A 56052-nucleotide genomic window follows, 5' to 3' on the forward strand; every position below is an offset into this window, starting at 1 on the left:
GAGCTCGGCGGTGACCGCGAGCTGATCGGCCGGGTCGTCGAGCGGGTCAAGGAGCGCGAACTCGCCGGCTACACCTACGAGGCCGCCGACGCCTCATTCGAACTCCTGCTGCGCGCCGAGACCGAAGGTCACCCGCGCCGCTACTTCCGTACCGAGTCCTGGCGGGCCATCGTCGAGGACCGCCCCGACGGCACCCACGCCAACGAGACGACCGTGAAACTGTGGGCCAAGGGCGAACGGATCGTCGCCACCGCCGAGGGCAACGGCCCCGTCAACGCCCTCGACCGGGCCCTGCGCCGGGCGCTGGAAGCCCCCTACCCCGAACTCGCCAAGATGGAGCTCGTCGACTACACGGTCCGCATCCTGGCCGGCGAGCACACCACCCGATCCCGGACCCGGGTCCTGATCTCCACCGCCGACAGAACCGGCACCTGGACCACCGTCGGAGTCGCCGACAACATCATCACAGCCTCCCTTCAGGCACTTCAGGACGCCTACACCTACGGCCTGGTGCGCCGCGGCATCGAACCCGAACCCACGCACTAGCCTCCGCCCCGGTTCCGCTCCGGGCCGCCCCGGGGCAGGACACGCCAGGGCGGCCCGGCGCGCACTCCCCCGGGAGGGTGCGGACGCCGGAGGGCCGGGAGAGTCAGAGCATGCGGACGGCGGACTCCGCGTGTTGTTTGGCGAGTTGGAGGGTGGCCGTGGACCGGCGCCCGACCGCTTCGCGGACGCGGCGGCGGGCGAGGGCGATGCTCGCGGCCGGGCCGTCGCCCGGCATATCGCGTACGGCCTGTTCGCACAACAGCATCCGCTGTTCGGCGACGACCGTGACCCCCCGCTCGTCGGGCAGGACCGACCACTCCCCCGTGTGGGCGGCGACCAGGGCGGCGGGGGAGGTCTGTTTGTGCACGATCCGGCCGGCGTGCGGGAAGCACATCCGTACCGACTCGGTGGTGGACACCGTCCCGCCCGCGGCACGGGTGTCCATCGACATCACCTGTACGCCCGGCGCCTGTTCCACACACTCCAGCCGTTCCACATGGGGCACCAGACGGGGCCAGTCGCCGACCCGGTACAGGAAGTCGTACACCAGCTCCGGAGGCCCGTTGACGCGCAACGAGTCCGCGAAGGCCAGCTGCAGGGCGCTGCGGGTGCCGGCGTGTTCGGCGATGTGCTTCAGGTGGGCCAGGGCGGTGCGAGTGGCCTCGCCGGTGGCGCGGGCGATGCGGGCGGCGTCGTCGGGCCGGTCGCCGGGGAGGGTGAACTCGTGCAGCAGGGTCAGCAGGCTGCCGCCGCCGTCGCGTTCCTGGACGCCCCAGATCCCCGTCATGCTGCCGGCCGGAGCGGGTGGGTCCAGGCGGCGGAAGGTGATCCGGCGCCGGTGGGGGTCCAGTACCCGGTGGGACAGGCGGCAGGCGACGCGGCCGCCGGCCCGTTCCCACAGACGCAGCCGCTGGGAGCGTCCGTCGGCGTCCAGCGGCTCGACGTGGACGGTGGCGGGGAACAGCAGCGGCCACTGCACCGCGTCGGCGATCAGCTGGTAGACGGCTTCGGCCGGTGAGGCCACCTCGACCGAATGCCCTGCACGGTGCACGCGCTCACCTGACATCACGTTCTCCTCACGGCTGTTGGGCCGGCGACCGTGTTCCCGCCCGGCGCCTTTCACCGTCGACCGGTGCGCTCGAGGAGTCCTCGAAGGGTGCTCGACCCGCGCGCCGCACACTCGGCCTGTCCCCGTGAACACCCCGGCTGGGGAAGAGGAAAGGCAGGCGTCATGCCCACCGAGATCCGTACCCGACCCGCCGCGCGGACGGCGGAGTTCGCCCTGCTGTACGCACAGATCCAGCAGTTCTACGCGCACCAGTTGCAGCTCGCCGACGCCCAGGACGGCGAAAGCTGGGCGCAGACGTTCACCGAGGACGCCGTCCTGGTGACCCCGCTCCCCGGCCGGCCGGTATGCGGCCGATCCCGTCTCGCCGCCCGGGCGGCCGGCCCGGCGGGCCGGGACGTGACCGGTGACCGCACCAAGCGCTGGATCGGCATGCTCGAGGTCCATCCGCAGCCCGACGGAACCCTGTCGACCCGCTGCAGCGCTCTCGCCTACAGGGCGGGCAGGCTGCACGTGTGCGCGATGCAGGACGTCCTGGTCCGCTCCGGCGGCACCTGGCGCATCCGCCACCGGCTCCTGACCCGTGACGACGACCACGTCTGACCGCCCGCCCCGGTCCTGGCCCGCGACGACGACCACATCCGACCCGCCCGCCCCGATCCCGCCCCTGGCCTCCGGCGCCGGGCGGGCGCTCCGGGCAGGCAGGTTGCCGGTCCGTGTCCGGCAAGGGGGACTACGGGGATCAGGCGGCGTAGAGGCCGTAGGTGGAGGTGCGCCGGGGTGAGCTGACCTGGTCGAGTGCCGGGTCCACGGTGAGCATCGCCTGATGCAGCCGCTGCAACTGCGGTGAGGGCTCGACGCCCAGTTCCTCGATCAGGCGGCCGCGCAGGCTGCGGTACACGTCCAGGGCGTTGGCCTGCCTGCCCGACCGGTACAGCGCCACCATGGCCTGGGAGTGCAGTCCTTCGTGCCGGGGGTGACGAGTGATCAGATCCCGGAGCTCGGCGATGAGTTCACCGTGCCGGCCCAGGCGCAGGTCGGCGTCGATCCGCCGCTCGACGGTCACCAGCCGGCTCTCCTCCAACCGCATGACCTCGATCGAGAGGACCGAGCCTGCCCGGACGTCCACCAGGGCCGGGCCCTGCCACAGGTCGAGCGCGGCACGCAGGAGGCTCGCCGCGCGGTCGTCCTCGCCCTGTTCGAAGGCCTGTTGACCGCCGGTCACCAGATGCTCGTAGCGGTGTACGTCGACCGCCTGCGGCGGAATCTGCAGCAGATAGCCGCCGTGCCGGGTGGCCAGGACCTCCTTGGCCGCGCCGGGGGCATCGGGACCCATCGCGGTACCCAGTCGGCGGCGCAGTTGCAGGACGTAGGTCTGCAGCGTGGTCAGGGCGCTCTGGGGCAGGTCCGTTCTCCAGAGCTCCTCCATCAGCGTGTGCACGGGCACGATCCGTCCCGGATTGAAGGCGAACAGGGCGAGCAGCTGCCGCGGCTTGCCCGCGGTCGGAACGATCGAGAGCCCGTTGACGTCGACGCGCAACGGACCCAGAACCTGAATCTCCACGGTTTCTCCCCCTACCGGTGAGTTCCTCGGTGGCTCGAATCCTTCGGCCGATACGACGCTAGCGGGCGGCGGGCCCTCTCTCGCGGTCTCTGGACCCGCGTTCGAGCGGCCCTCCAGCGACCGCGGAGATCACGGCGGCCGGATTCCGCCCTGCCCGCAGAAGGCCACGACAGGGGCCTGACGGAGGCTTGGCGTGGCGGACTGGAGAACGGGTTCACGGCCCCTCGAAGACGGCTCGCGCGGGTCGGCACCGCGTACGGGCAGCGGCTATCGTCCAACTGCCCTGACCCACAGCGTCGACGGAGTGAGACATGCGCCTGTTCGTGTTCCACCACGCGGGTGGTTCGCATCTGATGTACCGCGACTGGCCGGCCCACTTCCCGGCCGACTGGCAGGTCCGCATCCCCGACGCACCCGGCCGCGGGCCGCTCGACGCGCGCCCGGCCGTCGCGGACACCGCGGCGCTGGTGGAACACTTCCTGCACGAGCTGGGGCCCGAACTCACCGGCCTCTTCGGCCTGTTCGGGCACAGCATGGGCGGTGTCGTCGCCTATGAGCTGACGCGTCGGCTGCTCGCCGAAGGCCGCACCCTGCCCCGCTGGGTGGGCCTCTCCGCGCGCGCCGCGCCCCACCCCGGCGGTGAGTCCCCCGGCCGCCACCTCCTCGACGATGAGGCACTGCGCCGCGAACTGCTCTCCATGGGCGGCACCCCGCCCGCCGTCCTCGACGACGCCGAACTGTGGGCTCTGTTCGCCCCCGCCATCCGCGCCGATCTGCGGGTGGCGGAAACCTGGCGCCCCGACCCGTCCGCCGCACCGCTGCCGGTCCCGCTCTCGGTATACGGCGGCACCCGCGACACGACTTCACCGCCCGAGCGTCTCACCGGCTGGGCCGCCCGGTCCCGGCAGTTCCTCGGCCTGCACCTGTTCGACGGCGGCCACTTCTACTTCCAGAACGACCCCGCCGCACTGACGCAACAGATCACCCGGGACCTGCGCCACGCCCTCAGCCTCCCCGCACCGCCCGCATCCGGGATCCTGCGATGACCCGCCCCGTCCCCGTCCCCGCCCTCGACAGGCAGACAGGTCCGGGACCGGCGCCGCAGGTCCTGCCGGGAGCGGTGACCCGCGGGGCAGAGCCTGCCGCGGGGGTGGTGTTCCGGCTGCTGGGACCGGTGGACATCCACGACGGGCCCACCGACACCAGCGTCGTACCCGCGGGCTCCAAACAGCGGGCCCTGCTGTGCGCGTTCGTCTCGCACGCCGGTGAACTGCTCTGCACGGACCGGCTCGTGGAAGAACTGTGGGGCACCGACCCTCCCGCCAATGCCTCGAACGCCCTACAGGCCCACGTCGCCCGCCTGCGCCGGCTACTGCCCGACCCGCCCGCCCCCGAGGCCGTCCCCGGCGAGCGGGAGCGGGGGCGGGAGCGGGAGCGGGGGCGGGAGCGGGAGCGGGCAATGATCACGACCCTGCCGGCCGGGTATCTGCTGAGCCTGGGCCGGGCCACCACCGACGTCCAGCACTTCGACCTGCTCTGCGCACAGAGCCGGTCGGCGGCGGCCGACGACCCGCACCGCGCCGGGGACCTCCTGCACCAGGCACTGTCCCTGTGGCGCGGCCCCGCCCTGCAGGACAGCCGGTACGGGCCGATCGGCAGCATGGAGGCCGACCGGCTGGAGGAGCAACGGCTCACCACCCTGGAAGCCCTGTACGAGCTGCGGCTGCGCTGCGCCCGGCACAGCGAGATCACCGGCGAGCTGGAACGGCTCACGGCCTGCCACCCCCTGCGGGAACGCCTCTACGACCTGCTGATGGTCGCCCTCTACCGCAGCGGCAGGCAGGCCGAAGCCCTCGGCGTCTACGAACGCGCACGCCGCCACCTGGTGAGCAGTCTGGGCATCGAACCCGGCCCCGCGCTCCACGCCCGGATGCAGGCCATCCTGCACCAGTCCCCCGGCCTGTCCGCCCCGCACGGCACCAGCCCGGGCGCGGGGCCGCAACAGCCGCAACAGCCGCAACAGCCGCACCTGGACGGCGAGATCGCCCGCCTCCAGCAGCGCGTCGACGAACTCGACCGCCGGCAACGCGCCCTGCTCCGCCGCTTCGAAACCCTCACCGCCCACCAGCCTCACCCTGCCTGACCCTCGGAGCGGGGACTGGCAGCGGCGCCCGAGCGCCCGCACAGCCGGGCGACTGGGACCCGGGCACCGCCACTTGGGCAGGGTCGGAAAACCGGGCGGGCGGCAGACGGGCGGGAGCCGGCGGGCCCCACCACCGCGCGAGGCTCTACACGGGCCGGGCGCGCTGGAGTGAAGACCCTCGCCACGCACTGACATCGACGTGGCCGGGGCCATCCGTGCGGGGGCGCCGGCGCGCGTGACCAGGCAGCCGCCGAGAAGGCGGCCCGCATCGCACCCCGGAGAGCGTGAACAGGTGTCGGTCGCGGATGTTCCGGGGCCGGGCCGCCCCACTTTCGAGGGCCTGCCCCATGCTGAGCCGGTTTATCGTGCGCATCGGGCCGCGTCGCTTGGACCGCACGGACAAGCGGGGCGCGATGCCTGGTGCAACGGCTCCCCCGAATACAGGGGTTGAAGCCAGAGCGGGGCACGCCGTGGGCCCGGACACCGGTAGCCACATCCCGGGCGCGAACCGCCACCGCAGACCTGCCGAGGGTGCCGGCGCCGCGCAGCCGGTGTGGCGCGGCGACAAGGACGGGGGCGGGGCGAACACCGGCGGCCCGACCAGGGGACAGAGATCGCCAGGGGGCCCAGGACGTGCGGCCTGCTCCCCGGGGGCCACCAGGGGCCCAGCCCCTGTAGCCAGGCACCTGCGGGCCGGACCGGGGCGGGATGCAGCGAGCCCGCCGCGAAGGGTCTCTTCGGGGCGGGCTCGGTGCATGCCGTGGCGGGTGGACTGGTCGGCCGGTGCGGCCCGTGGAATGGGGGCTGCTGGTGCGGGTCCCGATGGTGCGGGACCCTGAAGGGCGGGCCGGGTTGAGGCCCTGTGGGGGGTACGACGTACGGCCGGAAGGCAGGGGGTGTCGGGCCGGCCGGTGCCCGGGAACGAATGGGCTCGGCCGGCCCGGGGTGGGTCAGCCGGTGCGGGTGAGACGCTGCGCTTCGGCTGCGGGGGCCTCCGTGAGAAGAGTGTCGGGACCGGTCATGAGGATGGAGCGCTGGAGCCGGCGCAGGGCAACGGAGGGTTCGAGGCCGAGGTCGCGGACCAGGCTGTTGCGCAGCCGCTGGTAGACGTCGAGGGCCTCACCACGGCGACCTGAGCGGTGCAGGGCGAGCATGAACTGGCCGTGCAGGTTCTCGTGGGTGCGGTAGCGGCTGACGAGGACGGTGAGTTCACCGAGCAGTTCGCGGTGCCGGCCGAGCCGGAGGTCCGCCTCGATGCGCTGGTACAGCGCGCACAGCCTGCTCTCCTCCAGCCGGCGGATCTCCATCTCCAGCTGAGGGCCGGGCTGGATGTCGACCAGCGCGGCACCGCTCCAGAGCGTCAGCGCCTCCCGCAGCCGGCGCGCCGCGCCCGCGAAGTCGTCGGCGTCCATGGCCCGGTAGCCCATCCCCGCCAGCCGCTCGAACTCACGGACATCGCTGGCACCACCCGAGGTCTGCAGGAAATAGCCGCCGGGCAGGGTACGCAGCACATCCTTCGCCGTCCGCGGCACGCTCCCCTGCGGATCGTGTGCCAGCGCGCCGGCGATCAGCTCGCGCAACTGCAGGATGTAGGTCTGCAACGTGGTCCGGGCGCTGCGCGGCGGCCGCTCGCCCCACAGTTCCTCGATCAGCAGCGTGACCGGCACCACCTGGTCGGCGTGCAGGGCCAGCAGAGCCAGCACCTGACGCGGTTTCGGGGCCGTCGGCGTCACCGGGACCCCGTTCTCCGTGACGGCCAGCCCGCCCAATACCTCGATATCCACGCCGTATCCCCTGTCCGTGTATGTCGTGCATGAGTAGCCACGCCGGTCGTCCGAGGGCTGCGGCAGAGCCTGACTCTCGGCACTCACGAGTAAAAAACGGGACGGGCGGTTTGTCAATCCCCGACCGTCCATGCTGTTTCCATCCATCTTCCGAGCCGCCCTGGAGCAACCCTTCAGCCGCCGAGCGCCCGACCGAACAGTGACACCAGGCCCGAACAGCAGTGATGCAAAGAGAAATACGCCGAACGCTGAGCTCGTCCGGCACAGACGACGGCTCACGAGACGACCCAAGGCGACCCTGAAACGAAACCGCTATGCTGGTTTCATATGTCTCAACGAATCGTGAGGAGTCAGCGTGAAGCAACAGGAACGCGCCGTGCGCACCCGCAGAGCGCTGGTCCACTCCGCGGCTGAGGCGTTCGAGCGGCACGGGTACGTCCAGGCGCGGCTGGCACGGATCAGCGCGGACGCCGGGGTCAGCCCCGGCGCGTTGCACTTCCACTTCGAGAACAAGGCAGCGCTGGCCCGCGCGGTACAGGCATCGGCGGGCAGGCGCCTGCGGCGAGCGGTCGGAACGGCCGCCCGCCGGCCCGGCGCGAACGCACTGCAGCGGCTCACCGACACCTCACATGCCCTCGCCGAGCAGCTGCGCACCGATGTCGTCGCACGCGCCGGTTACCGGCTCAGCCGCGAACAGACGCACACCACTGCCCATCACGGCGGCCAGGACCTGTGCGGCCAGTGGCAGACATACGTCCGGCAACAGCTCACCGAAGCAGCCCGCCACAACCTGCTCACCGATGCGGCAACGTCCCACGAAACAGCCGCCGCCATCGTCGCGGCCACCACCGGCCTCGAAGCACTCGCCCGATCCGACGCCACGTGGCTGTCCCACGAAACCCTCACCCACTGGTGGGAACTCGCCCTGCGCTGCCTGGCCGCCCCCACGGCCCTTGCCACCCTCCGACCCGCCGGCACTCACACCCCACGCCCACCCCACCCGCAGTGAACGGAACCCGATCACAGACGCCTCGACCACCGCAGGCCATGCCACACCGGACGCGAGACCACGGGAGGTCACCGCCCCGGGCCACCCCCCGCCCCTCAAGCCCGGCACCGCGGAGATCTCGCGCATGCCACACCCCGGCCCCGAGGAATACCACCCGAGGGCGAGTCAGCTGGGATGGCGGGGCCGGGAATTCGGGGCATGAGGCAGTCAGCCGAGGCAGGGCTGCCCACCCGCCGGGGCGCGGAAGACACGCGGCAGGTGTCCACTGCCGGGGCCGGCGCGCGGAAGCAGGTGCGCGAAGCGGAGCCCCCGGGGCGGCGTCGGGTTCGTAGACACGGTCCACCGGACGACAGGCAACAAGCAACAAGCAACAAGCAACAAGCAAGGCTGCCTGGCAACGGGCGTTCGTGCCAGGTCCGGCACGCGGCGGCCGAGCTCGCTACGGAGCGGAGGCCGTCGCGGTGACCGTGGGGGTGCAGGTGCCGGAGGCCACCAGGGTCTCGAGGCAGGAAGCGGCGGCGAGACGGGGCAGCAGCAGCCCCCAGAACCGGGTGAGAGGGGCCTGCGAGAGCCAGCGCGCGTCCTGACGGCCCAGGGTCTCCAGCCCCGCCGTGACGGCCACCACCGCCGTGACCGCGTCACGCACGGACGGCCCACCGGCCAGTACACCCTCCCCCTCGGCCCGCACCAGAACGTGCTCCACCCACTCCTGCCACGCACCACGAAGGCCCGCACCCACCTGGTCGTGCTCCCCACGGTCACTCAGGCCGAACCCCGCCCGCAGCACCGCATCATGATCCAGGGCACGCACCAGCGCGTGGGTGGCATCGATCAACACCTGCAATCCACTACTCCCGCGCTGACGGGTGATCACCTCCAGGCGCTGCGCCGCCTCCCGACCCACCGCTTCCGCCAACGCCGCCTTGCTGGAGAAGTGGAAGTGCAACGCCCCACTGCTCACCCCCGCCCGAGCGCTGATCATGGACAACGACGCCACCTCGAAGCCGTCCCGGTCGAACAGCTCCGCAGCGGACACGATCAAAGCGTTGCGCGTACGCACCGCGCGCTCCTGCTTGGCCATCAACGCACCCCGACCGCACGGCAGGAACACGGGGACAGGCAAGGGTCCACGCGGGCGACCAGCACAGACACCCCGCCCTCGTCCCTCAACCGGCGACAACGCCCGAGCAGCGACGGGCACGGGCGCAAGCACGGACACGACCGCGCACCCCACAGACCATTCTCCATGCCCCATACAATAACAAACCGCTAGGGCGGTTTCTAGTGGAAGGTGCAAGACGCCCGCAACACCCCACAGCCCACACTCGGGGCGGCCCCGCACCGCAACCGGAACGACGAACTCCGCAAGCCTAGTGCAGACTTGCAGAGTTCAACGGCACCCGACCCGGCCGGGACGGCAGATCAGGCCACAACAGGCCGCAGCACAACAGGCAACGAACCGTAACCATTCATCAGGAACGTCTCCATCGGCCGCAGTTCTCCGGCCGGGACGGCGAGCGCCAGGTCAGGGAAACGGGTGAACAGTGCCGCGAAAGCAGTCGTCGCCTCAATGGTCGCCAACGGCACCCCCATGCAGCGGTGCACGCCATGCCCGAAGCCCAACAGGTCGCGGCCGGTGCGCAGCAGATCGAACTCCCCGGCGCGTTCGCCGTGCCGGCCCGGGTCCCGTCCACCGGCGGCGAAGTTGACCAGAATGGGATCCCCCTTGGGGATCAGAACACCATCAAGATCAATGTCCTCCACCGCGAACCGCATCGGCGAGTAGGCGCCGGGGGTGTGCATCCGCATCGTCTCGTCGACCACGTCCTCCCAGCCGGCCCGCCCCTCCCGCACATGAGTCAGCTGATCCGGGTTGGTCAGCAGCGCACCGACCGCGTTGGTGATCAGGGTGCAGGTGGTGTCCTGCCCGCCGGCCAGCATCAGATACAACGTGCCCAGCAGCTCCTGCTCGGACAACCCGCCGCCCTGGTCGTGCACCTCGATCAGCGACGACGTCAGATCGTCGCCCGGCTGCTTCCGCTTCGCCGCGACCAGATCGGACAGCAGCCCGAACGACTGCAAGCTGGCGGCCTCCATCTCCTGCGCACTGACCGTGGTGCTGAAGACGGTGTGCATCGCCGCACACAACGCGTTCGTCGCCTCGCCCTGCTCCACCCCGAACAGCTCACAGATCACCCGCATCGGAAGCAACTCCGCGAACGACGCCCGCAGATCCACCACCTCACCCGCCGGCACCGCCGCCAGATCGTCCACCAGCTCGGCGGTGATCTCCTCCACCCGCGGCCGCAAAGCCTCACTGCGCCGCACCGTGAACGCCCCCGCCACCAATCGCCGCAACCGCGTGTGCTGCTCCCCGTAAGCGAACAGCATGTTCTCGTTCGCCACCCAGGGATACAGAGGCCACTCCGCCGTGATGCGCCCCTCCCGGAACGCCGGCCAGTGTTGCCGCGCGTCCTTCGACACCCGCGGATCGATCAACAACCGCTCCACGCAGTCCTGGCGCACCACCGCCCACGCCACGACACCGCCCGGCAGCTCCACCTGGACCGCCGGGCCCTGCTCCCGCAGCCGCGCGGCTTCCCCGTTCAGATCCCGCCCGGAAACATCCAACGCATAGGGGCATGAAACCGCTTCCATCAAAGCTCTCCCTCGTTCGTCACATTTCGTCAGATACGGTCGGACCCACCGAACACACACCACTTCATGCGCGTCGTCGGCACCCAGCCCTGCCGGCCCGTACCGGCACGCAGACGCGGCGCCCCGCTCGGGCTGGCCCCCATGCAGCGCCCGACCACGGGTTCCTGCACCGAGTACCGCGCCACACGTCTCACCGGCGGGTGGCGCCCGGCCCTGCGCAGGGCTTCGTCACCGATCGCCCTCCGGCACTCCACGACACGACGGCTCGCCCGACCGGGGTACCCGGCACGACCGGGCCCACGAACCACACCTCCGGCTCGCGGTCGGCGCCGGAACCCCGCCGATCCAGGTCACCGCGCATCGCGGCCGCGCTCTCGCTCCAAGCCTCCGAAACCATCCCCGGCCCCGCGCGCGACCGGCGCACGGTCCTGCCGCGCTGCCGCGCCGAGATCACGGATTCACCAGGGCCGAGCCCCCGCCCGCTCCCATCCCCCTGTCGGCCCCGTCCTCGTTTCCGCGCATGGGTCAACACCCCTGTGCCTCAACCGAGTTCACCCGGCCCGCACACGCGTCCGATCCAGCTTCCCCGCACAAACCCCGCCCCACAAGCCCCTCACGCCCCGCTACGAACCCTCACGCGAAACAGAGATACAGGCTTCCGCATATGGCCCGAGGTGGCCGCACGCCGACCGCCTCCCACGGGCGGCGGCGAAAGGCGGAACCTGTCCCGGCATCCCGCTACGTTCCGCTCCTCGACCCGCGATCTCACAGCACCGCCCAGAACCCCGGCCTCGCCGCGCAGGAAGCCCACGCAGGCCGCGTACGCGGTGAAGCACCCGGCCAGGCACGAATGAACGTGCCGGTCCGCCGTCGGCCGGCAGGCCCCGGGCATACGGGTGCGACGAACCGGACGCGGAGGCTTCCCGCCCGTCCCTTCCGGCGTCGCCTCCTCACCGGAGGTCGCCTGCGAGGCCAGGAGGATCGGTCCCGTCGCGAAGCGCTCGGAAACCACGCGCACGACCAGGTTCGTCCCGCCCGGGGATCCTGTGCCCGACCGCACCGACCGCGATCGCAAGCCGGGCAAGGAGATCGGGGCCGCAGCGCGCCGCAGAAGAAATGAGGGCGGCCCCGGCGTCGCCCCGCCCGATGTGACTGGGCAGACATGGACGCCAGGGCCGACAAAAGGCCTGACCGGGTAAGGGGCCGGAAACCAACCAGCGAGGTCAGGCCGAGGCGGGCTCCGCCCACCGCTGTCGCATCGCCGCCTCGTACACCCGTGCTCCCCGGTCCGGCGCGAAGTCCAGCCGAACCAGCACGCCCGGCACCGCGATCGCCGCCATCAGATGCTGCTGCAGGTCGGTCACCCGCTCCGACATGTCCTCATGCCCCGTCATGATCTTCGAGAGGATCTGCACGCCGGTGAACGCTCCCACGAACATCCGGGCCGCCGCCGCGACATCCACATGCGGCAGCAACTCTCCCCCGTCCTTCGCCCGCTGGAGCAGTTCCGCGTTGTGATCGATCCACCCCTGCATCGGCACTCGCCGGTCCAGACCGTCCTGCGGGGCACCCTGATCCACCGTCAGCCGCACGCTGCCCCGCACCATCGGATCGCCCTTGCCCAGCATGTACGCCAGCAGCAAGGCCTCGTCCAGCCCTTCCTGCAGCGTCAACTCCTGCCGTGGCACCGGCGGAACCGACGCCAGCTGATTGGTCAGCACGGCCTGCGCCAGCTCGTCCTTCGACGTGAAGTGGAAGTACAGCGCCCCCTTCGTCACGCCCGACCGCTTCAGGATCTCCGAGATGGTCGCGCCGTCATACCCCACCTCGTCGAACACCTCAGCCGCGGCGACAAGAATCTTCTCTCGCGTCCGGATCGCCCGCTCCTGCTGCGCCACCACACACCTCCGTACCCCCTGCCAGAAAAGAAACCGTAGGGTTCGTATGCTACCACCCAGTGACGCTCCGTAGGCAAGGGGGCGAAAAATCGATGCTCTCCGTACCCGGATACAGGGCCGGTAGACCTAGAGGGCCCGGAAACCGACGGTTCCGCCTCCACATAAAACCGGGGACACGGTTTTTTTATTGATCCAGTCGGCTCCCCCACGCCATGCGGCAGACCTCGCCGCGGGCGCCAATACTGCAGGCCAGAGCCCTTCCGGTCGGTCCACTCCACCCTCCGCCGGACGATCGCGCTCCGCCTTCCCCGAGCCTGGCGAGGCGTCAAGAACGCGTCAACAGGCCTTGAAATAGAAACCGGTTGGTACGTATCTTGTGTGACCTGAGGCCCACCCTTATAGGGCCATTCACGGGGGAGAAGGTGCTGAGCATGACAGTGCTCACGTTCCACAAGGAAACGCCCGCCACCGACCAAGACGCCAAAACAGCCACCGCCGCCTCATCCACGACCGCGGCGACCACCACTCAGCCCGCACCCGTCAAGCCTGCCACCACGCCCACCCGCCCCGCCGCACAGGAGCGGGGGGAGCGGGCGGTGCCGGAACTGACCTTCACCGTGCAGGAACGCGCCGTTCATGACCGTGCGATCCAGGAGCCCACACGCAAGGTCCAGGAGCGCGCTCGCGCCTCGCAGGAACCCACCGCGGTGCAACAGCCGGCCGCCGCCGGAAAGAACCCGACATCCCGGAACCGCGCACAGGATCCGTGCAGGGCGAAGGAGTTGATCCGGGCCGCGAAGCGAGCCACCACGCAGGAGCCGGGCCAGGTACAGGAATTGCCCCGCAGCGCGCGAAGCCGCACCACGCACAGCCGCTCCACAGAGAGACGCGCGGCGCAGGATCAGGCGGTGCACGAGCCGCCGGTGCAGGAGGCAGCGCAAGCGGAGGTCCCGGCCGGTGTGCGGGAGCACGAGTTGGGGGGCGCGGAGGATCCGGCCGGGTCGGTGTCCGCCGCCCTTGCCGCCGGTGAACTGGCCCACCTACTCTTCGACGAGAAGGACGGTGACACCGTCCACGAACCCTGGCGCGCCCTGGTGGACAGTGAGGCATTCGCCCACCGCACCGGCCTCACGCCTCAGGAACGCACCGAACTGTCCTACCAGCGGCTGCGGTTGGTCAACGAGGTCGTCGGCGACCCCGAGGCCCTCGCCCACGACCCCCGCCGCCTGGCCGCCCTGCACGAGTGGACCGGCTTCACCGACAGCGGCCTGTGCACCATCAGCGGCATCCACTACAACTTGTTCCTGGGCAGCATCCTCGACCACGACGGCCACACCCGTGACCTCACCCCTTACACGTCACTCCAGCACACCGGCACCTTCCTGTGCACCGAGCTGGACCATGGCAACGACGTCACAGCACTTGAGACCACTGCCACCCTCGACCCGGCAACCGGCGGCTTCGACCTCCACACCCCGACGCCCGGCGCCCGCAAGTTCATGCCCAACACCAGCACCACCGGCGGCCCCAAGACCGCCCTGGTCGCCGCCCGCCTCATCACCGGCGACACCGACCAGGGCGTGTACCTCTTCCTCGTCCCCCTCAGCGATGCCGCCGGCCACCTCCCCGGCATTACCGTCACCCTCCTTCCCGAGCGCCTCGGCAGCCCGGTCGACCACTGCATCACTTCCTTCGACCATGTCCAGCTCCCCCGCACCGCCCTCCTCCAGGCGCCCCACGGCCGCCTCTCTTCCGACAACACCCTCAACAGCAACCTCACGAGCCGGCGCAAGCGACTCCTCCACTCCATCGCCCGCGTCACCACCGGCAAACTCTGCATGAGCGCCGCCGCCATCGGCGCCGCGCGCACCGCGCTCGACATTGCCGTCCGCCACGCCCACACCCGTCACATCAGCGGCCCGAAGGCCGGCGAGCGCGTCCCCCTGGCTGCCCACCGCACGCACAGCGGCCGCCTCACCGATGCCCTCGCCACCACCTACGCGATGACCTTCCTCCACCGCGAGGCACTGACCGCCCACACCCGCACCCCGGACGACCCCGAAAACGAACGGCTCGTCGCCCTCACCAAGGCCTGGGCCACCTGGCAGGCACGCGAGATCATCATCGAGGCCCGTGAGCGCTGCGGAGCCCAGGGCCTTTTCGCCCACAACCGGCTTGCCGAACTGCAGACCAACATCGAAGGCACCATCACCGCCGAAGGCGACAACCTCGTCATCTGGACCAAGGCCGCCGCCGAAACCCTCTTCCACCCCACACCGCAGCCCACTCCCCTCACCCCCGCCATCGATCCCACTCAGGCGACCGACCCCACCGAGGCCCACGAGCAGCTCACCCATCCCGCCTTCCTGCACAACCTCCTCGCCCACGCACAGACCCTCTGGACCGACCGCGCCCGTGCCGCCGCCCGCACAAGCCCTCGCGGCAACCCCCTTGCCCGTTGGAACGCCACCAGCACGCCCGCCCTCACGATGATCGAAACCCACACCCTGCGGCACGCTGCCGAGGCGCTCCATGCCGCCGCCACGCGCACCACCCACCCGACCACCCACCACCTCCTCACCACCCTCCACCAGCTGTTCATCCTCAATCAGCTCCGGCCCTACACCGGCGATCTCCTGGCGCACAACCACCTCACCCCCGAGCACCTCGACCAACTCCCCCACACCCTCAACACCCTCCACACCGCGCTCACCCCTCACCTCCCCACCCTCACCCAGGCGTTCAACACTCCCCAGCACACCCAGCCGGCCATTCCTCTCACCCACCCGGCCGGCTGACGAGGGCATTCCCGCAACAGCTGCTCACGACAGGCCTTGGACGGTCGTTCGACCGTCCAAGGCCCTTTTCGGCACCCGCTGCGGTTGAGCCTTCGTTTCTCAGGCGCCAAGCCCCCGCCCTCCGCAGGAGAGTGAAGACGTATCAGCTCTCACTCGGAAGGACGCGAGAAGCGGTCCAGCACCGCACTCTTCGTGCGACGGTCCATCCGTTCACGCTCGGGCGGCCGCGCCCGAGGCACCGGCGGGGCAGCCGGCGAACCGGTGGGCGTGTCATCCCAATGGGGCGATGTGCGGCACGGCGGATCAGGCAAGACTCTCGCGAAGCCAACTTCGCCCGGAGGTTCCATGTCGAAAAGCAGCCCGCCTCACCTCGACGTTCCGCGTGAGGCTCCGGCGCGGGCGTCCCTCGTTCTGGCGTCCCTGATCATCGTTGCCGCGGTGGCCAACCTGAACCTGTCGGTGGCCAACGTGGCGCTGCCCGCGATCGGGAAGGCCTACGACTCCTCCCAGACCGCGCTGAATCTGGTCGCCGTGGGCTACTCCCTCGGCCTGGCGGCATCGGTGCTCTATCTGGGTGCGATCGGCGACCGTCACGGGCGCAAGCTTCTGCTGCTCCTCGGCATCGCTCTGTCCATCCCCGCCTGCCTGCTCGCCGCGTACGCGCCGAACGACACCGTCCTCGTGCTGGCCCGGATCCTCGGCGGGCTCTCGGCCGGCATGGCCTACCCGACCACCCTGGCGCTGATCACCGCCCTGTGGGCGGGACCGGCGCGGACGAAGGCGATCGCACTGTGGTCGGCTCTGGGCGGCGGCATCTCCATGCTCGGGCCGGTGATCGCGGGCGCGCTGCTCGAACGCTTCTCCTGGGGGTCGGTGTTCCTGATCACCCTGCCCCTCGCCGTGGTCGCGCTGGTCATGGCCCTGCTGTTCGTCCCCGCGCACGCCAACGAGTCGGCCGAACCGGTGGACAACCTCGGCGGCGTCCTGTCCGTCTTCCTGGTCGCGGGACTGGTGCTGGCGATCAATTTCGCCGCCGTCCCCGACCAGGGGTCACTGGTCGTCGGCCTCGCCGTGATCGCCCTGGTTGCCGGAGCGGCGTTCTTCTGGCGTCAGCGCCGGGCTCCGAACCCGTTGTACGACCTCCGCATCGCCGGCCGGCGCACGTTCTGGGTCGCCGCATGCGCGGGAATCATCGTGTGGGGCTCCATGATGGGGTCGGCGTTCATCAGCCAGCAGTACCTGCAGAACGTGCTGGAGTACAGCCCCGTCGAAGCCGGCGCCGCCATCCTCCCCCTCGTCGTGATGATGGTGCTCGTGGCACCACGGTCCGCGAAGCTGGTCGAGAGACGCGGCGCCCGTACGACCCTGCTGATCGGTTACGCGTTCCTCTTCCTCGCCTTCGCCTGGATGTTGCTGTTCTGGGGCGAGGACAGCAGCTACTGGCAGATCGGCTTCGCCTACGTGCTCATCGGTATCGGCGCCGGCTTCGCCGGGACGCCCTCATCCCACTCACTGACCGGATCGGTGCCCGTGCGACGGGTCGGCATGGCCTCAGGCACCGCCGATCTGCAACGCGACCTCGGCGGGGCCATCATGCAGTCCGTCATGGGCGTGCTCCTCACCGCCGGCTATGCCTCGGCCTTCAGCGCGGCGATCGCCGCCTCCCCCGAGAGCAAGGACGTGTCGACTCAGGTCCAGAGCGAGCTGACGAAGTCGTTCGCCTCCGCCGGGCAGGTCGCCCAGCAGCACCCCCATTACGCCGAACAGATCGTCGCGGCGGCACGCAAGTCGTTCCTCCACGGCGACGACTGGGCGTACACCGTCGGCCTGGGCGCGATCGCCCTGGGTGCGCTGCTGATCTTCTTCATGTTCCCGCACCGGGACACCGAGCGGGAACTCCTACGGCGCTACTACGCCGAGGACTTCGCCACCGAGAGGCCGAGCGGACCGGGGGCCTGAGAGGTCGGCCGGCCGCCGACCGTGTCGTGCGCGGCGTTGCCCCATGGCCGTGGACAGCAGATCCGAGGACCGATCGACGCAGGCGGGGATGCGGGCGTGGCCTGCTTGACCAGCCGGGCCGCCACCTGCAGAGTCGGGATGCAGCACCGCAGTGCCGCCCGACTCTGTTGACCGGTCCCGCCCATCCACATGTGGCAGACGGTCCTGACCCTCAGGAGCGGCCGATCCTATGGTCCTCGACCTGCTGGTGATCGGTACGGCCGTCACCTTGGGGCCTTTGCACAACAGCGCCTTCATCCTGCTTCTCTCCTCACGGCGCGGCGTCCGCCAGGGCCTGGCGTTCCTGTTGTCGTGGCTGGCCAACCTGATCGCGGTCATCGTCTGCGTCATGCTGCTGAGTGGCGGACAGCCCCCGGCCCTTCACAGCGCGCCCTCGACCGCCGCGAGCGCTGCGAAGCTCGCCATTGGCGTGGCTCTGGTGCTGTACGGCGCCCACCGGCACCGCCGACCGCCCCGCCCACACGGCCCTCCGCGCTGGGCCGCCCGGATCGACAACGCCTCCCCGGCCACCGCAGCCGGCCTGGCATGGGTGCTGCAACCCTGGGCACTGGTCGGCGCGGGCGCCGCGACCGCCATCGACGCGAACCTCTCCACCCCCTCCGACTGGCTCGCGCTCACGGGCTACTGCCTGCTGGCCACGCTCAGCCTCATCGTCATGGAGATGTACATGTTCTGGGCGCCCGCGGCCGCGAACGCCCGGCTGAATGCCTTGCGGAGCTGGCTGGAGCAGCACCAGGAGCGGCTGATCGTCACGCTCTCCCTGCTCGCCGGCCTGTGGCTGACCGGCCGGAGTATCTACGACCTGGTCGCCTGACGCGGACGGCCTCGAACGCAGTGGTGATCACGCCTGGGTTGTATCCGGCTGCCTGTACTTTACGGACACAGAATGCAGTGCCCTCGGCCGAGGAGCACGACGAGCCATGCATGAGCAGGTTGTCCCACACCTGGAAGAAATGATGCGCCCCATGAAATACACCGTCTCCATCGAGATCGCCCTGCCGCGGGAGAAAGTGGTCCAGCTGCTCGCCGACCCGGCACACCTGCCGAATTGGTTGCGGGGCCTGGTGCTGCATGAGCCGCTGAGTGGGGAGCACGGGCAGCTCGGCACCACGTCGCGTGTCGTGATGCAGATGGGCGGGCGGAAGATCGAGTGCACCGAGACCATCACACGCCGGGAACCGGCGGACCTGCGCGGGATCCCGAAAACGAGCGTCGTTCACTTCGAGCGTGAGATCGTCGGCGAGGGCATGTGGAGCGCCGTGCGCGATCGGCTGACCGAAACCGGTCCGGAAACGACGCTCTGGGAGAGCGAGAACGAATACCGGTTCAGCGGCTTTCTGATGAAGCTGGTGGGACTTCTGATGCCCGGCGCCTTCCGCAAGCAGTCACAACAGCACATGCAGGACTTCAAGGCGTTCGCCGAGCAGGGAAAGGACGTCCGCGAAGCGAAGGACTGATCTGCCGTGAATGGTCCGGCGTCTGACGGCGTGCCAGCAGTTGGCGATCAGTCGGCATCAAGCTGTTCACCAGTTCTGACGTCACGAGGGGTCGGAACCGGCGGCCGGCCACCGACTGAGTGGATGTTACGTGGTGCCATTGCGTCCGTCCCGTGGACCCTAGGCTTGGAGAGCATCGGCATCGGTTGCCTGGGCTCTGAGGAAGTAGTCGGCCCCCTGGGTGATTTCGGGTAGCAGGCTCGCTTCACTCGACTGGGCTCACCTGAACCCCAACCGCACGCCCGTCAAAAGCAGAGGCGGCCGTCCGGGATCGGCCGGCCGCCCTTCAGAACGCGCTCATTTGGTGGACGAGGGCTCCAGCCTGTCGTCGTGGCAGTTGCGCGGCGCGGTCACCGGGTTGCAGCGAACCGGCTCGTTGCCGGGCAGCTCGGCCACGAAGTCGCTGTTGTAGCGGGCGGCCATGCCGACGCTCGGGAAGTCCGTCGTGACCATCTGCGCGCCACTCGCCAGAGCGGTCCGGACCCGGCTGGACTCGTTGTTGATGACCGTCTTGAGGGGCTCGTCCGAGCGGGTGCGGACGATGTAGCCCCGCTCGACCAGGTCGCGGATGGTCGCCTCGTTGGCGCCGCGCGGGTCGTTCACCATCGTGATCGCCGCATCCGCGTCGCCGGGGTTGCCGCGAGTGAAGACCGTGCGGCCCTGCAGGCTGGGATGCCCGTCGAGGTACATGTCACGGATCGCACCGGGGCCACCGTTGTCGAAGAAGAACATCACCTTGCCGCGCGCCCACTCCAGGGTCGGCCAGCCGTTCTTCAGGATCGACTGCTCGAGCGTCAGGCCAGGGCGGCGCAGGTCGTCAGCGGTGATCAACTGCGACTCGGAGAAGACCGAACGGATCTCTTCGTCGACGTCGTCGAGCAGCTTGCCGTTCCACGCCGGGCTGACTGCGCCGCCGAGCTGCTCCCAGCGGTCGTCGGTCTGCTTGAGCTCCAGCTGCAGGATGATCGGCACGTGCTGCGGGTTGGCCTTCGACCAGGTCTTCACCTGCTGCATGCAGACCACGAGGGTGCGACAGGTCGAGTTGTAGTCCTGGTCGGCGACATGGATGACCTTCATGCCGGGGGCAGCCATGGCCGGGTCGTCGATCGGGCCGAGACCGGCCTGCTTGCGGGCCAGCGGGTGCTGGTACAGGCCGCCGTCGGGGTCGGGCAGCAGGTCGAACTCGAGCGCGCGCACGTTCTGCCGGCCCAGCAGATCGGAGACGGACGCGTGCGAGTAGAAGCCCCACGACGGGTAACCGGGGTCGATCCTGATCGACTCGGCCAGTTCGACGCCCTGCATCTCCCGGTGGAAGGCGTTGTGGGCGCCCATGAACTGGATCTCGTTCATCCGGACCTTGCCGGAGTGCGCGATGGCGCTAGCGGCGGACGGGGTCGGCTGCTGCGCCGAGACGGCACTCGGCACGACGGCGCTCGTGAAGACCGTCGTCAACACGGCGGCAAGTATGACGCCCAGGCGGGCACGGGTGATCATCAGTCCTCCATAAGTGACAACCCCCGCAACTTAGAGATCATTCGTGTCCCGACAGTGCCTTCCAGTCTCCGGAAGATCATCGACAAAATGAATCCTGCCTGAACTGGCACGCCCCGCTCGCCAACCGCCGCCGGCATGGCGATCGGCGACACCGTCATGGTGCGGAAGGCAGGCGAACCGTACGTGGTTCGCTCTCAGGCCTCGTCCTCGGGGAAGAAGGCAGCTTCGATCGCGAGATGCCCATCTCTGCTGCGACGTGCGCGATGGGGCGGGTGCGGCACCGCTCGACCAGCCTGCGTCGGCCTTCGGCCGAGAGCGGCGCGTTGTGGTGCGTCACCGGTCACCGACTGGATCCACGTCGCCATCTGCTGCTTGGTGTGCACTGCGGCGCTCCGCCCGTCGCTTGGCGTCTTCGTGCGCCTGGTGCAGAAGACGGGCCACCAACATGCGTGTGCCGGGGCCTGGGTTGGTGATCGAGATCCAACCTTGTGCGCGGTACATCGGGTGAGGCAGGACGGCGTCGGTGGCGGTGTAGTCGGTGGAGGCCGCGTCGTCGCCGGGCTTCTCACCTGTGAGCTCGACGAACAGCTTCGTGCCGACGTGGATGTTCAGGCGCCAACGCTCGGGATGGTCGAGGTCGCAGACACTGTCGCCCGGGTAGTTCTTTGTGACGATGGTGGCGTAGGGCTGTTCGCGCTGTGGCACCTGGCCGTCAGGCGCGTAGTAGAAGAAGTGGTCTCCCCAGGCGATCTCGGGGAAGTCGCTGCCCTCGGTAGGGGCGAGTTCAAGTACCCCGTCGAATGCTCGGGCGGTCTCAAGGAGTTGCTCCATACTCATGGTTCAAGCGTGTACTTGAAGTGCTAGTGGAGGGTTCGCGTGGACCGAGTTGGGGAACGGCCGTCGCCGATGAACACCACCGCCGTCGCCGCAGCGTCGGGATACTCCGTACAGCAGGTCCGTGACCTGGAGGCGCTGGGCGTGATCCCCACTGCTGCCAGGGCACACAACGGGTATCGGCAGTTCGACACGACGCACGTCCACGCCTTTCGCGCGTACCGCGATCTCGCTCATGCCGTGGGACCGGCAGAAGCTCGACGGGCGATGCGAGAGATTCGCCTCCATCCGCCAGGCCGGGGAGCAGCACTGATCTGCCGCTTCTACACCACGCTCGACAACGAGCGAGAGCAGGCGCTCGCAGCACGCTTGGCACTGGAGTCGATCCGGGCCGAGGCCGCGACCGACGCCGAAGCAAAAGAGGGCGACTCCATGACCATCACCGAACTGTCGCAAGCCCTCGGAGTCAAAGCGTCCGCACTCCGCTTCTGGGAAAAGTCCGGTCTGGTGGCACCCGATCGACTCAGCACGCGACCGCGAACAGCACGGCGGTACACCCTCACCGCCATCCGGGAGGCACGCATCACCGCTGCCCTACGAGCCGGCGGCTACCGCATTCCGGAGGTACGGAGAGCGATCACCGCAGTCCGCGACCTCAACGACGTAAGCGACTCGCTCGCAGCGCTCGACGCCCGACTGGACACCATTGCCCAACGCACGCTCGCCCTTCTGCGAGCAGGAACGCATCTGGCGGCGGTGATCGAATCCACACCCATGGCGGGTCACGCCGACCGTCATGTCGCTTGAGCCGGGTCATGCACCTCCTGCCCTGTGGCAGTGAGCGGGCGTCGACCACGTCTGAGGGCCTCGGCCAGCGCGCCCTTGCCGCCGACGGCGACTTTCGATCCCTGGCTTTCGCCCGCACCGCCGGACAAGCCGGCGACGCCCCGCCAGCACGGATGGATGGTCCGGGAGTTCTTGCGCGGCAGGTCCGACAACAGGCCGAGTACCAACTTCCGGGCCCGGCACCGGGATTCGACCCGTGTGAAGCGTCCCGCTCTCCGGCTCATCAGGCCCTCGAACGCCTCCTGCCGGCAGGCAGGGTCTACGCTGTGACCTGCGGCCACCGCATGATCGTTTGTCTTCACACACCGATGATCAACGGTGGCCGCACCCGTCTCCACACCGCGTCAGGTCGCGCAGCGTCTGCCTGCCGTCCTGTGTATCGGAGGGCTTGTGCAACGTGGCGAAGTCTGGTGGGTCCAGTTCGACGAGCGGCGGTTGGTCGTCCTGCTGTCAGGAGACGACGCGTCCGGGTTCCAGGTGATGCAGGTCGTCGCTCCGGCGGGCCTCGACATCAGCGGTCTGGGCATCGAAGTGACGGTCGGCGCCGGTGAAGGGCTGCCGCTCGAAGGCGTGCTGCGGCTCGCGTTCCCGCGTCCAGGCTTCACGCCGTGCACGTGGCTGACCACTGTGTCCCGGGACGACCTGATAGACCGGGCGGGCGTCCTGTCCTCCAGGAAGCTCAGCGAGATCGACGATGCCCTCCGACTCGCTGAACAAGCACAGGAGCGGACCCCGGCAACGACCGCGAAGCTCAGCGAGATAAGGGACGCCCTCCGTCGGGGTGAACTCGGGTAGACGGAGAAGGAGCCGACGCCCGCGACGGCATGGGCGATCTCGGGCGAGATGATCCACGCTGGACACCTGCCGCCTCGACGCCAAGCTCCGTGCCGATCAAGCAGCCCGATTCCTGACCACGGACGGCCTCTGGCATCAGTGGATCGACGGACCGCCCCGCAAGGAGCGCCACACCACGCCGGACAACTATCGCCAGGCCGTCAGCCAACTCTGCGTCTTCGCCAATGAGAGCACCGCCCGGCAAGGAACCGATGACGTCCTCCCCATAGGGGGTGACGGGTGATCGAGGAATCCCACCACCGCCGGCAAGAGCCTGTCCCTGGGACCGGTAGCCTCGAAACCGTGACGGACAGCAGGACGTACAGCGTCGAAAAGCGGGCGGCAGCCGCTCTCAACCTCCTTCAGCGCTGGGCCGCTGACATTGCTACCGCACAGGGGCTCCCTGAGGCCAGGTGGATCCTGGACGACGACGCACGCTTGCACGGCATGGCCGACGGCGACGAGGACACCGCGATCTGGGCCGACTATCTCCGAATCGATCTCACCCGAACCGAGACAAGTACCCTCACCGGCTATCGGAACTACACCCCCCACGGCCCCTCCGGCCCGGTGATCCCCGTCATCCTGACCAGCACGTAGCACCCGGGCACCACAGGGGAGGCCAGACGGCCGCCGACCGTATCCGGAGGAACGATCCCAGGATCACCGCCGGGTCCAGGCATGGGGACTGTCACGATCCTCGGCGACGGTCCGACACCGGGGGTGTCACCCCGCGTGGTTCAGCGAGGCAGGCCGACCGACCTGGAAATGAGGGTGTCGTAGGCGGGGTCGGGCAGGAGGCGGCGCAGGGTCATGAGGGGGCGGGCGCCGAAGCCGGTGGCGTAGCGGGTCCTGGGGCGGCGGGCGGAGACAGCCTTACCGATGGCGTCGGCGATGACGGCAGGCGGGGAGAGCCTCTTGGCCATGCAAGTGCCGATGGCTGACCCTTTGCGTGGCCGGCCTGACCACCGAGCGCCGGTCGGCACACGGCTGAGGCCGGGATGACGCCCCGCGTTTGTCCGCGATCTCTCAGGGCACCGCGGCCCAGTGGTCGCCGAGGCGAGAGCGTGCCTCGCAGGCGGGGCGTGCGCTCTCCGGGGCGTCGGCCCGTCGTCGCTCGCCGTCGTGCCCGGTACTGCCGTGCGGGACGCCGGGTGACGACACGAGGCAGGTTCTGGCACAGTGAGTCTGCCCGCGGCACAGCGCTCTGGCCGCGGGCCATCAGACAACCCACCCCGCCCTCGTGGCCGGGGGCGCATGTCCCTTGGCCTGCTTCCGGTTCACGGCGAACCGGACTGACGGCGAACTGACTGCCGCGTGCGGCGGAACGGGACCAGCGCCGTTGTCGCGGTGGCACCGGACGGGAGAGTAATCGCCGCTTCCGACAGGTGCCGACGACCGCGTTGCGGGGAAGTCATCAAGTGTCGAATCTCTGACCTCGTCGAACGGACGGCCGCGTTGAGCACTACCCCCACCGAACTCACCACCGGCCGTACGCCGGGACGTACCTGGACCGTGCGCCTGACCGGGCACGCCGACCGGACGGCGACCGTGACGTGCTCGACCGCGGCATGCACGATGCCCGCCAAGTCACGGGACGTTGCAGGGCTGCGCCGGTTCGCAGCCCTGCACGCCGCATCCCACGCCAAAGCCGCCCGCGTACGGGAGCGGGCCGCCTGCCAATGCTGGACGCAGGGCTGCACCGCCCACGAGGGCATGCGCGTGCACTGCTCCGGCAGCACGGTCCTCGTGCTGCGCCACGACCCGGCCGTCGGCTGCGTCTGGCAGCTCGCCGAAGTGTGCGCCGCTTGCGCGAAGCTGATGACCCACACCCGCGTCGTCGGCCTCCCCGCACCCCCGCCAACCGCCCAACCGGCCGCACGTGCGCCGGAGCAGCCTCATCAGGCGCGGGCGGAGCGTGGTGAGCAGACCGCGCGACACGTACCGACCCCTGCTGCCGCGCCCGCGGCGATGCCGGTGGCAGCCGTGTTCTCCTCCCCCACACCGACCGGCGGCGACGAGCCTCAGCGCCGTGCGCCGGCGCAGGCCCGCCGCGGACGGCGACGGGGCGCACCAAGCGGTGGACAGCGCGGCGGCCAACCCCGCTGACTCCTCACACGGCCCGCCGACGCCCGGCAGTACGCAGACACCTGGCGGTACGCACACAGGAACGGTGCTTGCGAGACTCGTACGCCTTGCGCCGCACCGTTGCTCCCGCGCCTGCCCCGCGCCCGGCAGCGCCGGGTGTCAGATCTCCTGTCTAGTCTGTCCGCACCGATTCGATCAAGGAGCAGGGCAGTGCGGATAGAGCGTCACCAGGTGGGCAGCGCCGCCGTTTTGGCAGCGCGTGAGGACTTCACGAACCGGATCGGTGGGCAAGTGCGGTCCATGTCGCGCGCCGGACGGATGAGTACCTACGAATGGCAGTCCATCGCCGACGAGTTTCTCGGGTACCTGGGCGCTCTCTCCGTCGAGACACCTGACCTCGACACCCCGGAAGCTCGGGCCGCGCTCAAGGACGCCTCCGAAGCCGCGGCCGGCGCCGTCGCCTACGCGGCGTACCACCCGCACTGCACCTTCCAGATCTTTCTCGACTACGTGAACTTCGGCATGAGCTACGACCCCGGCGAAGACGCCCCCGCCGAGAGTGTCACCCCCGGGGAGTGGATCGACGCGCTCTGCCTGGCGATCCTCACGGACAAGGCCAAGTGGCACGGTGAGGCCTTCCACTTCGCCCGGCAGAAGTTCGCCGAGCAGGCACAGGGCACACCCGCCGGCGAACTCATCACCGGATTGACGGCCGTGATCCTCGACGACACCGGCGACGACGAGGAACACCCACCCAGCGCACACGCCAAGCTCGCCGTCCTCGACGCCGCGTTGGACCGCATTCGCACCCACTCCAAAAAGAGTGGCGAGACTCTGCTCGACCGGCCGGACAGCACGGCGCTGCGAGCGCTGCGCGCCCTGGCCGCCGAGGACGCTGACGCCTTCGACTCCGCACTCGCCGACCTTCTGCTCGCGCACGCCCGCCTTCACGTCTCGACCGCCTCGCCGAGCAGCCTGCTCCCGCTCGTACCGCTCGGCCTGGCAGCGTTCGCGTACCGGACGCTGGGCCGGCTGCCGGCACTCGACACCCACTACCTGCCGCACGCCCTGGTCACCGGTTTCGAGTCCCGCGGACCGAGGGTCGGCGGGTTCGGCCGCAACCGGCGTCCGGACGCGGCTGCCGCGCTGGCCGCGGGCCCGCTCGTGGTCGAGCGCCCGGCACACGACCGGGAGGTGAACCCGGACAGTGAGGCCCTGTTCGATCAGTACACCCGGGAAGCCCTCACCCCGGAGAAGGGTGAGGCCCCCGCCGTGGGGAGGCTCGGGAGTGCGATGCGTTATCAGCAGCTCCTGTTCACATGGCGTGCCGGCGACTCCCCTGACGTCACAGACGCTCAACTCGCCAATCTCCAGATGGCCTCCCAGCTGGGAGCGGCCTTGTTCCGCATCGCCCTCGCGGAGCCCGGCACCGACGTCGAGGTGACCGTCGCCGGCCGGAGCCTGCGCTACCCGGCGTCGCGAGACAAGGCAAGCGCCGGCAGCTGGGAGAACGCCACTGTCTTCGCCCTGATCACCGGCGTCCGCGAGGACCTTGCCCCCTTGGTCCTCACCGGCCCCGCATTTGGGGGCAAGGACGGATCCGCCTACACCGCCTATCGGGAGGCACTTCACGCCTACCTGACGGGCGTGGATTCCGAGCAGGCGGCGGAACGGGCCTTGCAGGAGGCCGAGAAGGCGAAGGGCTGGGGCTTCTTTCCGCGTCCGGCCGTGCTGCTGTCGCAGTTGGTGGAGGGCGACGAGGAGAGCTTCAACCTGGCCCTGGCCGATGCCCTCGAAGCGCACCGCGATCACTTCCAGGTCGCCGACCGGGCCGACGACGCGGACGCGACGATCAACCTGGAGATCCTCGCCCTGACGTGCCACGCCCGGCGCCGGGGCTGGGAGATCCGGGTCGAGTCCCCCTACCTGCCCCAGCGACTCCTCCTGGCTGCCGAACCCTTCTGAGGGGGCGCTCACGTGTTCAGGTGACAGGGATGCCGGAACCCGCCTGCGGGCAGCCGGGTTCCGACGTCCCGCTCGGTCACGCCTCATGTGCTCTTCGCGCCGTGCACGCAGGCGTGCTGTCCGTGGCCACAACGCCCCACGGCACTAGCGGGTCACCTGCCCGTCCGCGTTGTTGCCTGCGACATGCGAAAAGCGCGTGCACCGAGGCGCGGACCTGCCCTGCGACCACATCGGGCGTGGAGCTGTCGAGCTTGCCGTCGAGGTGCAGGAATGCCAGGCCGTGAACGAGGGCCCAGACGGTGGTCGCCACCGCGCCCGTGTCCTGCGCCCCCGGGAATTCGTTGCGGACGATGCCGTGGACGTACACCTGGCCGCGGTCGCGGTCGCCCACGTCCGCTTCGCGCTACCCTGCCCGCGGCACCGCCGCCCTGTGGAGCGAACAGGCGGCCGTCCCCCAACCGGACGCGCTGACCGCTGTGGTCGGCCGGGCCCGAGCCCGGCTGCTGTTGGCGCTGGACGCCCCGGCCAGTACCAGCCACCTCGCCCGAAGCTCGCCATGGCACCCGGCGCGGTGGGAGACTACCTCGCCATCCTGCGAGGCGCGGGGCTGCTCGTCCGCGCCCGGTCCGGACGATCGGTGCTCTACCGGCGCACCCGCTCGGCGACGCGCTGGTTGCCGGTTCGGGCTGAGAGCTCAGATCAGCCCTGTTCGTGAGGCGCCGCCGGCAGATGACTGCGCAACCGGGGTGAGGAACTGCTGCGCAGCGAGGCCACACCGACCGGGGATCAGAGCCCGCGTCGCGAGAGGCACCGTCAAGCAGCCCGATTCGGGCTGGAGAACTGCGACGCGTCGATCGCGTCGACGGGAACCTTGATGATCACGGGCTTGTCGAAGTCGGAAAAGTGCACCTCGCTGGGGTTGTTGCCCACCGTGACGGCCTTGAGCAGGTAGGGCTTGCCCTGGGTCGCGATGTGCCACGTCGCGATGTCGCCCCCGTCCCCCGTGGCGAACAGGACCATGCATGGCTTCCCGTCCACGGTGCTCTCTTCGCCCTTGTAGGCGGTGGGGCTGTCGCGGAACGAGTCGACCATCTCTGCGATGTCGCAGCTGCTCTGGATGGCGAGGGCCGGGTCGTCGGGCGTCGTCTTGACCCACCGATCGGCGAAGAGGGCGACCCCGAAGTCGACCATTCGCCGGTCCCGTCCCTTCCCGACCTGCTTCCGGTACCAGGTCTTGTCGCCCTTGATGTAGAGCGCGTTCTTGGTCGTGATCATCTGCATCCCGCCGTTGAACGTACTGCTGATACTGCCGACGCACCGGCCCGCGGTGTCCATGTTCAGCTTCAGCTCGGTGCGCTCTCGCCCGTTCGTGAAGGAACTCGTCACTCGCACCGACTTCACCGTCCGCAGCGCCGCGAGCGCCTTCAACTGCACGTCGTGGCCGCTCATCTCGGCAAACGGGACCGCCGGTGCCGCGGCAGCCGCCGTCGCGCGCTTGCCGTCGGCACCCGACGACTGCCTCGTGTCGCCGCCGGGAGAAGAACACGACGTGAGTCCCCCAAGGGTGACGCAGACGAGAACAACGGAACCCACAGCGGACCTACGCATGACGGAACCCCCCGTACAAGATGTGAAGATCCTGAGAGTACCTGCCCACCTCACGTAGTTCGCCCAGGGGGCGGGATCACGATCTGCCCGGGTTGCCGGACCGGCACAGGGGCCCTCACCCGGCGGCCGGGCTGTCGTGGGCGAGTTGGCGATGCGTCAGGTGAACGTCCTCACCCACCAGCGCGGGGCAGCCTCGGATCGGTCGTGCGTCTTCCACGAACTGCCCCCGGTCGTACGGCCGTAAGGGGCGCGGGCGGCCTGCATCGCACTGGTCGGCGTCATCACGCCTGGGCAGTGGGGCGGATGTTGATCTCGCCGATCTCCACGTCGTGGGGTTGCTCGATGGCGAAGGCCACCGCGCGGGCGACTGCCGCGGGAGGGATTCCCATCGCGTCCATGTACTCCCGCGTCCGCTCGCGGAGTTGGGGGTCCCCCATGGAGTCGGCGAGATCCGTGCGGATGTATCCCGGCGAGATCGCCGTCGTGCGCACCACCCCGTCGGTGGACTCCGTGCGCAGACCCTCGTGGACAGTGCGCACCGCGTTCTTGGTCGCGGCGTAGACGGCCATCGAGGGGGACACGGTCAGGCCGGCGACGGAGACGATGCTGACCAGGTGACCCGCCCCTTGCTCACGGAAGACGGGCAACACGGCGGCTACGCCGTTGAGCATGCCGCGAAGGTTGACATCGATCATGGCCGACCAGCCGTCGGTGTCGAGGTCGGCCAACGGGCTGATCGGGGCGATGCCGGCGTTGTTCAGCAGCACATCGATGCGGCCGTACCGGTCGACGGTGGTGGAGACCAGACGCCGGAGGTCGTCGGCTTTGGTGACGTCGACGACGCATGCGAGAGCCCGGCCTCCCTCCTTTCGGATGTCCTGCGCGACGGCGTCGATGCGCTCACCGCGACGGGCCGCAAGGACGACTGCGGCACCGCGCTCGGCGAGCAGACGGGCCGTGGCTTCGCCGATGCCGCCGCTCGCTCCGGTGATGGCGACGATTTTGTCGTGAAGGGGGAGCACGGTTGCCTCCTAGTAAAGTGGACACGTGTCCGCTACCAGCCAGCCTACCGGACACGTGTCCACTTGTCAGATGGAGCATTGGGAGCCCATGAACGCGTCAGCACGCCGTCCGGATGCCGTGGAGAACCGGACTCGCATCGTGGAGGCCGCCCGCGCGGCCCTCGCCGAGTCCCACCATCGTGTCCACCTCAACGAGATCGCCAAGCGGGCCGGCGTCGGGCAGGGAACGCTCTACCGGAACTTCCCCAACCGCGAAGCGCTCCTCGCCGAGGTCTACCGGCTCGACGTCGAGGAACTCGTGACCGCCGCCTCCGCCCTGCTGGCGGCACACGAGCCGGTGGAGGCCCTGCGACTCTGGCTCGACCGAGTGATCGACTACGCCGAGATCAAGCGCGGCGTGCTGGCAGCCCTTGAGCCGGCGGCGTGGCAGGACCTCGTCGCCCATAGCCACAACCCGATCGAAGGCGCTCTCGGTCGCCTGCTCGACGCCGGTAGAGCGACTGGTTCGATCCGCGCCGACGTCGACGCCCGCGGAGTCCTCCTGCTCATCGCCTACCTCGGACGCCTGGACCAGGAAGAATGGGGAACGGCACGGCCGCTCATGAACGTCATCCTCGACGGATTGCGCCGAGACGGCCCGGCATCCAGGTAGGGCGGGTGCAGGGAGTCAGAAGAGGTCGGGCGCGGCAGGACCGGTCGCTTACGAAGCGCCCACCTCCCGACCTCGGCACGGACTGCTGGTGAGATCTCGCCGCGCCGAGCACCCCTCCCCTTCGTCCGGCCGGTTGCGTCGGATCTCCACCAGCACGGCCCACCAGAACTGTCGCAACAACCCAAATCCCTTACAGCACAGCCGTGTTGGAATCGACCCATGGCCACCACCACCGATGGATCCATGCGTCGCGCCCATACCGATCCCTCGCGTCGGCTGCGGGGCGAGATCGAGCGGCTGCGCGAGGAAGCCGAGCGACAGAAGGCTCTCGCGCACCGCAGGGCGGACTTCTGGACCAAGGTCGACATCGCGCTCGGGTTCCCTGCGGCCCTGCTCGCAGGCATCGCCGGAGCCGCAGGGCTCGCCGCCGCCGACGCACGCGTGCCCGCCGCGTTGCTGGCCCTCACCTCCGCCGGTTGCGCGGCGGGGGCCGGGTTCCTGCGCGGCGATCGCAGACGACTCGCCAACAAACGGGCTCGGCGGGCCTGGGCCGCGACGGAAGGGATGGCCTGCGTGAAGCTGACGCAGGACCGTCTGGGCCCTGAGGACCTCAGCGATCTTCTGGCGAGCCGTCAGGTGGCGCTGGGCGCGTACGACTCGGAGGAACCGGAGCCGGGGCCCTAGCAGTGGCTCCACGCGAGCACCGAGGCGTTCGCGGCTCAATCGCCCGCGGCGCCTGTTCCCTCCCCCCGCGGCACGCTAGCGTCGAGTCCCATGATCGTATGGCTCAACGGCACCCATGGCGCGGGCAAGACGACGACCGGTGCGCTCGTGCGGCAGCTGATCCCGGACTCACACGTGCTCGACGCCGAGAAGGTCGGCGAGACACTCATGGACATCACCCCAGGGCTGCCCACGACGGACAACTTCCAGCACTGGCGACCGTGGCGCCCGCTCGTGGTCGAGACCGCCCGGCATGTCCTCGACTACACCGGCGGCACCCTGGTGATGCCCATGACCGTCCTGGTCGAGCAGTACTGGCGAGAAATCAGCTCGGGCCTTGCCCAGCATGCCGTTCCGGTCCGGCACTTCGTCCTCCATGCCGACCAGGAGACTCTCCGCGCGCGCATCGCGGGCGACACCGTTCTCGGCCCGAACTCCCCGTTCCGTCTCCAGTATCTCGAGCCCTACGCCGAGGCGGCGCGCACATGGCTGCACACCGACGCCGAGGTCATCGACACCACCCACCTCACACCCGCCCAAGCCGCCCAGCAGATCGCAGAGGCTGTCAAGAACTGAGGAGAGCGAACTCCGGCGCGACGGTCAACGAAGCAGGGCTGCTCGCAGGGTGATGCCGTGCCGCGTGCGCAGTCGGCGCAGTTCCCACATCGCAACGGCGGTGACGGACAGAGGCGCTCCCAGAACGAACGCCAGCCACACGCCGAACGGCACACCGCCGTAAGCGCCGCGGAACGCGTCGAAGAGCGCCACTTCCCACACGAGCAGCGTCGCGAGCAGCGGCGGAACCGTCTCGTGGAGGTCCGCCGTTCGGAAGACGTGCACGAGGGACTGCGCGATGCCGTAGAGAGCGAAAGGGGCGAGCCACAGCAGGAAGGCGCCCAGGGCGAACAGCAACACCACCCGGCCCGCTGATGCCGTCCAGTCCGTTTCCTCGTCCACGTAGCCCAGTCCCGTGATGAGCCTCGGCACAGCGAGCGTGACGAACAGCGCGAGCAGCGCTCCGGCGGGCTTGACGACGCGGCGCAGGAACAGGCCCCGGTTGGGCGGGCGCGCTGCGGCGATGAAGACGGCGACGGCGACCGGGAAGGTCACCGCAAGCACAATGAGGGTCGTACGGATCTGGCCGAAGCGGTCGTCCACCACGGCGTCGGCGTCCGACGCCAGCCCGTACGACAAGAGCATCCACGTGATGGCGACCAGGCCGATGACCGTCCGCAGGACCTGCACCCTCTTCACTGCCGGGTCGTGCACCCGGTCCTGCCGGGACGGTGTGAACACCGCACGCCCCACAGCGATCGGATTGAAGAGACGCCCGAAGGTCAGCCGGCGCGCATTCCTCGGCGTCCCGCCCCCGCTACCGCTCATCCCCGCGTCCTTCCGTCATCATTTCCCGTGATCACAAGGAGAATCGCAGATGTCCATCCGTGAAGGCACCTCGGTTCCGGTGCAGTTGCGCTACAGTCCCGGACCCGACAGCGACGGGGCCGGCACCGAACCGTTGAGCCTGCGCGCAGCAGTTCCTCTCCCTGGCCGGGGGCCGTCCCGCCCTGCTTGCTAAGTTCCACGACCATGCGATCTCGCGAATACGACCTGGACTTCCGCGCGAAGGCGACCCAAATACGGGCCTGGGGCATCGGCCTGCTGGCCGTGGCCGGACTGTTGTGGGTCTGGTGCGCCGTGCTGTTGGTGACGCCCTACTCCGTCGACGAGGAGCCCGGCGACGACTACCCGGCGGAGTGCGAGTCCCGGTTGTTCACCGATCGGGGCACCGCCAACGAAGGGCTTCAGCGTGGCGACCACTGCCAGAACGAGCGCGACTGGCCCGAAGCGCTGGCCGTGCTCGGGCTCTCCGTACCGGTCTCGGTCGTCGGCGTCGCCCTCTTCACGAGCGGCAGCCTGAGCTGTCGGATGAGCGCCCACTCCGAGGCCATGCGCGAGCTGGACAGGATCGCCGACGCACGCAAGGCCTGAGCGGCGACCGCCTGCCGGCCTCGGCCGTTGGCTCCGGCGCTCGCACGGAGATCCAGGCAGGCGGGCATCTCCATCTGGACAACCGCCCGGTCGAGTGGAACGGAAGGCCGGCGACCAAGACACTGAGGGTCAAGCCGCGTTCGGCCGTCGGCCTTTCCCCGTCCTTTGGCCGGACGCGGATCCCCCATCCTTTGGCCGGACGCGGTTCCCCGGCGTGCCTCAGACGAGCTCGGGCTGCGGCTGCGCGGGTTGTGGTAGTTCGGGTCGCGGTTCCTGTTGCTCTTCGGGGGACGTCTTCAGGTCCCACCGCCTGGTGGTCCGCACATAGGTGTGGATCACCGAGGCCATCGCGAGGATGAGAAGCGGTCCCCATACCCAGGGGTACCTGGCCATCTCCATCGGCAGGTAGCGGTAGGACAGCAGGAGCGCGGCGAAGACCGTCGTGCCGAGGCCGATCAGCCGGACGGCGGCCGGCTCCCAGCCGCGACCCAGTGAGCGCATCGCCGCGTCGATGGTGAGTGCGAACACCACACCCGCGACGAGGTCCACGCCGTAGTGGTAGCCGAATCCCAGGGTTGCGGTGAGTGTGCCGATCAACCAGAAGGCGCCGATCCATCGCATCGGCCGTGAGCCCTTGCGGGAGTGTACGAAGATCGCGGTGGCCCACGCGGTGTGCAGGCTGGGCATGCAGTTGCGCGGGGTGATCCCGTCGAACGGGACCGGGTAGGGGGCGGTGATCGGCGGCGTCGTGTGGGGCCAGAGGTTGGCCACCGCCCATGAACCGCCGTCCAGGCCGAAGGCGTAGACCGGTCCGACGACCGGGAAGATCATGTAGATGGCCGGCCCGAGCAAACCTATGACCAGGAAGGTGCGTACCAGGTGGTGCTGCGGGAATCGACGTTCGATCGCCACGTGACGCAGCTGGTAGAGCGCGAAGACGGCGGCGGCGAGCGGGAGCTGACCGTAGACGGCGCCCAGGAGATGGGTGCTGATCGGGTCGGTGGCCTCGACCACCCGGCCTGCCAGCCACGAGGGGTCGCCCAGTGCGTGGTCGGCGATCGCCACGTACGGGTCGAGCACCGTCGGGCGGGTCCTGGAGGTGATGACCAGCCAGGTGTCCCCCGTCTTGTGCCCGGCGACGAGCAGCAGGCCCAGTCCGGATCCCTTGAGCAGCAGGGTGCGTTCCGGGCCGGTGCGGCGTGTGAGGGCGACGACCGCGAGGCCCAGGATCACCCACAGCGCGCCGTTGCCGAAGTTCATGGAGGCGCCGGCAATCCAGCGCACCAGCCAGAAGACGAGGTCGATGCCGACCGCGGCGCCGACCGCGATCAACCTCCGGCGCCAGGTGAGCACCACCAGCGTCAGCGCCAGGCCGGCGTACAGCAGCGGTCCCGATTCGGGGGCGAAGACCACTTCCCGGGTCAGATCGGTGATCGGGCCCGGCAGACCGTATCCGCGCGCGACGATCTCCAGCGTGACGAGGAACGCCAGGGTCGCGATCCCTGCTGTGGCCCACAGGAGCGCTCTTGGTCGGCGCCCTGCGGATGCCGTTCCGCCGTCTGTTCGCGATGCTCTGATTATCAAGATTTGGCCGATTTGTTGAATGTGGTCGAATATCGCGCCCTTCGCTCTAGATGACACGTGCTTCTAGTGAAGGACGGGCGATCAGGTGATCGCCCATGTGTTCGATCATGCTAGCGGAGGGGTGCCGGCGGGCCTCTGGCACGGGCAGTCCGGCCTCCCTGCCGATCCCCCCGTGCGCCCCGTCCGCGACGAGCCAGGAAGCCGTCGCACCTCACGTGGCGGCATTCGAAGCGTCAGGACTCTCCATGGCACCGACAGGCAGCAGACGAACCACAGGCCCCGACGCCGGGGCGGGGAGGCGGCAGGCCGTGACCGCTCCCCCGGGCTCCGGCGGCGGTTACGGACAGGACCTGTTCGAGCCGGAGCACCCCGAGGAAGCCGAACGCATCGACGCGGCCGCGCTGGTCTACGACCCCTTCACCACACGCCGCCTGCGCGCTCTGAGCGCGGGGGCGGACAGCCGCTGCCTGGACGTGGGGGCCGGGACCGGCACACTGGTCCGCTGGCTGCGGGACGAGGCCGGGGCCACAGAGGTGGTCGCCCTGGACCGCGACACCAGCGGCCTGGCCACCCTGGCAGGCCCGCGGGTGCGCCTGGTCACCGCCGACCTCAGGGACGAGAGCCTGGACCTGGGCCGCTTCGACCTGATCCATGCGCGCTTCGTCCTCATGCATCTGCCCGAGCGTCGCCGGCTCGTCTCACGGCTTGCCGGGTGGCTGAACCCGGGCGGCTGGCTCGTCCTTGCTGACGCGGTGGAGATGCCGAACCCCCTGGACGCCTCCTCCGCCTACCGGCGCACCATGGACGCCATGTGGCAGGCGCTGCGGTCGACCATCGGCACCGACACGTCCTCGGTCCCGGCCTACCCGCACCTCCTGCGGGAGGAGGGCCTCCAGCACGTCGCCGCGGAGCTCTTCTGCCCGCCGCTGGTCGCAGGCGGCCCGCTGGCCCGTTTCTGGTCCGAAACGTGGGACCGGATGCGACCCGCGCTGGAGGAGACCGGGCGGGTGGACTCCGCCGTCATCGACGACGCCCTCGCCTACCTGGCCTCACCCGAGGCCGCCGAACTCGGGCCCGGCATGATGATGGCCTGGGGGCAACGGCCCTGACCTGGCGGCCGTGGGTGCCGTGCGGGCAGTGGATGCCGTGCGGGCGGTGGGTGTGCCGTGCAGGCTGAGCGTGCCGTGCTGGACGGACGGCGTCGCCGACGGGCGGGCGAGGGGCCACTGCCGGGAGTAGGAGCGGGGCCGGGAGTAGGAGCGGGGCCGGCCGGATCGCACCGGACACACACCCGAGTGGGGTCGGGCTGAGAAGTTGCGTCGGCCTGCGGGGTGGCGCCGGCTCGCTGCTTGCCTCGTGCGTCACGGCATGTTCGTGAAGGAGCGGCGGTAGGAGCGGGGCGGCACCCCTCGGCGGCGCACGAACTGTTCGCGCAGGACGGCCGCACTTCCGTATCCGACTCGATGGGCTATCTCCTCGACCGGCAGGTCCGTGGTCTCCAGCAGTTCCTCGGCGCTGCTCAGGCGCAGGCTCCGTAGCCAGGCGTGGGGGGTGGTGCCGGTCGCGGCGGTGAAGCGGCGGGCGAAGGAGCGTTTGCTCATCAAGGCTCGCCGGGCCAGTTCCGCGACGGGAAGCGGCTCGTGCAGGTTCTCGCGGGCCCACGCCAGCACCTCGGCGAGACGCTCGTCGCCGCAGTCTTCGGGAACGGGTGCGGCCAGGTACTGCGCCTGACCGCCGTCGCGATGGGAGGGCAACACCACGTCGCGGGCAACGGCGTTGGCCATCGCGGCACCGTACTCCCGCCTGAGCAGGTGCAGGCAGAGATCGAAGCCCGCGGCGGCTCCCGCGCCTGTGACGATGCGTCCCTCATCGATGTAGAGGGCGTCGGGTTCGACGGTGACGTCAGGGTGGCGGCGGGCGAGCAGTTCCGCGAACCGCCAGTGAGTGGTGGCCCGCCGACCGTCGAGCAGTCCGGCGGAGGCGAGCGCGAAAGCGCCGACGCAGTGGGCCGCGACCGTTGAACCGCGCTCGTGTGCGGCCGACAGTGCGTCGAGCACCGCGGGAGCGAGTGGCGTGCGAAATCCCGCCCAGGGAAGGGCGATGACCAGATCGGCCGAGGCGAGCCGGTCCAGGCCGTGCGTGACGGTGAGCGGCACGCCGAGGTCGGTGGGGACCGGGCCCGGCCGGTCGGTGCACAGGGCGAAGTCGAAGCCGGGCAGCGTCTCGCCGTGCGGGCCGAAGACCTCGGCGACGATGCCGACGGCGAGGATGCCGACTCCGGGCGGGGTGTACGCGGCGACGGTCACGAAGGGAGGCACCTGTGCAGTGTGGCACCAATCCTGCGATGAGCGGCAGTTGTGCCACTCGTGAGCACCATGCGGGCCGGGAAAGATGGAGGCCATGACAGACGCACCGCTCGGCCGCAGCGCCGTGTACACGATCCTCACCACCGGATATGTCGGATCCACCGGCCCCGGAGTCGCCGCCACCGTCTCCTACATATCCGACGCCGACCGGCATGTGATCTTCGACCCGGGCATGGTGGCGAGCCGCGACGACATCCTCGCCCCGCTCGCGGAGTTGGGGCTCGGCCCGGACGACATCACCGATGTGGTGCTCAGTCACCACCACCCGGACAACACCATGAACGTGGGTCTGTTCGGGCGGGCTCGGGTGCACGACCACAAGGTGGAGTACCTGGGTGACCAGTGGACGAACCGTGATGCGGAGGGCTACGAACTGACCCCGTCACTTCGGCTGATCCGCACCCCGGGACACAGCCCTGAGGACATCACCCTGCTGGCCGGCACGGAGACAGGCGTGGTGGCCTTCGCCGGCGACCTGTGGTGGCACTCGGAGGGCCCCGCGGACGACCCGGTGGCCCCCGACCGTGAGGTGCTGCGCGCCTCACGGATCCGGGTGCTCACCGCCGCCGACCTGATCGTGCCCGGCCACGGCGGCCCGTTCAAGGCCGACGACACCACGCCCCGCTAGCTGTTCTGCCCGGTGGGGGCGGGTGGTTCCGCCCGGCCACGCTTCGGCGGTGGGAACCGCCCGGGTGGGAACTGCCCGGTCGGCAGCGTGGACGACCATCGGTCACGGGTTCGCTGTCACAGGTCAGAAGTGCTCTGTGACAGCGACCACCGGCCGCCGGGCCGCGGCTCATCGACGTACTCATCGACTGCGACGCGGATCAGCGCACGACGGAACGGGCGATGCGGAACCCCACGTCGTCGACCGTGAAGCTCGGATGGCTGCGACGCCGCGCGGAGGCCCGGCAGCTCCAGTGTTCGTCGAACCAACCGCCGCCACGGAGCACGCGGTAGGTGCCGTAGACCTCGGCGTCATAGACGTCCCAGCACCAGTTCCAGACATTGCCGAGCATGTCATGAAGGCCCCACGGGTTGGGCCGCTTGCCGCCCACCTCGTGGATGCGCTCGTGTGAGTTGCCCCGGTACCAAGCGATCTCGTCGAGCGGCCCGTAGTGCGGACCGGTCGTATCGGCACGGCAGGCGTATTCCCACTCGGCCTCGGTCGGCAGCCGATATCCGTCGGCGGCTTCATCCCACTCGATGCCTTCACCGTCGGGATGGAATCGGTAGACGGGTACGAACCCATCGCGCCGGGACAGCGCATTGCAGAACCGGACGGCGTCCCACCAGGAAACGCACTCCACGGGCAGTCGCTCCCCATCGGCAGAACTCGGCCGCCGACCGGTGATCTGTGCGTACAGCGCCTGGGTGGTAGAGAACACGGCGAGCTGATACGGCGCGAGCTCGACCGAACAACTGCGCTGTGTCCGCCGGTCCGACAGCGTGATCTGCCCCGCCGGGACGGCGATCATCTCGTTTCCTGCGGGCGCGTCCATGAGCACGTGATCCTAGGGGTGTTCATGGACGGCTGACACGCCGTCCGGCGGGGTCGCCGACCGGCCGGGGATACCCGGAAAACCCGTTGGCGGACCACCGCGGCCGCTGTTAGCTTGCCGGAGGCCGTGCGACAGAACGAGGAGGTGGTACCCGTGAACGCAGTATCGACATGGGTGCTCCCCTCCGGGGTCACGGTCGGACGTCAGGCAGGTCGTCCGGGAGCGCCGTTCAGCAGCACTCCCGAAAGGGCACGACCATGGACTTCACTTCTGAGCACGGCCTCGATGACGGCGTCATCGAGCGCGAATTCACCCTCGGCGAGATCCCCGGCACCCTGTGGACGCCTGGATCCACACCGGCCCCGCTGATCCTGATGGCCCACAACAACGGCCTGCCCAAGGGGGCAGCCCGACTGGTGGCCCGAGCGCGGCAATGCGCGGCGCACGGCTACGCGGTGGCCACCATCGACGCCGCCGGATGCGGTGACCGCCCCCGTTCCGCGGCCGACGAGCACGTCCGCGCCGAACTCCGCCGGGCGATGCAGGCCGGCGAGCCGGTCGACGAGATCTTCGAGTCCCTCGTCGGTCCGCTGGTCGAACAGGCGGTCCCGGATTGGCAGACCACCCTGGACGCCCTTCTTGGCCTGCCCGAGATCGGTGGACCGGTCGGGTACTCGGGGTGGACCGCCCTGGGCGTTCGGCTGACGGTGGTCGAGCCGCGCATCGCGGCCGCCGGCTTCTTCGCCGGGGGTTACGTGCCCCGCGCCCAGCGCGAGGAGGCCGGTCAGGTCACCATTCCGCTGCTGTTCCTGCTGCAGTGGGACGACGAAGGCAACCCCCGGCAGCGGGCCCTGGACCTGTTCGACGCCTTCGGCACCAAGGAGAAGACCCTGCACGCCAATCTGGGCGGGCACACCGGCACCCCGTGGTTCGAGGTGGAGGACGGGAACCGGTTCTTCGACCGGCACCTGAAGTGAGGCGGGGCCGCCACGGCGACAGCAGCCGGTAAGCGGTGGCCGGTTCGGCCATGATGCCGCCATCGAGGACGGGTTCCGGCCCTCCTCGGTGGCGGTGACCGGCAGTTGCTCGTGATCCAGCATCGGAGATGCCAGCACCAGAACGCCTTGTTCGAGCTCGCCACAGAGCCGCGGAGGGTCGTCCTCGTACTGGGCGTATACCGGCGTTCCGACAACGAAGCGAGATGCCGCAGCCGTCGTTGTGCGCCCGCCGGGGAAGACCGGACACCCCTCAGTCCTGCCACGTCCCGTCGCGCATGATGACCCTCCCCCGCAGTTCCGGCTCACCGCGCCAGGCGCGCACCGTCTTCGGCACAACGCGAATGTACAGATGAGGCCCTTCCGCCGTGCGCGGGTCCCACCCGAACTTGGCGGCGAACGCGTCCGCCGAATCCGCGGAGACCTCCTGATCCGGGAAGCACTCCGCCTCCCCTTGCAGAAGCACCACATCGAAGGTGTCCGCCAGCGCCAGGCGCACGCGCGGCTCCTCGCGGACGTTCCGCGCCGTCGCGGAAGTGCCGCTGGTGCACATCCACACAGCCCGTCCGTCCCACAGGAACCACAGGGGTACCTGGTGCGGTCCGTGATCCGGATGTCCGGTCGACACCCAGAGGTCCCGCTCGGCAGCGAGTCGGTCCAGGGTGTCGCGTCGTCGCTCCGCTGCCTGGCGGCAAACGCTGTCCGTGGTCTGCATGAGAGCCGACCCTAGCCAGCCGGTCCCACAGCGCGCATGAGGCGCAGGACCTACTCCCGTCGACCGATGATCCCTCAGCCTCTGCTTCGAGACGAACCCACCGAGATGCTCGGTGCGGCCGATCGACGTGCTCGGTCGCACTTGTCGCGTCGGGGCGCTCCGGTCGACCGGAGCGCCCTCAATGACGTGTGGGTCCGCGCGGTCGCCGGAGGCGGCGTACCGCCCCGGCGTCCGATCAGCGGGTGGCGAGGAGCTCGAGCGTGTCGATCACACGGTTCGAGAAGCCCCACTCGTTGTCGTACCACGCGACCACCTTGACGTGGCGGCCGTCGACGCGGGTGAGGGCCGAGTCGAAGATCGACGAGGCGGGATTGCCCACGATGTCGGTGGAGACGAGCGGGTCGTCGGAGTACTCCAGGACGCCGGCGAGCGGCCCCTCCGCTGCGGCGCGGTACGCCGCCAGCACGTCGTCGCGCGTCACGTCGCGGGCGACGGTCGTGTTGAGTTCGACGATCGAGCCCACCGGTACCGGTACGCGGATCGAGTCGCCGGACAGCTTGCCCTCGAGCGCCGGCAGCACCAGGCCGATCGCCTTGGCGGCGCCGGTCGTGGTCGGCACGATGTTGACGCCGGCGGCCCGGGCGCGACGGGCGTCGCGGTGCGGGCCGTCCTGAAGGTTCTGCTCCTGCGTGTAGGCGTGCACCGTCGTCATGAACCCGTGCTCGATACCGGCGAGGTCGTCGAGCACCTTGGCCAGCGGGGCGAGCGCGTTGGTGGTGCAGGAGGCGTTCGAGACGACTGTGTGCACATCCGGGTCGTAGGCGTCGGTGTTGACACCGAACGCGAGCGTGACGTCGGCGCCGTCCGACGGCGCGCTGACGAGTACCTTCTTCGCGCCGGCGTCGAGGTGGGCGCGGGCGGCCTTGGCCGAGGTGAAGCGGCCGGTGGCTTCCAGGACGATGTCGACGCCGAGTTCGGCCCACGGCAGCTGCGCCGGTTCGCGCTCGGCCAGCACCTTGATCCGACGGCCGTCGACGACGAGGGTGTCCCCGTCGACGGTCACCGGGCGCCCGAGCCGGCCGGCCGTGCTGTCGTAGGCGAGCAGCCGGGCGAGAGTGGCGGGCTCGGTCAGGTCGTTGACGGCGACGATCTCGAGGGCGCTGTCGCGCTCCAGCAGTGCGCGCAGCACATTGCGTCCGATGCGGCCGAATCCGTTGATGGCGATGCGAGTCATGAGTGATGTCCCTTCCCTTCGCCACCAGGGTCGCCCGCGGCTCGCGCCGCTGACAGTGGCGTGATCGCCATGGTCCAAAAGGATCCCGCCACTCGGTGCCGCGTGGTTCACTCGCCCCGGGTGAAGGTGCGCCGGTACTCGCTCGGTGTGGTGCCGAGGATGCGCTGGAAGTGCAGGCGCAGGTTCGCGCCGGTGCCGAGACCGACGTCGGCGGCGATCTGTTCGACGCTGCGCTGCGAACGCTCGAGCAGTTCGCGGGCCAGGTCGAGACGGGCGCGCATCACCCACTGCATCGGCGTGTAGCCGGTCTCCTCGACGAAGCGTCGGGAGAACGTACGCGGCGAGACCTCGGCCTGCCGCGCCAGTGTGTCGAGGGTGAGGGGTTCGCCGAGCCGGTGCAGCGCCCACTCGCGGGTGGCGGAGAACCGCTCCCCGAGTGGCTCGGGGACGCTGCGCGGCACGTACTGAGCCTGGCCGCCGCTGCGGTAGGGGGCGGCAACCAGACGCCGGGCCGCATGGTTGGACGCGGCCACTCCGAGGTCGCCGCGCAGGATGTGCAGGCACAGGTCGATGCCGGAGGCGGCGCCGGCCGAGGTGAGCACGCTCCCCTCGTCGACGAACAGCACGTTCTCGTCGACCTGGACGAGCGGATGCCTGACCGCGAGTGCCCGCGTGTAGTGCCAGTGCGTGGTGGCGCGCCTGCCGTCGAGCAGGCCCGTGGCGGCGAGCGCGAAGGCGCCCGTCGAGATGGCGGCGAGTCGCGCGCCCCGGTCGTGGGCGGCGATCAGTGCGTCGACGACGGCCCGCGGCGGGTCGTCGCGGTCCGGGACCCGGTAGCCGGGGACGAAGACGATGTCGGCCCACGCAAGCGCGTCGAGACCGTGGGCGACGTAGTACGCGAGACCGTCGCCCCCGGCCACGAGACCGGGTGTCGCGCCGCACACCCGCACCTCGTACGGCATGCTCGCGCGAGTCGTGAAGACCTGAGCGGGAATTCCGACATCGAGTGGCTTCGCGCCCTCGAGCACGAGGACAGCGACGCGATGCAGGCGGGAGGCTGGCACGGGAAGAGGTTACGTCCCGTACTGCGCCGGCCGGCGGAGCAGTTCGCCGCAGCGCCGTGCGAGACCACCGATATGACGCGCATCACTGTCCCAGCGCTTCCTATCAGGCATGCGCGATCATGAACGGATGGACGCTCGCTTTCTTGGCATCACCGACCTGACCGAAGCTCCGTCCGTGGCGGTCGTGATCGACGTCATGCGTGCTTTCACGGTGGCGGCTTGGGCCTTTGCCCAAGGGGCGGAAAAGATCGTTCTCGCTGAGTCGCTGGACGAAGCCCTGGCGCTCAAGGCCCACCACCCGGATTGGGTCGCGCTCAAAGACGGCCCGCCCGCGCCCGGGTTCGACACCGTCAACTCGCCGGGCCTGCTGCGGTCCCTCGACCTCGGCGGAAGGACCGTCGTGCAGAAGACCACGGCAGGGACCGTCGGCGCGCTTGCGGTCAAGGAGGCGTCGCTGGTGCTGTGCGCCGGTTTCGTGGTGGCCGAGGCAACGGCTCGGCTCCTGCGGACACGCGAGTGCACCAGCGTGACGTTCGTGGTCACGGGCGAGGAGGGGCATGCCGATGAAGATCTGGCGTGCGCTCAGTACATTGCGCGGAGGGTCACCGAAGCCGGGACCGATGCAGCGGGGTTCCTCCGCCGCGCCGGCGTATCGCGCGCCGCCAAGGAACTGGCGGAGGGTGTGCGTCAAGGAGTTCATCCTGACGACGTCGCGCTGTGCCTCGAGCTCGACCGGTTCCCCTTTGCCATGGTGGCGACCTCGGAAGACTCGCTCATGGTCCTCCGCCCGTGCGCGGTGCCTTCGCCGGCCGGCCAGGCTTCGGCCTGAGCGCCGGCGAGTTCCCGCTCGACCGGGATGAGGCCACGGTGTCCGAGACGTGCGGGGTCGATCTCCCGCCCCCAGGGGCCACCCCCGGCTCGGATACCGTACTGATCGAGGATCACCGGGGGCTCAGATGCCGACACCGCAACACGACGTGACCGACCGGCTCGTGAGGGCCGTAGCCGCCGGAAGCACCGGCATGGTGCGATCCTCGCACCGAGCGGGCCTGGGAACGGGTCGGCGATCTTCCCCCGGGCCGGCGTCCAGTGGGTTCGTTCCGCCGTGGACCCGCGCCGGACAACTGCCAGTGCCTGCCGACCTGCCGTGAGAACGAGGTGGGTCAAGCACCTTGGCCCCGGGGATGGGTGCACCCTGCCCCACGACCCGCGGTGATCGCGACACTGCCGGACGGGCTCCGGCTGGTGAATCCGGTCCCTCGCGCTCGTAGGGTGTCGGCATGACCGACGACATCCGGCTCGCCGCGGAAGCGGACATCACCCAGGTGAAGGCTGTGACCGACGCGGCCTACCACCACTATGTCGAACGGATTGGTCTCGTACCGGCCCCGATGCAGGCGGACCACGCGGCGGATGTCGCGGCGGGCAGGGTCTACGTAGCGGGCGACCCGGTGACCGGCGTCCTGGTGTTGATCCCCGAGGCCGACCACCTCTACCTGCATTCGATCGCCGTTGCCCCCTCCGCCCAAGGCACCGGGCTCGGCCGTCGGCTGCTGGCCTTCGTCGAGGATCACGCACGCCGGCTCGGACTGCCCGAGGTGCGGCTGCTCACACACGCCATGATGTGGGAGAACCAGAAGATGTACGAGCGGTACGGCTATAAGGTCGTCGAACGCCGCGTGGAGGGCGCGTACGACCGCATCCACTACCGGAAGCCGCTGAACTGACCGGCGCAGACCGGTCGTTGTGCTGCGTGCACCGCCCGACACGACTGCTCCTACGATCCACAGCGCGGGTGATGCCGGGCAGCCCGGCCGCGGCCCTTCCGGCGCGGGCCCATGGGCAGGGCACCCCTGAGGTCGGACGTGCTCAGTGCTCACCGGCCGATGGGTCATGGCGGGTTCCGCGCTGCTTTTCCGCGAGCGCCCGGTCGAGCTGCTCCTGTGCCCGACGTTCGATGCCCGCGCTGTCGTGCAGCAGTTCGTCCCTCTCCTCCACCGTGGGCCGGGCAGGCGGCGGCCCCTCGTCGGTGAGGCGCTCGTAGAGCCACGCACAGGCCCGGCGCTCGTCGGCGAAGGTCTCCACCACCTCGCGGCGGCCGCGTTCGTGGACTCCCACGATCCACTCGTCGTCACGCTGTGTGAGGTAGCCCTCGTGCATGACAACTCCCGGTGTTCGAGTCCACCAACGCCGTCAGCGTGCGGGGCTGCACAGGGCAGGGGCCGGGCGAACCGACACCGGAAAACCGTGACGACGTACGGAAGATCACTCAAACCGCAGAGAGCACGACGAGCGGGAGACGGCGCGGGTGATGCGCCCGTACGAGTACGCCCTGCCTCCCAATGGGCTATGCCCTCCCGCATGTTCCGGGAAGTGGGAAACACCGAAGAACCGGCTTCGTCGTACGCGTCCCGGAACTCCACGCGACAACGCGGCCGGCAAGTCCTGCTCAATCAGGCCCTTGTGAAGGTGTCCCGCGGCGGGCCCTTTTCGCTCCGCGTGCTGCTGATGCCGCCGCCTGGATGAATCCAACAGTCGCAATGCATTTGAGAATTGACACTACATCACACCATGAGAATTCTTGAGTCCGCCCATAATCCCCGTTCGTCAGGCGAGGAAAAATATGCTTTCCATTTCTCGATGGAGCGTGGCGGCAGCAACTGCTGTGTCGCTCGCAGCTCTCGCGGGTTCCGCCTCCGCGTCCAACGACCCGAACCCTCCGGACCGAAGCTGGCACGTGAAGCGCACGGAGGTCATCAGCCTGACGTCGAAGGGCGCACCGCCCACGGTGGTCGACAACGGGACACCCGGAACCGGGGTCGGCGACCAGATCATCATCACCGCGAACCTCTTTCGCAACGGTGTCAGTTACGGCACCGAGGGTGCGGTGTGCACCCGCGTGGCGGCACAAACCACGCTCTGCACAGGCACTTTCAGCCTTCCCCGCGGGCAGGTGTCGTGGCAGCACCTGCAGACCATCCCTGTCGGCGCCCCACCCAGCGACTTCGACCTCGCCATCACCGGCGGCACCGGCGCGTACGCCACCGCCCGTGGCCATGGTCACGTCGCCCGTGTCTCACAGGCGGGCGGGGCCCTCACCCTGTACCTCGTGCGCTGAGCAGCAGGTCCACCGGCCGCATGTGTTTGCACGTCCTGCCGTGAGACACAGCAGGACGTCGGCGATCGCGGTCGGGTCGCGAAGGTCCGCCGGCCCGACCGCTGTTCGACGGTCCGGGCTCACCCGATGCGCATCGACGTGACGTCGTAGGCGATGGCCGAACTCGTCATCGGTCCGCGGCAGGTCAGTTGATGCGGAGGCGTGCGGGACGCACGCACCTCGACGTCGAGTGCCATCGGGTGGGGCGGCCGGCCGGTGATGTGGATCCGCCAGCAGTCCCGATCGCGCGAAGTGCCGGTGACCGCGTAGTCGTGGCGGCCTGCTGGGCCGAAGCGTCTGAGCGCGGCTGCGACCGCGGCCTGCTGCGGCGGGAAAAGGTCTGTGTAACCGCGCAGATGTGCGGCGTGAATTCGGTCGGTGAGGTGCTCCTCGACCGTTGCGACAGACGAATCGGCATCGAGATTGCCGTAGTAGACGCCGTCGGGTGCGATGACGACGTTGGCGGCGAACCGGTCACCGCCCACGTGCGTGCATTCCCACACCAGATTCGGCCAGCGTTCGCTCAGGGCGCGCACCACGGGCCGGCCTCGTACGGCGCAACAGGTGTCGTGCCGCCCATGCGTGCAGACGAGGACGACGGGCGGACAGCCGAGTTCTCCGGGAGCACCGAGGGCTTCGACGATCTCCGCCAAGTCCTCGTCGCATCTCCACGTGCCCCATTGCTGGCGGTGGGCGCCGGAACTCTCGTAGCGCAGTACCGCCCAGTGAGCAGGCCCTTCGCGCGTGGCGCGTCCGTGCCGCTTGACCAGAAGCACCCGTGCGCGTGCCGCCTGGGCGGCGGTGAACACCACCTCTTTGGCCTCCGGCGCCAGACGGAGGCCGTCGAAGCCGTTGGCCGGCCACGCGCCCCGGTACTCGATGAGGACCCAGACAGACCCGTGGGGCGCTGTGCCCACGAACGAGTCGCCGCGCAGCCGGGCGGCGTCGGAGCAGAGGAAGCGTTCCGGCGGAGTCACCGCTGCGACGTCACTGTCCGGCGGGCACCAGTACGCCCGCGCGCAGCAGTCTCCCGGCGAGTTCGACGCCAAGATCACCGGCGGTGCGCACCTCGCCGTCGAGAAGGCGGCTCACCGACGGGAGATCGGCTTCCGGGAAGTCGAGCCAGCCCACGCGTGTCGACAGGCGCGAGCCTTCCAGCCGCGCTTCCAGCGCTGCGCGGAGCCGCACCGGCGACTCGGGGTCAAGGCCGTCGACGGCCTTGAGTTGGGCGAGCGGTCCCAGCGGCGCCGGGCGACCCTGGCCTCTGCGCGTGCGGTGGAACAGCGGGGCGGAATCGGCCTGTGTGACGGCAGCGATGAGGCGTTCGCGGACGAAGTCGATTTCCGCGGCCGGTCCGTCCACGCCCAGCGGCAGGGTACGGCGCATCCGGGAATCGTCGCGCAGCATCGCGAGGGCGGATTGCGCAAGGTGTTCGGCCAGCGTGTAGCGCGTCCAGCTGTGGATTCCGAGTGTCAGGTGGATCGATACGTCGCCCTGCGCCTGGGCGGCGTGCAGCCAGCCCCGCGGCAGATAGAGGGCGTCGCCGGGCTCGAGCACCGTGTCGATGCGGGCCTTGCCCTTCGCGGCCTCCGCGACCGCGGAGCGGTGATCGGTCCAGGGCTGATCGCGCAGCGGGTCGGGGTGGACGGGCTCGTGGATGAGCCAGCGCTTGGTGCCCTCGATCTGGAGGACGAAGACATCGTGAACGTCGTAGTGGTCGTCGAATCCACGGTTCTGCGGCGGGGTGACGTAGCCGTTGGCCTGCACCGGATGTCCGAGCTCCGCGCTCAGCCGGGCGCAGAGGTCCGCGACCGGCCCCCACGTGCGCTGCAGCGCCTGCAGAACGAGCGTGGCGCCGTCGGCGAACGCGCGCCACACGGCCGTGTCGTCGAGCTGGTCGGAGATGGTGGCACCGACCCCGGCGGGCGAGGTGAAGGAGTGCTCGGGCAGTGTGGAGCCGTCCTTGGCCACGCGCAGGAAGGGCGTACGCAGTCCGCGGCGCGAGATGAGTTCGTCCACGGCTTCGGCGGAGAACAGGTCGGAGAAGTCGCTCGCGCGGCGTGTGAGCAACGCTGTCCGGGCCCAGACGTCACGGGCGAACGCCTCGCGGCTGAGTCCGGTCAGCCGTGATTCCAGAACCCCGGCGCCTGCTGCGGCGCCGGAGCTCGGAAGTTCGGTTCCCAGGGCACTCAAGAGCGGCTGCCGGACCCGCCGGCACCGCCATCGGCACCACCGTCCGCACCACCATCGGCACCACCGTCGTGCACACCGGGCCTACCGGCCGCACCACCGTCCGCGGGACCCTCGGCGCCACCGTCGGCACCGCCATCGTGCACACCAGGCGTACCGGCCGCGCCACCGTCCGCGGGACCCTCGGCACCGCCATCGGCACCACCATCCGCACCGCCGTCGTGCACACCGGGCGCACCGGCCGCACCACCGTCCGCGGGGCCCTCTTGCCGGTTCGGATCCTGTTCGGGGTTAGCCACAATTCCTCCTGAGAATCAGCCGCGACCGGCCTCCCCGAGTGGCACCTGGTCGTCCTTCAGGGCGATCCCTCATGGACACCGCCCACCATCACCGTAGCGCCACAGGACGAAAGCCTCGATTCGGGCAGGTCGGCCGACGGATCACCCCGTCCGGCGGACGGATCGAGTGGTCCGGCTTCCCACAGCACCTGAACTGCGTGCCGGGGTGCGATGAGAGCTGACGAGCGGCACGGATATCGTCCCGGCATGACACACGAGTTCGATCTTGCCGGGTCGCTCGCCGGAAGCGTCGAAGGCCGCAGTGGTGCGTGGGCCTCCTTCATCCAGGGATTCGCCGCCCACTGGGCCGGCGCAGCCGTGGGAGGCGATGACGGATGGACGGAAGCCGACCTCGACGCTGCCGAGGAGCGACTGGGTCGCCGGCTGCCGATGGTGTTGCGGGAGGCGTATCTGCTGTTCGGCCGCCGGAAGGATCTCACCAGCAACCACGATGTGCTGCTCGGTCCTGCAGAACTGTATGTCGATGACGCCGAAGAGGCTCTGGTCTTCCGTCACGAGAACCAGGGAGCCGCGTCCTGGGGCATCCTCCTCGACAGCCTCCAGGACGAGGATCCTGCCGTGCTCATCCGGCTGGACCTTGCCGACAAGAGCGCCGAACGGTGGGAGGACTGGCTGGAGCGCCTTTCCCTCTGCTTCGTCGAGATCATCCTGTCCGAGTCCCTGCACGCCGATGAAGAGTTCTGCGACTTCCTCGACCCGGATGACGACAGCTGCGCGTTGCTGGAGACGAACTCCGTCCGACTGCCCTTTCCTACCTACCCTCCCGGTGAGGAAACGCGGTGGTTCCTGGGCCAAGACGTCCTGCTGCGCGATGACGACGGCGCGGGCATCCTGGCCCGCGGCCGGACGGCAGAGGACCTCGATCGCATGCGTGACCTGATCCCGGGCGACTGGCTCGACGACCATCGCTGACCCCGTCCTCGAACCACTGCCGACCGAGCCGCCCGCGCCGGGGTCAGCCCGAGATCCGCTGTTCGGCTCGGGCTCGGGCTCCGGCGACGGCTCCGGCTACGCGTGCGGTTTCAAGAACGCCGGGCGCCGCCGGGGAAGAAGGGCACCCTGGGGGCAACATCGGCGAAGGCGCGCAGCACGCTCGTGCCTGCCAGGGTCAGCACGGACAGTGGCGGTCCCGCCCATCGCGTCAGGCCCTTCTGCAGGTCCGGGTCCACTTCGATCGTCACGCTGACGTACCTGGTGTGCAGCCTGGTGACCTTCGAGGGCCGAGCAGCGCTTTCCCTTCCGCGATCCAGTGCCGCGCGGTATCTGTCCTTGCGCTCCGTCATACCGCTTCCTGACGTTTGATGAGTTCCTCGGCGAGGTCCATGTACGCCGAGCCTTTTGCTCGGACCGGGCTGCCGAACGACTGGGCGTACAGGTCGAGCCGTGCGATCTGGGTGCTCAACACCACGAAGCCCCACTCGGTGAGCGCCTCACGAGCGTCGGCATCGGGGCCGGTACGCGTGGCATCAGGACGATTGGTGCGGTTCAGCACGACCACGGCCCGGGCCGGCTCCGCGCGCAGGGACTGCACGTCGTCCATCTCCGTACGGATGGGTGCCATCCGGTCCAGTTCGATGGGCGCCGGCGTCACCGGGATGATCCACTCGCTCGCATACCTCATGATGCTGCGGGCGATACGGGGATGGTCCTCCAACTGCGGCGCATCGAACACCACAGCCCGCCTGTCCCCCAGGAAGTCGTTCACACGACGATGCACGTCTCCCACCGGCAGGGCGATCACGGGAAACGGGAAACCGTCCGCCAGCTCGCTCCAGCGCAACGCGGACGAGGCCGGATCGCCGTCGACCAGGAGCGGCGAGTAGCCCGACTCGTGGAGGGCATGTGCCAGCCACACAGCGCTGGTCGTCTTGCCGACTCCGGGCTTGAGGTTCACAAAGGCGCAGGTCAACGGCACGGTAGTAACCTAGCGGGCCTGATCTCCCGCTCGGGTTCCGACGCGAGGGCAAGGCTGCCGTTCACCCGTACGCAGTCAAAGCCGAGAGGGCGGGTTCTCCGGCAGGCAGGACGGCAGGCACGCGGTGCACCGGGACAGGTGCGCCCCATGCGTGCTCTCGAGGTCAGGGGCGGGCGCCGTCCAGAGTGAGCCGCGAGCGCGGCTCGACCGGCTCGTCGCGGGCCGCGGCCCACAGGGAGCGGACATGTCCGAGGTGCCTGGCCATGCACGCCTCCGCGGCGGCCGCGTCCCCCGAAAGCATCAGGTCGAGCAGTTCGATGTGCTCCTCGGCCGAGGAGATCAGCCGGCCCTGCTCGTCAAGCCCCTTGAGGCCGTACAGCCGGGACCGCTTGCGCAGGTCCCCCACCGTCTCGACGAGACGGTCGTTGCCGGCGAGGGCGAGCAGACCGAGGTGGAACCGGCGGTCCGCGTCCAGATAGCCGATGAGGTCGTGGGCGCGGGCCCGCGCCACTATCTCCTCGGCCACCGGGCGCAGTTGCTCCAGCTGCCCGGCGGTGGCGCTGCGGGTGACCCGGCCGATGGTGGGCACCTCGATCAGTGCCCGCAGTTCGGTGTACTGGTCCAGGTCGCGCTCGCTGACCTCGGTGATCCTGAACCCCTTGTTCCGTACCGGTTCGACCAGGCCCTCCCGCGCGAGGTCGAGCATCGCCTCGCGCACAGGGGTGGCGGAGATACCGAAGTCGGCCGCGAGACCGGGCGCCGAGTAGACACTTCCGGGCCGGAGTTCGCCCGCCACGAGCGCCGCGCGCAGCGCGTGGGCGACCTGGTCGCGCAGGCGTTCCTGGGCCGGGACGAGGTTGTGCTGCTTCTGCTGGCCCATGGCGCTTCCTCCGGGTCCGCGGGAAGCGCCAGCGTACAATGTCACGTTGCGCAGTCCGCGGAGCCGGGCGCGCACGTGGGAATCCTCCGGCACACGCTAGAGCAGAAAGCCTCCTGGAAATGGGTCGGACGGATCGAGGAAGTACTGCGCCGTGCCCGTGATCCAGGCGCGGCCCGTGACGGTGGGGACCACGGCGGTCAACCCGCCGACCGTCGTCTCAGCGACGAGCCTGCCGGTGAACTCGGTGCCGATGAAGGACTCGTTGACGAAGTCACGATGCAGCGGGAGCAGATCGCGCGCGTGCAACTGGGCCATGCGCGCGCTGGTTCCGGTGCCGCAGGGCGAGCGGTCGAACCAGCCGGGGTGGATGGCCATGGCGTGCCGCGAGCGTCGGGCGTCGGAGCCGGGGGCCGCGAGGTAGACATGCTTCAGGCCGCTGATGCTCGGGTCCTCGGGATGGACAGGGCGGTCGGCGGCGTTCACCGCGTCCATGACCGCCAGTCCGGCGGCGAGCAGGTCGTCCTTGCGGGCCCGGTCGAAGGGCAGGCCGAGGGCGTCGAGCTGGACGAAGGCATAGAAGTTGCCGCCGTACGCGATGTCGTAGGTGACCGTGCCGTGGCCGGGTACGTCGACCTTGCGGTCCAGGGCGAGGCAGAACGCGGGGACGTTGGTGAGGGTGACGGAGCGGGCCGCACCGTCCTCGACCTGCACGTCGACACTCACCAGCCCCGCCGGGGTGTCGAGGCGGACGGTGGTGACGGGTTCGGTGACGGGCACCATGCCGGTCTCGACGAGCACGGTGGCCACGCCGATGGTGCCGTGGCCGCACATGGGCAGCAGCCCGGACACCTCGATGAACAGGACGCCGTAGTCGGCATCGGGTCTGGTCGGCGGCTGGAGGAGGGCGCCGCTCATCGCCGAGTGGCCGCGCGGCTCGTACATCAGCAGCGTTCGGATGTGGTCGAGGTGTTCCATGAAGTGCAGACGGCGCTCGGCCATGGTGGCTCCGGGGATCATGCCGACGCCGCCGGTGACGACGCGGGTCGGCATGCCCTCGGTGTGGGAGTCCACGGCGTGGAGGACAAGACGGGTGCGCATGGCTTCTCTCCTGGTCGGGTGGTGCGCGTGGCCGGCGTTCGTGCTTCAGCGGTGGCCTTCGGCCAGCACCTTCTCGGTGGCCGCCCGCACCGCGGCGTCCTGCTCGGTTGTCAGCGGCGCACGCGGCGGGCGGGTGGGACCGCCGGGGCGGCCCGCCAGGTCCATGGAGCGCTTGATGGCCTGAACGAACTCGGTCCGCGAGTCCCAGCGCAGCAGCGGATGCAGTTCCCGGTAGAGGGGCAGCGCGGTCGCCAGGTCGTGGGTCACGGCAGCCCGGTAGAGGGTGACGCAGGAGCGGGGCAGGGCGTTGGGGTAACCGGCGATCCAGCCGACGGCGCCGGCAAGGGCGAGTTCCAGAAGGACGTCGTCCGCGCCGATCAACAGATCGAGGGACGGCGCGAGTTCGGCGATCTCGTAGGCCCGGCGCACATCACCGCTGAACTCCTTGACGGCGACGATGCTGCCCTCGTGATGGAGCCGGGCGAGGAGCGCGGGGGTCAGGTCGACCTTGGTGTCGTAGGGGTTGTTGTAGGCGACTACGGGCACGCCCGCCCGTGCGACCTCGGCGTAGTGCGCGGCTACGGCGTCGTCGTCCGCCCGGTAGGCGTTGGGCGGCAGGAGGAGTACCGATCCGGCCCCCGCCTCGGCGGCGTGCTCGGCCCAGCGCCTGGCCTCGGCGCTTCCGTACGCGGAGACGCCGGGCATCACCCGGTCCCCGTCTCCGGCCGCCTCGACGGCGGTGTGTACGACGCGGGAGCGCTCGTCGTCGGTGAGGGTCTGGTACTCGCCGAGTGAGCCGTTGGGGACCACGCCGTCGCAGCCGTCGGCGAGCAGCCCGGCGACGTGTTCGCCGTAGGCGTCCAGGTCGACGGAGAGGTCCTCGCGGAAGGGAAGAGCGGTGGCGACCATGAGGCCGTGCCAGGGTCGGGTACGGAATGCGGGTGCGGATGCGGGTGTCATGGGTGCTCCTTCGGTGAGTGTGTCGGGTGCGGGGCGCGGCCCGGTTCTGCGACGTCCCGGTCCCCTTGATCAGCCGCCGGGTCCCCGCTGCCGGACGCGTCCGTGCCCGGCAGCTGTGCGAGGTTGCCCAGGAGGACCGGGCACGACAGAGGACGGCTCTCGGGTGGTGGTTCCCGGCCCGCGAGCGCGGCCACCGCGAAGGCGCACATGCGGCCCTGGCACCAGCCCATTCCGGCCCGTGTCAGCAACTTGACGGCCCGTGAGTCGGTGGCGCCCAGCGATTCGACGGCATCGCGGACCTCGGCGACCGAGATCTCCTCGCACCGGCACACCACGGTGGCCGGGGTGAGCCACGCGATCCAGCCGGGCCCCGGGCGGTGCGCGGCGGCCATCGTGTCGGCGAAGGCACGTCGACGCGCGCGGCGGCGGGCGAGAGCCTCCGTACGCGGCGGCAGTTGTGTCCCGCGCAACTCCTGCGCCACGTCGTGGCCGGCCAGCCGGCCTTCGAGCAGGGCCAGTTCCACTCCGCCGACACCTCCGGTCTCACCGGCGGACCAGATGCCCGGCACCGAGGTGCGCTGCCGCGTGTCGAGGGCCAGAGCGAGCGTCCCGTCCGCCGTTCGCCGTACGGCGCAGCCGAGGGCGGTGGCGAGTTCCAGCTGCGGTACGAGTCCGTGGCCGACCGCGAGCGCGTCGCAGGGGATGCGCCGCCCGGTGCCCGGCACGGGTCGCCAGGCGCTGTCGAGCCGTTGGACGGTCACCCCCGTCACCCGGCCGGTGCCGTGCACCGCGGTCACGGCGTGCCGGGACAGCACCCGCACCGCGCGGCGTGCCAGACCGGCGCCGAGGCGGGCGCCTTCCAGCGCCTTGCCCGGGTTGACGGCGATGGTCCCGAGCCGGTCCGCGTACGCGGTGTACGCGGCGGCCTCGACGACCGCCGGCACGGTGGCGCCCGCCGCCGCGAGCGAGGCGGCGGCAGCCAGCAGCAGGGGGCCGCTCCCCGCCACGAGCACGCGCCGCCCCGGCAGGACCAGGCCCGACTTGAGCATCGCCTGCGCCCCTCCCGCCCCGACCACACCGGGCACCGTCCACCCGGGGAACGGGAGTTGACGCTCGTACGCCCCGGTGGCCAGCAGCAGTGTGCGTGCCCGGACGGTCACCGCCCGCTCCTCCTCCCCCGCGACCGCGTGCAGCACCCAACCGCTCTCGTCCGTCTCCGGCAGCACCGTCCAGACGTGGTGGGCGGGCAGGTACCGGATACGGCCGGCCGAACGATGCCGGCGCAGCCGCTGCTCCCATCGGGTCCAGGCACGCGGTTTGTGGTGCGGCAGGCTCGATGTGCGCGCGCCGAGCTCCGGTGGCGGGTGCCGGTAGTACTGGCCTCCCGGACGGTCCCCTGCGTCCAGGAGGGTCACGGTGACCCCGAGATCCGCGGCGGTGACCGCGGCGGTGAGCCCGGCGGGCCCCGCCCCGACCACCGCGAGACCGGCGGCCTGTTCGCCCGTCGCGCGCCCGTGTTCAGACGGCGAGTTCGGCATGTCCGGTGCCCTCCTGGGTGGTGACCGCGTCGCCGGGGTGCGCCCGCAGGAGACAGGCCCGCCGGTTGGGGCGGCCGTTGACGGTCGCGAGGCAGTCGTAGCAGGACCCGATACCGCAGAAGGCGCCGCGCGGCGCGCCGCTCTTGCGGGTGGTGCGCCAGGCGAGAATGCCCGCGGCCCAGAGCGCCGCAGCGATGCTCTGCCCGGGCAGCGCCCGTACGGGGCGTCCGTCGAAGGTGATCTCGAAGGTCCGGCCGGGCTCGGCCCGTACCGGATCTGTGGGTGACCGGCTCAACGGTCCGCTCCTGTCGGTCGGTGGGCAGGGTCGTCGAAACGTTCGGGCGCGAACGGTGCCGGGTCCAGCGGTGGCGGTTCACCGCGCAGCGCGGTGGTGATCAGCAGTCCCGTCGCCGGCGCGAGGCCGATGCCCGCACCCTCATGGCCGCAGGCGTGGAAGAGGCCGGGCACGCGGGGATCGGGGCCGATGGCCGGCAGATGGTCCGGCAGATAGGGACGGAAGCCGTGGTAGGCACGCATGACCCGGACGTGGGCGAGTACCGGGAAGAGTGCCGCCGCCTGGGCGGCGAGGCGGCGCAGCGCTTCGCCGGACAGAGCGCGGTCGAAACCGACGCGTTCCCGGGTGGCACCGATCAGGACGGGCCCTGCCGGTGTGCCCTCCACGACGGCCGAGGACTGCAGGGCTGCCGAACCGCTTGCGACATCGGCGATGTAGTCGGCAGCGTAGACCTTGTGGCGTACGACCCGCGGCAGCGGTTCGGTGACCAGGACGAAACCGCGACGTGGGAGCACCGGCAGCGTCGTGCCGGCCAGTTCGGCCACGTGACCGCCCCAGGTTCCTGCGGCGTTGACGACCGCCGGGGCGCTCAGCTCGCGATGGGCGGTGCGGACGCCGTGGACCGTGCCGTCCGCGCCGGTGAGGATCGCCACGGCCTCCTCGTCCAGGTACCGCTCGCAGCCCGATGAGTGCAGCAGAAGGGCCGCCGCCCGCGCGGGCTGGACCTGGGCGTCCTGCGGGTAGTGGAAGCCACCCGCGAGCCACGGGGCGAGATGGGGTTCGAGCCGGCCCAGTTCGTCGGCCGCCACTTCACGGGCGTCGACCCCCGCCGCTCGCTGTCCCTCGGCGAAGTGACGCAATGCGTCCAGGGCGGCCTCGTCGGGCGCGACGACCACGCCGCCCTTGGGCTCGTACTCCACGGACGCCGGGAGAACCGCGGCCAGTTCACGCCAGAGCCGCACGGACAGCAGGGCGAGTTCGAGTTCCGGCCCGGCCGCCTTGTCGGAGACGAGCAGGTTGCCCTCTCCGGCGCCCGTGGTGCCGCCCGCGACCGGGCCGCGGTCGACGACGGCCACACGGAGTCCGGCGCGGCTCGCGTAGTAGGCGCAGGCGGCTCCGACGACGCCGGCACCGATGACGACGACGTCGTGGGTCTGAGTGCGG

General features: G+C 70.0%; 56 protein-coding genes and 4 pseudogenes (1 of these 60 only partly in view). 28 read left to right on the forward strand and 32 right to left on the reverse strand.

Annotated features, from left to right (window positions below):
* Positions 1-546, forward strand: a 546-nt coding sequence (locus tag ACFWU3_RS23300) for an alpha-isopropylmalate synthase regulatory domain-containing protein (RefSeq protein ID WP_384440772.1), incomplete at its 5' end; no start/stop codon positions are given.
* A 103-nt stretch (positions 547-649) separates the two neighbouring features.
* Here ACFWU3_RS23300 and ACFWU3_RS23305 read toward each other — a convergent pair.
* The gene (locus ACFWU3_RS23305) at positions 650-1612 is read right to left on the reverse strand and encodes an aromatase/cyclase (protein ID WP_384440775.1); all 963 of its coding nucleotides are present in this window, start codon (positions 1610-1612) and stop codon (positions 650-652) included.
* Positions 1613-1777: 165 nt separating this feature from the next.
* On the opposite strand from ACFWU3_RS23305, the gene ACFWU3_RS23310 reads away from it, so the two are divergent.
* On the forward strand, positions 1778-2215 hold the full coding sequence (locus ACFWU3_RS23310) for a nuclear transport factor 2 family protein (RefSeq protein ID WP_384440778.1): 438 nt from the start codon (positions 1778-1780) through the stop codon (positions 2213-2215).
* Between the two features lie 139 nt (positions 2216-2354).
* Here the strand turns inward: ACFWU3_RS23310 and ACFWU3_RS23315 are convergent, their stop codons facing one another.
* Positions 2355-3176: a BTAD domain-containing putative transcriptional regulator gene (locus ACFWU3_RS23315; RefSeq protein ID WP_384440781.1), complete on the reverse strand. Its 822-nt coding sequence runs from the start codon at positions 3174-3176 to the stop codon at positions 2355-2357.
* A 311-nt stretch (positions 3177-3487) separates the two neighbouring features.
* On the opposite strand from ACFWU3_RS23315, the gene ACFWU3_RS23320 reads away from it, so the two are divergent.
* A complete protein-coding gene (locus ACFWU3_RS23320; RefSeq protein WP_384440784.1) occupies positions 3488-4222 on the forward strand; it encodes a thioesterase II family protein in 735 nt (244 codons plus the stop codon).
* Positions 4219-5319: a BTAD domain-containing putative transcriptional regulator gene (locus tag ACFWU3_RS23325; protein ID WP_384440787.1), complete on the forward strand. Its 1101-nt coding sequence runs from the start codon at positions 4219-4221 to the stop codon at positions 5317-5319. Before ACFWU3_RS23320 ends, ACFWU3_RS23325 begins: the two co-directional genes overlap by 4 nt.
* Before the next feature lie 950 nt (positions 5320-6269).
* On the opposite strand, the gene ACFWU3_RS23330 is transcribed toward ACFWU3_RS23325, so the two are convergent.
* Entirely contained in the window at positions 6270-7103 is an 834-nt protein-coding gene (locus tag ACFWU3_RS23330; RefSeq protein WP_384440790.1) for a BTAD domain-containing putative transcriptional regulator, read from the reverse strand.
* 355 nt (positions 7104-7458) lie between these two features.
* On the opposite strand from ACFWU3_RS23330, the gene ACFWU3_RS23335 reads away from it, so the two are divergent.
* Entirely contained in the window at positions 7459-8112 is a 654-nt protein-coding gene (locus tag ACFWU3_RS23335) for a ScbR family autoregulator-binding transcription factor (RefSeq protein ID WP_384440793.1), read from the forward strand.
* 439 nt (positions 8113-8551) lie between these two features.
* On the opposite strand, the gene ACFWU3_RS23340 is transcribed toward ACFWU3_RS23335, so the two are convergent.
* From ACFWU3_RS23340 to ACFWU3_RS23350, 3 genes are all read right to left on the reverse strand, one after another.
* Positions 8552-9193, reverse strand: coding sequence for a ScbR family autoregulator-binding transcription factor (locus ACFWU3_RS23340; RefSeq protein ID WP_384440797.1), 642 nt, complete (start codon positions 9191-9193; stop codon positions 8552-8554).
* Positions 9194-9534: 341 nt separating this feature from the next.
* Positions 9535-10770: a cytochrome P450 gene (locus ACFWU3_RS23345; RefSeq protein WP_384440800.1), complete on the reverse strand. Its 1236-nt coding sequence runs from the start codon at positions 10768-10770 to the stop codon at positions 9535-9537.
* A 1223-nt stretch (positions 10771-11993) separates the two neighbouring features.
* On the reverse strand, positions 11994-12668 hold the full coding sequence (locus ACFWU3_RS23350; RefSeq protein WP_384440803.1) for a ScbR family autoregulator-binding transcription factor: 675 nt from the start codon (positions 12666-12668) through the stop codon (positions 11994-11996).
* A gap of 431 nt (positions 12669-13099) precedes the next feature.
* On the opposite strand from ACFWU3_RS23350, the gene ACFWU3_RS23355 reads away from it, so the two are divergent.
* From ACFWU3_RS23355 to ACFWU3_RS23370, 4 genes are all read left to right on the forward strand, one after another.
* On the forward strand, positions 13100-15466 hold the full coding sequence (locus ACFWU3_RS23355) for an acyl-CoA dehydrogenase (protein ID WP_384440806.1): 2367 nt from the start codon (positions 13100-13102) through the stop codon (positions 15464-15466).
* Positions 15467-15811: 345 nt separating this feature from the next.
* Positions 15812-17425, forward strand: a complete 1614-nt coding sequence (locus tag ACFWU3_RS23360) for an MFS transporter (RefSeq protein ID WP_384440809.1) — start codon at positions 15812-15814, stop codon at positions 17423-17425.
* 229 nt (positions 17426-17654) lie between these two features.
* Positions 17655-18299, forward strand: coding sequence for a GAP family protein (locus ACFWU3_RS23365; protein ID WP_384440812.1), 645 nt, complete (start codon positions 17655-17657; stop codon positions 18297-18299).
* Positions 18300-18405: 106 nt separating this feature from the next.
* Positions 18406-18942, forward strand: a complete 537-nt coding sequence (locus ACFWU3_RS23370) for an SRPBCC family protein (protein ID WP_384440815.1) — start codon at positions 18406-18408, stop codon at positions 18940-18942.
* A gap of 336 nt (positions 18943-19278) precedes the next feature.
* Here ACFWU3_RS23370 and ACFWU3_RS23375 read toward each other — a convergent pair whose 3' ends face one another.
* The 3 genes and pseudogenes from ACFWU3_RS23375 to ACFWU3_RS23385 all read right to left on the reverse strand — a co-directional run bounded on the left by ACFWU3_RS23375 (position 19279) and on the right by ACFWU3_RS23385 (position 21306).
* Positions 19279-20475: a phosphatidylinositol-specific phospholipase C1-like protein gene (locus ACFWU3_RS23375; protein WP_384440818.1), complete on the reverse strand. Its 1197-nt coding sequence runs from the start codon at positions 20473-20475 to the stop codon at positions 19279-19281.
* Positions 20476-20701: 226 nt separating this feature from the next.
* Positions 20702-20812: pseudogene (locus ACFWU3_RS23380) on the reverse strand (IS481 family transposase); the annotation flags it as partial.
* Entirely contained in the window at positions 20809-21306 is a 498-nt protein-coding gene (locus ACFWU3_RS23385) for a DUF6194 family protein (RefSeq protein ID WP_384441001.1), read from the reverse strand. The pseudogene ACFWU3_RS23380 and the gene ACFWU3_RS23385, both read right to left, overlap by 4 nt.
* Positions 21307-21381: 75 nt before the next feature.
* Here ACFWU3_RS23385 and ACFWU3_RS23390 point away from each other — a divergent pair, with 75 nt between their 5' ends.
* Positions 21382-22116: a MerR family transcriptional regulator gene (locus tag ACFWU3_RS23390; RefSeq protein ID WP_384440821.1), complete on the forward strand. Its 735-nt coding sequence runs from the start codon at positions 21382-21384 to the stop codon at positions 22114-22116.
* A gap of 137 nt (positions 22117-22253) precedes the next feature.
* On the opposite strand, the pseudogene ACFWU3_RS23395 reads toward ACFWU3_RS23390, so the two are convergent.
* A pseudogene (locus ACFWU3_RS23395) lies at positions 22254-22436 on the reverse strand (IS701 family transposase); the annotation flags it as partial.
* A gap of 109 nt (positions 22437-22545) precedes the next feature.
* Here ACFWU3_RS23395 and ACFWU3_RS23400 point away from each other — a divergent pair.
* The 3 genes from ACFWU3_RS23400 to ACFWU3_RS23410 are packed head-to-tail and all read left to right on the forward strand — an operon-like array spanning position 22546 to position 23589.
* On the forward strand, positions 22546-22950 hold the full coding sequence (locus ACFWU3_RS23400; RefSeq protein ID WP_384441003.1) for a type II toxin-antitoxin system PemK/MazF family toxin: 405 nt from the start codon (positions 22546-22548) through the stop codon (positions 22948-22950).
* Positions 22951-23008: 58 nt separating this feature from the next.
* A complete protein-coding gene (locus ACFWU3_RS23405) occupies positions 23009-23233 on the forward strand; it encodes a DUF6000 family protein (RefSeq protein ID WP_384441006.1) in 225 nt (74 codons plus the stop codon).
* Positions 23234-23292: 59 nt separating this feature from the next.
* Positions 23293-23589 (forward strand): hypothetical protein, encoded by a 297-nt coding sequence (locus ACFWU3_RS23410; protein ID WP_384440824.1) that lies wholly within the window; start codon positions 23293-23295, stop codon positions 23587-23589.
* Positions 23590-23729: 140 nt separating this feature from the next.
* Here the strand turns inward: ACFWU3_RS23410 and ACFWU3_RS23415 are convergent, their stop codons facing one another.
* A complete protein-coding gene (locus ACFWU3_RS23415; RefSeq protein ID WP_384440827.1) occupies positions 23730-23915 on the reverse strand; it encodes a hypothetical protein in 186 nt (61 codons plus the stop codon).
* A gap of 532 nt (positions 23916-24447) precedes the next feature.
* Between ACFWU3_RS23415 and ACFWU3_RS23420 the strand changes: the two genes are divergently transcribed.
* Together ACFWU3_RS23420 and ACFWU3_RS23425 are read left to right on the forward strand one after the other, a co-directional pair.
* Entirely contained in the window at positions 24448-25098 is a 651-nt protein-coding gene (locus tag ACFWU3_RS23420) for a hypothetical protein (protein ID WP_384440830.1), read from the forward strand.
* Positions 25099-25308: 210 nt separating this feature from the next.
* Complete coding sequence (locus ACFWU3_RS23425) at positions 25309-27042, forward strand: immunity 49 family protein (protein ID WP_384441009.1); 1734 nt, start codon at positions 25309-25311, stop codon at positions 27040-27042.
* Between the two features lie 76 nt (positions 27043-27118).
* Here ACFWU3_RS23425 and ACFWU3_RS23430 read toward each other — a convergent pair.
* A pseudogene (locus ACFWU3_RS23430) lies at positions 27119-27406 on the reverse strand (hypothetical protein); the annotation flags it as partial.
* A gap of 40 nt (positions 27407-27446) precedes the next feature.
* Between ACFWU3_RS23430 and ACFWU3_RS23435 the strand changes: the two are divergent.
* Positions 27447-27732: pseudogene (locus tag ACFWU3_RS23435) on the forward strand (ArsR/SmtB family transcription factor); the annotation flags it as partial.
* A 123-nt stretch (positions 27733-27855) separates the two neighbouring features.
* Here ACFWU3_RS23435 and ACFWU3_RS23440 read toward each other — a convergent pair.
* The gene (locus tag ACFWU3_RS23440) at positions 27856-28491 is read right to left on the reverse strand and encodes a hypothetical protein (protein ID WP_384440833.1); all 636 of its coding nucleotides are present in this window, start codon (positions 28489-28491) and stop codon (positions 27856-27858) included.
* Between the two features lie 440 nt (positions 28492-28931).
* The gene (locus tag ACFWU3_RS23445) at positions 28932-29672 is read right to left on the reverse strand and encodes an SDR family oxidoreductase (protein ID WP_384440836.1); all 741 of its coding nucleotides are present in this window, start codon (positions 29670-29672) and stop codon (positions 28932-28934) included.
* 88 nt (positions 29673-29760) lie between these two features.
* On the opposite strand from ACFWU3_RS23445, the gene ACFWU3_RS23450 reads away from it, so the two are divergent.
* From ACFWU3_RS23450 to ACFWU3_RS23460, 3 genes are all read left to right on the forward strand, one after another.
* Entirely contained in the window at positions 29761-30324 is a 564-nt protein-coding gene (locus tag ACFWU3_RS23450; RefSeq protein WP_384440839.1) for a TetR/AcrR family transcriptional regulator, read from the forward strand.
* Positions 30325-30543: 219 nt separating this feature from the next.
* Positions 30544-31008 (forward strand): hypothetical protein, encoded by a 465-nt coding sequence (locus ACFWU3_RS23455; protein ID WP_384440842.1) that lies wholly within the window; start codon positions 30544-30546, stop codon positions 31006-31008.
* A 90-nt stretch (positions 31009-31098) separates the two neighbouring features.
* A complete protein-coding gene (locus ACFWU3_RS23460) occupies positions 31099-31623 on the forward strand; it encodes an AAA family ATPase (protein WP_384440845.1) in 525 nt (174 codons plus the stop codon).
* A 24-nt stretch (positions 31624-31647) separates the two neighbouring features.
* On the opposite strand, the gene ACFWU3_RS23465 is transcribed toward ACFWU3_RS23460, so the two are convergent.
* Positions 31648-32430 (reverse strand): hypothetical protein, encoded by a 783-nt coding sequence (locus ACFWU3_RS23465; RefSeq protein ID WP_384440848.1) that lies wholly within the window; start codon positions 32428-32430, stop codon positions 31648-31650.
* 204 nt (positions 32431-32634) lie between these two features.
* On the opposite strand from ACFWU3_RS23465, the gene ACFWU3_RS23470 reads away from it, so the two are divergent.
* On the forward strand, positions 32635-33036 hold the full coding sequence (locus ACFWU3_RS23470; protein ID WP_384440851.1) for a hypothetical protein: 402 nt from the start codon (positions 32635-32637) through the stop codon (positions 33034-33036).
* A 219-nt stretch (positions 33037-33255) separates the two neighbouring features.
* Here ACFWU3_RS23470 and ACFWU3_RS23475 read toward each other — a convergent pair whose 3' ends face one another.
* Positions 33256-34617 carry a phosphatase PAP2 family protein gene (locus ACFWU3_RS23475; RefSeq protein ID WP_384441012.1) on the reverse strand — a complete coding sequence of 454 codons (1362 nt, stop codon included), beginning with the start codon at positions 34615-34617 and terminating at the stop codon, positions 33256-33258.
* Positions 34618-34928: 311 nt separating this feature from the next.
* Here ACFWU3_RS23475 and ACFWU3_RS23480 point away from each other — a divergent pair, with 311 nt between their 5' ends.
* Positions 34929-35729 (forward strand): class I SAM-dependent methyltransferase, encoded by an 801-nt coding sequence (locus tag ACFWU3_RS23480; RefSeq protein WP_384440854.1) that lies wholly within the window; start codon positions 34929-34931, stop codon positions 35727-35729.
* A gap of 252 nt (positions 35730-35981) precedes the next feature.
* On the opposite strand, the gene ACFWU3_RS23485 is transcribed toward ACFWU3_RS23480, so the two are convergent.
* A complete protein-coding gene (locus ACFWU3_RS23485; protein ID WP_384440857.1) occupies positions 35982-36938 on the reverse strand; it encodes a GlxA family transcriptional regulator in 957 nt (318 codons plus the stop codon).
* A gap of 82 nt (positions 36939-37020) precedes the next feature.
* Here ACFWU3_RS23485 and ACFWU3_RS23490 point away from each other — a divergent pair, with 82 nt between their 5' ends.
* Positions 37021-37614, forward strand: a complete 594-nt coding sequence (locus tag ACFWU3_RS23490; protein ID WP_384440860.1) for an MBL fold metallo-hydrolase — start codon at positions 37021-37023, stop codon at positions 37612-37614.
* A gap of 199 nt (positions 37615-37813) precedes the next feature.
* Here the strand turns inward: ACFWU3_RS23490 and ACFWU3_RS23495 are convergent, their stop codons facing one another.
* Complete coding sequence (locus ACFWU3_RS23495) at positions 37814-38488, reverse strand: formylglycine-generating enzyme family protein (RefSeq protein ID WP_384440863.1); 675 nt, start codon at positions 38486-38488, stop codon at positions 37814-37816.
* Positions 38489-38745: 257 nt separating this feature from the next.
* On the opposite strand from ACFWU3_RS23495, the gene ACFWU3_RS23500 reads away from it, so the two are divergent.
* Positions 38746-39465: a dienelactone hydrolase family protein gene (locus ACFWU3_RS23500; RefSeq protein ID WP_384440866.1), complete on the forward strand. Its 720-nt coding sequence runs from the start codon at positions 38746-38748 to the stop codon at positions 39463-39465.
* A 271-nt stretch (positions 39466-39736) separates the two neighbouring features.
* Here the strand turns inward: ACFWU3_RS23500 and ACFWU3_RS23505 are convergent, their stop codons facing one another.
* The 3 genes from ACFWU3_RS23505 to ACFWU3_RS23515 all read right to left on the reverse strand — a co-directional run bounded on the left by ACFWU3_RS23505 (position 39737) and on the right by ACFWU3_RS23515 (position 42496).
* Entirely contained in the window at positions 39737-40198 is a 462-nt protein-coding gene (locus ACFWU3_RS23505; protein ID WP_384440869.1) for a pyridoxamine 5'-phosphate oxidase family protein, read from the reverse strand.
* 235 nt (positions 40199-40433) lie between these two features.
* Positions 40434-41432, reverse strand: coding sequence for a type I glyceraldehyde-3-phosphate dehydrogenase (gap, locus tag ACFWU3_RS23510; RefSeq protein ID WP_384440872.1), 999 nt, complete (start codon positions 41430-41432; stop codon positions 40434-40436).
* A gap of 107 nt (positions 41433-41539) precedes the next feature.
* Positions 41540-42496: a GlxA family transcriptional regulator gene (locus ACFWU3_RS23515; protein ID WP_384440875.1), complete on the reverse strand. Its 957-nt coding sequence runs from the start codon at positions 42494-42496 to the stop codon at positions 41540-41542.
* Between the two features lie 127 nt (positions 42497-42623).
* Here ACFWU3_RS23515 and ACFWU3_RS23520 point away from each other — a divergent pair, with 127 nt between their 5' ends.
* The gene (locus ACFWU3_RS23520) at positions 42624-43325 is read left to right on the forward strand and encodes a 2-phosphosulfolactate phosphatase (RefSeq protein ID WP_384441015.1); all 702 of its coding nucleotides are present in this window, start codon (positions 42624-42626) and stop codon (positions 43323-43325) included.
* Between the two features lie 451 nt (positions 43326-43776).
* Positions 43777-44223: a GNAT family N-acetyltransferase gene (locus tag ACFWU3_RS23525; RefSeq protein ID WP_384440878.1), complete on the forward strand. Its 447-nt coding sequence runs from the start codon at positions 43777-43779 to the stop codon at positions 44221-44223.
* Between the two features lie 142 nt (positions 44224-44365).
* Here ACFWU3_RS23525 and ACFWU3_RS23530 read toward each other — a convergent pair whose 3' ends face one another.
* Entirely contained in the window at positions 44366-44656 is a 291-nt protein-coding gene (locus ACFWU3_RS23530) for a hypothetical protein (protein WP_384440881.1), read from the reverse strand.
* A 577-nt stretch (positions 44657-45233) separates the two neighbouring features.
* On the opposite strand from ACFWU3_RS23530, the gene ACFWU3_RS23535 reads away from it, so the two are divergent.
* Positions 45234-45614 (forward strand): hypothetical protein, encoded by a 381-nt coding sequence (locus ACFWU3_RS23535; protein WP_384440884.1) that lies wholly within the window; start codon positions 45234-45236, stop codon positions 45612-45614.
* A 119-nt stretch (positions 45615-45733) separates the two neighbouring features.
* Here the strand turns inward: ACFWU3_RS23535 and ACFWU3_RS23540 are convergent, their stop codons facing one another.
* Positions 45734-46630 carry a sucrase ferredoxin gene (locus tag ACFWU3_RS23540; RefSeq protein ID WP_384440887.1) on the reverse strand — a complete coding sequence of 299 codons (897 nt, stop codon included), beginning with the start codon at positions 46628-46630 and terminating at the stop codon, positions 45734-45736.
* Positions 46631-46640: 10 nt separating this feature from the next.
* The gene (locus tag ACFWU3_RS23545; RefSeq protein ID WP_384440890.1) at positions 46641-47846 is read right to left on the reverse strand and encodes a cupin domain-containing protein; all 1206 of its coding nucleotides are present in this window, start codon (positions 47844-47846) and stop codon (positions 46641-46643) included.
* A gap of 68 nt (positions 47847-47914) precedes the next feature.
* Between ACFWU3_RS23545 and ACFWU3_RS23550 the strand changes: the two genes are divergently transcribed.
* Complete coding sequence (locus tag ACFWU3_RS23550; RefSeq protein WP_384440893.1) at positions 47915-48154, forward strand: hypothetical protein; 240 nt, start codon at positions 47915-47917, stop codon at positions 48152-48154.
* A 234-nt stretch (positions 48155-48388) separates the two neighbouring features.
* On the forward strand, positions 48389-49114 hold the full coding sequence (locus tag ACFWU3_RS23555) for an SMI1/KNR4 family protein (RefSeq protein ID WP_384440896.1): 726 nt from the start codon (positions 48389-48391) through the stop codon (positions 49112-49114).
* A gap of 110 nt (positions 49115-49224) precedes the next feature.
* Here the strand turns inward: ACFWU3_RS23555 and ACFWU3_RS23560 are convergent, their stop codons facing one another.
* The 8 genes from ACFWU3_RS23560 to ACFWU3_RS23595 all read right to left on the reverse strand — a co-directional run.
* Positions 49225-49383, reverse strand: coding sequence for a hypothetical protein (locus ACFWU3_RS23560; protein ID WP_384440899.1), 159 nt, complete (start codon positions 49381-49383; stop codon positions 49225-49227).
* A gap of 98 nt (positions 49384-49481) precedes the next feature.
* Complete coding sequence (locus tag ACFWU3_RS23565) at positions 49482-50117, reverse strand: AAA family ATPase (protein ID WP_384440902.1); 636 nt, start codon at positions 50115-50117, stop codon at positions 49482-49484.
* 163 nt (positions 50118-50280) lie between these two features.
* Positions 50281-50997: a GntR family transcriptional regulator gene (locus ACFWU3_RS23570; RefSeq protein ID WP_384440905.1), complete on the reverse strand. Its 717-nt coding sequence runs from the start codon at positions 50995-50997 to the stop codon at positions 50281-50283.
* A gap of 96 nt (positions 50998-51093) precedes the next feature.
* Entirely contained in the window at positions 51094-52095 is a 1002-nt protein-coding gene (locus ACFWU3_RS23575; protein ID WP_384440908.1) for a proline racemase family protein, read from the reverse strand.
* A gap of 45 nt (positions 52096-52140) precedes the next feature.
* Entirely contained in the window at positions 52141-53055 is a 915-nt protein-coding gene (locus tag ACFWU3_RS23580) for a dihydrodipicolinate synthase family protein (RefSeq protein ID WP_384440911.1), read from the reverse strand.
* Entirely contained in the window at positions 53052-54593 is a 1542-nt protein-coding gene (locus ACFWU3_RS23585) for an FAD-dependent oxidoreductase (protein ID WP_384440914.1), read from the reverse strand. The genes ACFWU3_RS23580 and ACFWU3_RS23585 overlap by 4 nt, the downstream gene beginning before the upstream one ends.
* Positions 54574-54888, reverse strand: coding sequence for a (2Fe-2S)-binding protein (locus ACFWU3_RS23590; RefSeq protein ID WP_384440917.1), 315 nt, complete (start codon positions 54886-54888; stop codon positions 54574-54576). The genes ACFWU3_RS23585 and ACFWU3_RS23590 overlap by 20 nt, the downstream gene beginning before the upstream one ends.
* A protein-coding gene (locus tag ACFWU3_RS23595; protein WP_384440920.1) for an NAD(P)/FAD-dependent oxidoreductase crosses the window boundary here: on the reverse strand, positions 54885-56052 show its 3' portion. Its footprint extends 5 nt past the window's final position; 1168 of the gene's 1173 nt are visible here — the last part of the coding sequence; the start codon falls outside the window, past its right edge — the gene reads right to left on this strand; it ends in the stop codon at positions 54885-54887. Before ACFWU3_RS23595 ends, ACFWU3_RS23590 begins: the two co-directional genes overlap by 4 nt.

Source organism: Streptomyces sp. NPDC058685 (genome assembly GCF_042714725.1).
GTDB lineage: Bacteria > Actinomycetota > Actinomycetes > Streptomycetales > Streptomycetaceae > Streptomyces.

Coding starts and splice junctions, on each gene's coding strand:
- ACFWU3_RS23305 (WP_384440775.1), bottom strand. CDS start 1,612: ATGTCAGGTGAGCGCGTGCACCGTGCAGGGCATTCGGTCGAGGTGGCC.
- ACFWU3_RS23310 (WP_384440778.1), top strand. CDS start 1,778: ATGCCCACCGAGATCCGTACCCGACCCGCCGCGCGGACGGCGGAGTTC.
- ACFWU3_RS23320 (WP_384440784.1), top strand. CDS start 3,488: ATGCGCCTGTTCGTGTTCCACCACGCGGGTGGTTCGCATCTGATGTAC.
- ACFWU3_RS23325 (WP_384440787.1), top strand. CDS start 4,219: ATGACCCGCCCCGTCCCCGTCCCCGCCCTCGACAGGCAGACAGGTCCG.
- ACFWU3_RS23340 (WP_384440797.1), bottom strand. CDS start 9,193: ATGGCCAAGCAGGAGCGCGCGGTGCGTACGCGCAACGCTTTGATCGTG.
- ACFWU3_RS23345 (WP_384440800.1), bottom strand. CDS start 10,770: ATGGAAGCGGTTTCATGCCCCTATGCGTTGGATGTTTCCGGGCGGGAT.
- ACFWU3_RS23355 (WP_384440806.1), top strand. CDS start 13,100: ATGACAGTGCTCACGTTCCACAAGGAAACGCCCGCCACCGACCAAGAC.
- ACFWU3_RS23360 (WP_384440809.1), top strand. CDS start 15,812: ATGTCGAAAAGCAGCCCGCCTCACCTCGACGTTCCGCGTGAGGCTCCG.
- ACFWU3_RS23365 (WP_384440812.1), top strand. CDS start 17,655: ATGGTCCTCGACCTGCTGGTGATCGGTACGGCCGTCACCTTGGGGCCT.
- ACFWU3_RS23370 (WP_384440815.1), top strand. CDS start 18,406: ATGCATGAGCAGGTTGTCCCACACCTGGAAGAAATGATGCGCCCCATG.
- ACFWU3_RS23375 (WP_384440818.1), bottom strand. CDS start 20,475: ATGATCACCCGTGCCCGCCTGGGCGTCATACTTGCCGCCGTGTTGACG.
- ACFWU3_RS23385 (WP_384441001.1), bottom strand. CDS start 21,306: ATGGAGCAACTCCTTGAGACCGCCCGAGCATTCGACGGGGTACTTGAA.
- ACFWU3_RS23390 (WP_384440821.1), top strand. CDS start 21,382: ATGAACACCACCGCCGTCGCCGCAGCGTCGGGATACTCCGTACAGCAG.
- ACFWU3_RS23415 (WP_384440827.1), bottom strand. CDS start 23,915: ATGGCCAAGAGGCTCTCCCCGCCTGCCGTCATCGCCGACGCCATCGGT.
- ACFWU3_RS23440 (WP_384440833.1), bottom strand. CDS start 28,491: ATGAGCGGCCACGACGTGCAGTTGAAGGCGCTCGCGGCGCTGCGGACG.
- ACFWU3_RS23450 (WP_384440839.1), top strand. CDS start 29,761: ATGAACGCGTCAGCACGCCGTCCGGATGCCGTGGAGAACCGGACTCGC.
- ACFWU3_RS23455 (WP_384440842.1), top strand. CDS start 30,544: ATGGCCACCACCACCGATGGATCCATGCGTCGCGCCCATACCGATCCC.
- ACFWU3_RS23460 (WP_384440845.1), top strand. CDS start 31,099: ATGATCGTATGGCTCAACGGCACCCATGGCGCGGGCAAGACGACGACC.
- ACFWU3_RS23465 (WP_384440848.1), bottom strand. CDS start 32,430: ATGAGCGGTAGCGGGGGCGGGACGCCGAGGAATGCGCGCCGGCTGACC.
- ACFWU3_RS23470 (WP_384440851.1), top strand. CDS start 32,635: ATGCGATCTCGCGAATACGACCTGGACTTCCGCGCGAAGGCGACCCAA.
- ACFWU3_RS23490 (WP_384440860.1), top strand. CDS start 37,021: ATGACAGACGCACCGCTCGGCCGCAGCGCCGTGTACACGATCCTCACC.
- ACFWU3_RS23495 (WP_384440863.1), bottom strand. CDS start 38,488: ATGGACGCGCCCGCAGGAAACGAGATGATCGCCGTCCCGGCGGGGCAG.
- ACFWU3_RS23500 (WP_384440866.1), top strand. CDS start 38,746: ATGGACTTCACTTCTGAGCACGGCCTCGATGACGGCGTCATCGAGCGC.
- ACFWU3_RS23505 (WP_384440869.1), bottom strand. CDS start 40,198: ATGCAGACCACGGACAGCGTTTGCCGCCAGGCAGCGGAGCGACGACGC.
- gap (WP_384440872.1), bottom strand. CDS start 41,432: ATGACTCGCATCGCCATCAACGGATTCGGCCGCATCGGACGCAATGTG.
- ACFWU3_RS23520 (WP_384441015.1), top strand. CDS start 42,624: ATGGACGCTCGCTTTCTTGGCATCACCGACCTGACCGAAGCTCCGTCC.
- ACFWU3_RS23525 (WP_384440878.1), top strand. CDS start 43,777: ATGACCGACGACATCCGGCTCGCCGCGGAAGCGGACATCACCCAGGTG.
- ACFWU3_RS23530 (WP_384440881.1), bottom strand. CDS start 44,656: ATGCACGAGGGCTACCTCACACAGCGTGACGACGAGTGGATCGTGGGA.
- ACFWU3_RS23555 (WP_384440896.1), top strand. CDS start 48,389: ATGACACACGAGTTCGATCTTGCCGGGTCGCTCGCCGGAAGCGTCGAA.
- ACFWU3_RS23570 (WP_384440905.1), bottom strand. CDS start 50,997: ATGGGCCAGCAGAAGCAGCACAACCTCGTCCCGGCCCAGGAACGCCTG.
- ACFWU3_RS23575 (WP_384440908.1), bottom strand. CDS start 52,095: ATGCGCACCCGTCTTGTCCTCCACGCCGTGGACTCCCACACCGAGGGC.
- ACFWU3_RS23580 (WP_384440911.1), bottom strand. CDS start 53,055: ATGACACCCGCATCCGCACCCGCATTCCGTACCCGACCCTGGCACGGC.
- ACFWU3_RS23585 (WP_384440914.1), bottom strand. CDS start 54,593: ATGCCGAACTCGCCGTCTGAACACGGGCGCGCGACGGGCGAACAGGCC.